Origin of the sequence: Streptococcus sp. 27098_8_148 (assembly GCF_041432105.1) — a bacterium.
GTDB classification, from domain to species: Bacteria; Bacillota; Bacilli; order Lactobacillales; family Streptococcaceae; genus Streptococcus; species Streptococcus parasanguinis_AE.
Map to the genome: position 1 here is coordinate 1 of NZ_JAPVYY010000004.1, position 57,671 is coordinate 57,671.

Here is a 57,671-nt window from a genome sequence, read left to right on the forward strand (position 1 = left end):
TCTCTTTTTCTTATGCATGTGGGGGGAGCCAAGAAAGCTCAAATTGGAGCAATTGGGCTTCAAGGAGATCTTGATGGGAAACCTCTTGTTTCTCTTTGCCATCTAATAGGGCTTTTTGGATGAAATAGGCGCCTGCAGTGTGTGAGTTGGCGCAAATCTTGAGCTCTTGCTTGGGAAGATGGAGAAGGACTTCTTTAAAGAGAGGGAGGCCCAGATCATAGATTGGTTTTCCAGGACAGGTTGGATAGAGTCCAAGGGCTGACCAGATGTACCAAGCAGATAGGCTACCATTGTCCTCATCACCTGGATAGGCTTGGAAATCTTGATGGAAAGCTTGGGAACGGATCTGGTGGATCAGGAGATTGGTGTATTCGGGATGAAGGCTGTAACGGAAGAGGTAGGGAATGTGGAAGCTGGGTTGATTGGAGATGGCGATCTGCCCAAATGGGGCTTGGGCCATTTCACTCATTTCATGGATTTCATAGCCATATCCTCTTACATCAAATTGAGGTTTTTGATTGGCTAGATCCAGCAGTCGTTGGGTAAAGGCTTTTTCACCGCCCATTAGCTCTATCAGACCGGAGAGGTCGTGTAAGGCTCCAAAAGTAGCCTGGGTTGCAGAACATTCTGCAAAATCTCCTCCCCAGCTGGTAGGAGAGAAGGGCTCTTTAAAGTTTCCATTGGTGGATCGGGCTCTCATGAAGCCTGTTTGGGCATCGTACAATGTTCGGTAGGAGAGGCTGGAAGCAGCATACCGAGCGGCTGTTTCTGTATGACCCAATTGCTTGGCAACGGTAGCAATGCAAAAATCACTATAGGCATAATCTAGGCTATGGCTCACACTTTCGTGAAAATCATCGGGGAGGTAGCCAAGGGCCGTGTAGCTTTCATTGCCATGGCGACCAAAATGTTGAGTGGGATCTGTTTTATGAGCCGTCTGGAGCATAGCTGTGAGCATATTTTCATGTAGGTCTGGTGCGATCCCTTTAGTGACAGCATCCGCAAAGACGCCATCGATGAGGGTGCCTGGCATCATCCCTCGTTCATCTGGGGCCAACCATTTTGGTAGAAAACCAGTATCCTTGTAAGTGTTTAAAAATCCTTCGAGAAAGTGACGGTAGTAATCGGGGTAGACAAGGCTAAAGAGCGGAAAAGAGGTCCGAAAGAGGTCCCAAAATCCGATATTGGTATAAGCTTTTCCTGGTTTGATTTCATTATGGGTGACATCCAGGTGCCAGTCATTTCCCTCGGTATCTGTTTCATAAAAGGTTTGAGGGAAAAGGAGGAGTCGGTAAAGGCAATGATCGAAAAAGGCTTGGTCACGCCCTCCGGTATCTTTTACTTCAATTCGTTTTAGCAGCTGATTCCATTGATCGGCTGCTTCTTTTTTAGCTTCTTCTAAGGGAAGGTGGGGAAGATGGCTGTGAGCCATGTCTTGGGACAGATAAGAAGTTCCTAATTGGACGGTCACTTCATTGCTCGCAAAGGTCAGAAAAAGATCTTGATCGATGTGAGTGACGCTCTCAATCGGCTGGCTAAATTGCCACTGGAGATAGAAAGAGTAGGAAGTATCTGCGGTATGGGCCTGATCCAGAATGTGGAAGTGGCAGGTTTGGCCTGTCAGAGTCAAGTCCTCTAGTTCCTTTGCTGCATGAAAGCAGAGTGTCAGCTTTTCTGGTGCTCGAAAGTGCATGATAGCCCCGTAGCGGCTTGGAACTAGCTCGCTTTGAATCTGATAACGTTCCGAAAAAATACGGAGGTAGTGGGGTTGGAAAACGGCTTCTTTCATCGAATAACTGCTTTGACGACGGAAGAGGTCGGAACTTGCAACTTCCCCTGTGATGGGCGTGATGAGGCACCAAGCGTAGTCTCCTATCCAAGGACTAGGCTGGTGGGTGAGGCGAAATCCCTGAAAAATAGGGAGATTGGGGTTGAAAAACCAAGCCCCCTGTTCGTGTGTCGTCTGGGGAAGGAAGTAGTTCATCCCAAAAGGGACTCCGGTATAAGGGAGGGTGTTCCCGTGCGAATAGTGGGGATGATTATCGCTTCCCCAGCGGGTATCGATGGTTTGGCAATGTGTGCGCATCTTGTCTCCTTTTTCTTCATCAACCTTAAATGATCTGTGTTTTTCTTGGAACACGCGCTGGTATTTTCTTCATTGTATCAAAGTGTTGTCAAATATGATAGCGTTTTTATCAAATGGAAAATTTTGTAGAAAAAGGGCTATAGTTTGCGTATGTATTTCCCATTTGAAATCTTTTATACTGAATAGGAAAGAATCGATACGTGTGAGGAAAATAAATGACCTATTCAAAAGAAATTGTGCGAGAATGGTTGGATCAAGTGGCTGAGCGTGCTAAGGAATACCCTGAGTGGGTGGATGTCTTTGAACGTTGTTATACAGATACTTTGGATAATACAGTTGAAATTTTAGAAGATGGGTCAACCTTTGTGTTAACAGGGGACATCCCAGCTATGTGGTTGCGTGACTCAACGGCTCAATTGAGGCCCTATCTTCATGTGGCTAAACGAGATTCCCAATTGCGCCAGACCATTGCTGGTTTGGTCAAACGTCAGATGACCTTGATTCTCAAGGATCCTTATGCCAACTCTTTTAATATTGAGGAGAACTGGAAAGGCCATCACGAGACCGACCACACCGATTTGAATGGCTGGATTTGGGAGCGCAAGTATGAAGTGGATTCGCTGTGCTATCCCTTGCAGCTGGCTTATCTTCTGTGGAAAGAAACTGGTGAGACTAGCCAATTTGATGAAACCTTTGTCACAGCGACTAAGGAGATTCTTCATCTCTGGACGGTGGAACAAGACCATAACAACTCCCCTTATCGCTTCGTTCGAGATACTGATCGTAAGGAAGACACGCTGGTGAATGACGGCTTTGGGCCAGATTTTGCCGTGACAGGGATGACCTGGTCAGCCTTTCGTCCAAGTGATGACTGCTGTCAGTATAGCTACTTGATTCCGTCAAATATGTTCGCAGTCGTTGTCTTAGGTTATGTCCAAGAAATCTTTGCTACATTGAGTCTAGCTGATAGTGAAAGCATCATTGCTGATGCTAAACGTCTGCAGGCTGAAATCCAAGAAGGAATCGAAAATTACGCCTACACGACTAACAACAAGGGCGAGAAGATCTATGCCTTTGAAGTGGATGGTTTAGGAAATGCTAGCATCATGGACGATCCTAACGTACCAAGTTTGTTAGCTGCTCCATATCTTGGTTACTGTGATGTCAATGACGAAGTGTATCAAGCAACTCGTCGCACCATTCTCAGCCCTGAAAATCCATACTTCTACCAAGGAGAATACGCTAGCGGTCTCGGAAGCTCTCATACCTTCTATCGTTATATCTGGCCGATTGCCCTATCAATCCAAGGCTTAACAGCTACAGATAAAGCTGAAAAAAAATACTTGCTAGACCAACTAGTTGCCTGTGATGGCGGAACAGGTGTGATGCACGAAAGCTTCCACGTAGATGATCCAACCAAATATTCGCGTGAATGGTTCTCTTGGGCCAACATGATGTTCTGTGAATTGGTCTTGGATTACTTGGATATTCGCTAATGAGCTGTCGCTTAACAGATTCTGGGAAAGAATCAAAAATATATTTTTAAATTTAAGTTAGAATGAGGTTTTACTCATGGAAAATGTTGTTGTACATATCATCTCTCACAGCCACTGGGATCGTGAGTGGTATCTACCTTTTGAAAGCCACAGGATGCAATTGGTGGAACTGTTTGACAATCTCTTTGATCTTTTTGAAAATGATCCGGAGTTCAAAAGTTTCCACTTAGATGGACAAACCATTGTCCTTGACGACTATTTAGAAATTCGCCCTGAAAACCGCGACAAGGTGCAACGTTATATCGACGAGGGCAAGCTCAAGATTGGTCCTTTCTATATCTTGCAGGATGATTACCTGATCTCCAGTGAAGCCAACGTCCGCAATACCTTGATTGGACAGGCTGAATGCGCTAAATGGGGCAAATCCACTCAGATTGGTTACTTCCCAGATACCTTTGGAAATATGGGGCAAGCACCTCAAATTCTTCAAAAATCAGGTATCCACGTAGCAGCCTTTGGTCGTGGAGTCAAACCAATCGGATTTGACAACCAAGTCCTCGAAGATGAGCAGTTTACCTCTCAATTTTCTGAAATGTACTGGCAAGGGGCGGATGGTAGTCGCGTACTCGGTATTCTTTTTGCCAACTGGTACAGTAATGGGAATGAAATTCCAGTGGATAAAGATGAGGCTTTAGCTTTTTGGAAACAAAAATTGGCAGATGTTCGTGACTATGCCTCCACCAACCAATGGTTGATGATGAACGGTTGTGACCACCAACCCGTTCAACGGAACTTGAGTGAAGCTATTCGCGTGGCCAATGAACTCTTCCCTGACGTGACCTTTATTCATAGCTCTTTTGATGAATATGTTCAAGCAGTGGAAAGTGCGCTTCCTGAGCAATTATCTACGGTTACGGGAGAATTGACCAGTCAGGAAACCGATGGTTGGTACACACTGGCAAATACGTCTTCCTCTCGGATTTATCTCAAGCAAGCCTTCCAAGAAAACAGCAACTTGCTGGAGCAAGTGGTGGAACCTTTGACCATCATTACTGGTGGTCACAACCACAAGGATCAATTGACCTATGCCTGGAAGACACTCTTACAAAATGCGCCACACGATAGTATATGTGGATGTAGCGTAGATGATGTTCACCGTGAGATGGAAGTTCGTTTTGCCAAGGTCAATCAAGTCGGAAACTTTGTCAAGACCAACCTTCTCAACGAATGGAAAGGTAAACTAGCAACTCAAAAAGCCCAGAGTGAGCACCTCTTTACGGTCATCAATACTGGCTTGCATAATAAGGTGGACACCGTCAGCACGATTGTCGATGTTGCGGTTTGTCCATTTAAGGAATTGCATCCGACAGAAGGCTTCAAGAAAATGGCCGCTTTGAGCTTGCCAGACTACCACGTAGAAGATTTAGAGGGGCATCTTGTAGAAGCAGAGATTGAGGACTTGGGAGCAAGCTTTGGCTATACCCTGCCTAAGGATAAATTCCGTCAACCCTATATTGCACGTCAAGTGCGCGTGACGGTTCCAGTTCACCTAGCGCCTCTTTCTTGGACCACCTTCCAGCTCTTAGAAGGCAAAGCACCTCATCATGATGGTCTGTTCCAAAATGGGGTGATCGATACGCCATTTGTAACCCTTAGTATCGATGATGGCTTGACCCTCTATGATAAAACGACCAATGAGGCTTATGAGGATTTCCTTCGCTTTGAAGATCGTGGGGATATCGGAAATGAATATATCTACTTCCAACCAAAAGGAACCGAACCGATCTATGCGGAGTTAACAGCTTATGAGGTCTTGGAAAACAATGCTCGCTATGCCAAAATCTTGCTCAAGCATGACTTGACGATCCCGGTTAGCGCGGATGAACAATTGGATGCGGAGCAAAGAGGCATTATCGAGTTTATGAACCGCAAGGCAAGTCGCTCAGAAGAGCTGACAACGATCCCTCTTGAAACGGAGATGACCATCTTTGTAGATGATCCACAAATTCGCTTCAAGACGCGCTTTACCAATACTGCCAAGGATCACCGCATCCGTCTTCTGGTCAAGACTCACAATACACGTCCAAGCAACGATTCTGAAAGTATCTATGAGGTTGTGACACGGCCAAATAAACCGGCTGCTTCTTGGGAAAATCCTGAAAATCCTCAACACCAGCAAGCTTTCGTCAGCTTGTATGATGACGTCAAAGGGGTAACAGTGGCCAATAAAGGATTGCATGAATACGAAATCCTTGGAGACGATACGATAGCTGTAACACTTCTCCGTGCTTCCGGTGAACTTGGTGACTGGGGCTATTTCCCAACACCAGAAGCACAATGTTTGCGGAACTTTGAGGTTGAATATGCAGTAGAATGCCATCAAGCTCAGGGGCGTTTCTCAGCCTTTCGTCGTGCCAAAGCTTTGCAGACACCGATGACCAGCCTTCAAGTTGAAAAACAAGAAGGAAGTGTAGCAGCGTCTGGTAGCTTACTCAAGCATACAGCCTTGACGCATCCTCAGGTTTGTCCAACAGCCTTTAAGGTAGCAGAAAATGAAGAAGGTTACATCCTTCGCTATTACAACATGAGCCAAGAAAATGTGCGCGTGTCAGAAGGACAACAAACGGTTGTCGATCTTCTGGAACAACCGTATCCGGTCCATACAGGTTTATTGGCACCGCAAGAAATCCGGACAGAATGGATTAAAAAAGAAGAAGTATAGCTGGTTGCAGCTGAAGAAACAATAAAAGGAAAGGAGGAGCGAAAAAGTAAGAACCAACTGCTGACTCGCTCCTTTTTACAGGTAAAAGCAATGACCATTGCAACGATTGATATCGGAGGGACTGGGATTAAGTTTGCTAGTCTCACTCCGGATGGAAAGATTTTAGATAAGGCCAGCACCCCAACTCCAGAAACTCTAGAAGATTTGCTAGCTTGGCTGGACCAGCGATTGTCAGAACGTGACTACCGTGGGATTGCTATGAGTGTGCCAGGGGCTGTTAACCAAGAAACAGGGGTAATTGAAGGGATCAGTGCCATTCCTTATATCCATGGTTTTTCATGGTATGAGGCCCTTTCTCATCACAAGCTACCTGTCCATCTAGAAAATGATGCCAACTGTGTTGGACTGAGTGAATTGCTGGCGCATCCTGAGATTGAAAATGCAGCCTGTGTCGTGATTGGTACCGGAATCGGTGGAGCCATGATTATCAATGGCAAGCTTCACCGTGGACGTCATGGCTTGGGCGGTGAGTTTGGCTACATGACAACTATCGAGCCTGCAGAAAAGCTCAATAACTGGTCACAACTCGCTTCTACAGGAAACATGGTTCGCTATGTGATTGAAAAATCAGGTCAGTCTGACTGGGATGGACGTAAGGTCTACCAAGAGGCTGCAGCCGGCAATGCCCTTTGCCAGGAAGCCATTGAGCGCATGAATCGTAATCTTGCTCAAGGACTGCTCAATATCCAGTATCTCATTGACCCAGATGTGATTAGCCTAGGTGGCTCTATCAGTCAAAACCCAGATTTTATCAAAGGGGTGCAAAAAGCAGTAGACATCTTTGTGGAAAGATATGAAGAATATACAATTGCTCCAGTGATTCAAGTTTGCACCTATCAGGCAGATGCCAATCTCTACGGTGCCCTTGTCAACTGGTTACAGGAGGAAAACCAATGGTAAGTTTTACAGGACTTAGTCCCAAACAAGCCCAAGCTGTTGAAGTATTAAACAATCACATTTCTCTACCAGATGTAGAGGTGGCGGTCGCTCAGTCTGACCAAGCTTCTATCTCTATCAAGGGTGAGAATGGGCAGTATCAACTGACCTACCGCAAACCTCATCAACTCTACCGCGCCTTGTCTGTGCTAGCAACAGCTTTAGCAGAAGGAGACAAAGTAGAGATTGAAGAACAGGCGGCTTATGAAGATTTGGCCTATATGGCCGACTGTTCGCGCAACGCCGTGCTCAATGTCGCATCAGCCAAACAGATGATTGAACTCTTGGCTCTGATGGGTTATTCAACCTTTGAGCTCTATATGGAGGACACCTATCAGATTGAGGGGCAACCTTACTTTGGTTATTTCCGTGGAGCCTACTCAGCTGAAGAGTTACAGGAAATCGAAGACTATGCCCAGCAGTTTGACATGACCTTTGTCCCATGCATCCAGACCTTGGCTCATTTATCAGCCTTTGTTAAATGGGGGGTTAAGGAAGTCCAGCAACTCCGCGATGTAGAGGATATTCTCCTCATCGGTGAAGAAAAAGTCTACGACCTGATTGACGGTATGTTTGCGACGTTATCTAAATTACAAACTCGCAAGGTCAACATCGGGATGGACGAAGCTCACTTGGTCGGTTTGGGTCGTTATCTTATCTTGAACGGTATTGTGGATCGGAGTCTCCTTATGTGCCAACATTTGGAGCGCGTGCTGGATATTGCAGACAAGTATGGTTTCCACTGCCAGATGTGGAGTGATATGTTCTTCAAGCTTATGTCAGCAGATGGCCAGTACGACCGTGAGGTAGAAATTCCAGAAGAAACACGAGTTTATTTAGACCGTCTTAAAGACCGTGTGACCTTGGTTTACTGGGATTATTATCAGGATAGCGAGGAAAAATACAACCGAAACTTCCGTAATCACCATAAGATTAGTCAGGATATTGCCTTTGCTGGTGGTGCCTGGAAGTGGATTGGTTTTACGCCCCACAACCATTTCAGTCGCCTCGTCGCTCTTGAAGCCAATAAAGCCTGCCGTGCTAATCAGATCAAGGAAGTCATTGTGACGGGCTGGGGGGACAATGGTGGTGAAACAGCCCAGTTCTCGATTCTCCCAAGTTTACAAATTTGGGCAGAACTCAGCTATTGCAATGATTTAGAGCGTCTTTCAGCTCACTTTAAGACCAATACAGGCCTATCCGTTGAGGACTTTATGCAGCTGGATCTGGCCAACCTCTTGCCAGACCTACCAGACAATCTCAGTGGGATTAACCCTAACCGCTATGTCTTTTATCAGGATGTTCTTTGCCCAATTCTTGACAAGCACATGACACCTGAACAGGACAAGCCACACTTTGCCCAAGCAGCTGAGATTCTTTCTGACATTAAAGAAAAAGCGGGTGTCTACGCCTATCTCTTTGAGACTCAGGCTCAGTTGAATGCCATTTTAAGTAATAAAGTGGATGTGGGCCGACGCATTCGTGAGGCCTATCAAGCAGGTGATAAAGAGAGCTTGCAACAAATCGCTAGAGGAGAATTGCCAAAACTCAGAAGCCAGATTGAAACCTTCCATGACCTCTTTAGCCACCAATGGTTGAAAGAAAACAAGGTCTTTGGCTTGGATACCGTAGACATCCGGATGGGTGGACTCTTGCAACGGATCAAGCGAGCTGAAAGTCGGATTGAAGACTATCTAGCTGGTTCCATCACATGTATCGATGAACTAGAAGTAGAAATCTTGCCATTCAACGATTTCTACGGAGATCAGGACTTCGCAGCCACAACGGCTAATCAGTGGCATACTATTGCGACTGCCTCAACCATTTATACAACGTAAAAAATGCCAAGTCGGATGACAGAAATCTCATCCATGGTCGATAGGAGTAGAAGAGGAGCTGTCTTTACGACCACCCTTTTCTACTCTTTTTTAAAACTATGTCATAAATTTGTAGAATTTTTTCTATAATTAGGAGTTTGAAAATGTAAATGGGCTATCTTATAATAGGTGATGTAAACGCTACCAAAGCAAATAAACACGCTCAAGGCTCAAAGGGGGGAGTTAAATGAAAAAGTTTGTAAGGACTCTGAGAGAAAATTTCATTTTTCTTTTAATGGTCTTACCTGGTGCAGCGTGGTTAATCTTATTCTTCTATATTCCGGTTTTTGGGAATATCGTAGCATTTAAGGACTATCATATTACGGGAGAGGGCTTCATTGACAGTGTCATGAAGAGTAAGTGGGTTGGCTTTGACAACTTCAAATTCCTCTTTAGTTCCAAAGATGCCTACATTATTACAAGAAACACGGTATTGTACAACTTAGGATTCATTTTCTTAGGATTGATTGTTTCCGTTGGGATCGCCATCATCTTTAGTGAGTTGAGATCAAAAAGAGTGGTCAAGGTGCTTCAAACCTCCATGCTCTTCCCATACTTCCTATCATGGGTTATCATCAGCTTCTTCACCGATGCCTTCCTGAACGTGGACAAAGGATTGGTCAACCACATCTTAACTTCATTTGGTATGAAAGCCATCAATTTCTACTCGGAATTGTGGATCTGGCCAGCGCTTCTCCTCTTCTTAGGAATTTGGAAAGGCTTTGGTTATAGCAGTGTCATGTACTATGCAACCATCATGGGAATTGACCCAACTTACTATGAAGCAGCGACCGTGGATGGTGCGTCTAAGTGGCAACGCATTCGCAACATCACCATTCCTCAGTTGTCTTCCTTGATTACGGTTTTGACCATTCTTGCAGTCGGAAATATCTTCCGCGCAGACTTCGGTCTTTTCTACCAAATCCCGCATAATGCTGGAGCGCTCTATAGTGTGACAAACGTTATTGATGTTTATGTCTACAACGGTCTGACCAAGTCAGGGGATATCGGGATGACAGCAGCAGCCGGTCTTTACCAATCGGTAGTCGGTTTGGTTCTTGTTTTGATCTCAAATATCATTGCCCGTCGCATTGATAAGAATGCCGCTCTCTTCTAGAAAGGAGGATCGTATGAAAAAATCAACCATTCAAAAAGAAAAAATTGATAATGTCGGGATCCATTCTTTCAGTAAGAAGAGCAACTTCTTCTTTACCTTGTTGTTGACCTTGGTCGGCTTGACCTGTGTGCTTCCCTTCATCTTCGTTGTCATGATCTCTTTGACAGACGAACAAAGTTTGGCAGTCCATGGCTTCCAATTCTGGCCAGCAAAATTTGGATTTGATGGTTACCTCTTCTTAGTACAGTTCAAAGACAAAATCTTGCAAGCCCTCTTCATTACCTTGTTTGTGACCATTGTGGGAACAGCATGTAATGTCTTTATCACCACAACCTATGCTTACGCAATCTCACGGAGTACCTTTAAATACCGCAAGTTCTTTACCGTATTTTCACTCCTTAGTATGCTCTTTAGTGCAGGGTTGGTTCCAAGCTACATTGTGACCACTCAACTCTTGCAGTTAGGTGATACCATCGGGGCTTTGATTATCCCAATGTTGCTCAGTCCATTTAACATCATCTTGATGCGGACCTTCTTTAAACGGACCATTCCAGAAGCCATCCTTGAATCCGCTCGGATCGATGGGGCAAGTGAAACACGGATTTTCTTCCAAATCTGCTTGCCATTGTCTCTTCCAGGGATTGCGACCATCAGTTTGTTCACCGCTTTAGGGTTCTGGAATGACTGGTTCAACGCCCTCCTCTATATTAAGAGTGACAACCTTTACCCATTGCAATACCTCTTGATGCAAATTCAAAACAATATGGATTACATCGCTAAAAACGTCGGGGTATCCGGCCAATTGGCAGGAGCTGTACAATCCATCCCACGGGAAACAGGACGTATGGCCATGGTGGTTGTGGCAACAGTGCCAATCGCCATTCTCTATCCATTCTTCCAACGCTACTTTGTAAAAGGCTTGACCATCGGTGGTGTGAAAGAATAACATCGTTCATTGAAAATCAGCAAGATTTTCAACTCATAACTTAGTCTAAAAAGAAAATAACATAAAGGAGATTTTTCTTATGAAAAATTGGAAAAAATACGCGTTAGCATCTGCTAGTGTCATTGCTCTTGGAGCTACTCTTGCTGCTTGTGGAAACCTTACAGGGAACAACAAGAAATCTGCAACAACTGAAGATGGTAAACCAATCATCAAGATGTACCAAATCGGGGATAAACCTGATAACTTGGATGTTCTTCTTAAAAATGCCAACAAGATCATTGAAAAGAAAGTTGGCGCAAAATTGGATATCCAGTACCTTGGTTGGGGTGACTACGCACAAAAAATGAATGTTATCATCTCATCTGGTGAAAACTATGATATCGCCTTTGCTAATAACTACGTGATCAACGCTCAAAAAGGTGCTTATGCTGACTTGACAGAATTGTACAAGAAAGAAGGGAAAGACCTTTACAAAGCACTTGACCCAGCTTACATCAAAGGGAACACTGTAAACGGCAAGATCTATGCTGTTCCAGTAGCAGCTAACGTTGCATCTTCTCAAAACTTTGCATTTAACGGACCACTTCTTGAAAAATATGGTATCGACGTTTCAAACGTGAAAGACTATGCTTCTCTTGAACCAGTCTTGAAAGCCATCAAAGAAAAAGATCCAAACGTTGTTCCATTTGCAATGAACAAGAGCTACGGTGGACCTTCAGATGACTTTGACTATGTGGCTGTTGATGGACTTCCATTCGTTGTTGACTTGAAAGGTGACACTACTAAGATCGTTGACCGTTACACAATTCCTCGTTATGTAGAAAACTTGAAGACTCTTCACAAATACTACGAAGCAGGATACATTCCAAAAGACGTAGCAACGAGCGACACTGGTTATGATCTTTCTCAAGATACATGGTTGGTTCGTGAAGAAACAGTAGGGCCAGCTGACTACGGTAACAGCTTGCTTTCTCGTGTAGCAAACCGTAAGATCGAAATCAAACCATTTACTGAACTGTACAAGAAGAACAATACTACTCAAGTAGCTAACTTTGTTATCTCAAACAACTCTAAGAACAAAGAAAAAGCAATGGAAGTGTTGAACCTCTTGAACACTGATCCAGAACTCTTGAACGGCCTTGTTTATGGACCAGAAGGCAAGAACTGGGAAAAAGTTCCCGGCAAAGAAAACCGTGTCAAAGTCTTGGATGGCTACAACGGAAACACTCACATGTCTGGATGGAACACTGGTAACAACTGGATTCTTTACATCAACGAAAACGTAACAGATGAACAAATTGCACAATCTAAGAAAGACTTGGAAACTGCAAAAGAATCTCCAGCACTTGGCTTCATCTTTAACACAGATAAAGTGAAATCAGAAATCACTGCTCTTACAAATACTTTGAACCAATTCGCAGGTGCGATCAATACTGGTACAGTGGATCCTGAAGTAGAAGTTCCTAAGATGCTTGAAAAATTGAAATCAGAAGGTGCTTACCAAAAAGTGCTTGACGAAATGCAAAAACAATACGACGAATTCCTTGCTTCTAAAAAATAAGAACAGGTAGTTCGAAAAGGCTTTGGAGGGATCTCCAGAGCCTTTTATATTGAAGAGAAAGTCCTCTTAGAAGCTTTCCTTATGTGAGTACGGACGTCAGCGAACTTCTACGAAGTTCCATGACTTAGTTTTGAACCTAAAGTTTCAAAACTCCCGAGTGCTAGAAACACTAGTGTTTCTAGCACTTTTCTCACGGCGGAAAGTTTCGGTAGATGATTGAATAACTTTAACTCATAAAATGTTTTTATTTTTATATAATTTTATAGATCTGTATCAAAGAACAGTTTTTTATGAAAATAGAACTGTAAATGAAAATCAACATTTCAATTTACCAATGCAAATAGGGGGAAAGCGTTTTATTTTTATGGTATAATAGAATCACTAATTGGAAAAGAGGCTGAATGATGGGAAAAATCATCGAGTTCATTTTTACGAGAGTCTATGTTGCCATGCTGGTAACAGGGATTTTTTGGGTCTTGACGATCTGTGGGGGTGTTCTGCTAGGAGTAGGACCCGCTAGTGCCACTATCATGAGCCTCTATGCGGAAAATGGCATGACCTACAAGGACTATCATTGGTCACGCGCTTGGGAACTCTTCAAAGAAAATCTACGCCCGGCTAATCAAGTCTTTTATACCTTCTTTGCCATTGAAGGGGTTCTTCTCTATGGCATGTACCTCATGATCCAGATTCCTCACTTGAATTTCTTCCAAATTTTGGTTCTCTTGTTTAATCTGGTTTTTCTCTTGGTTGCGCCTCTAGCTTACGCCGTTTATTTGAAATTGCAAGTTCATTTCGATCTCTCTTATGCCAATAGTATCAAGCTCAGTTTGATCGGAATGTTGCTGGACATTCGTCCGGTTCTCAAGTTCATCCTTGGAACTGCGCTACTTGGCGTCATTAGCTACTATATGCCAGCCCTTCTCTTTTTCGTCTTGATCGGTGTATGGCATTTCTTTGTCAATGATATCTTTGACCCTGTTTATCAAAATATCCACGAAAAATTGGTATCCTAACGATGAAAAAAATCTGGTTAAGTACGCTTTTAAAATTCTACGCCTATGTCATGGTAGTCATTTTGACCATTATGGGCCTAGTTGTCGCGGGGATCTCTTGGAAAAACCAGCAAGCTGAAGCCGACCGGATCGCCCAACGGGTCTTGACCGAAGTGGTGACGGATCTTGAGACCTCTTATCAACGGGTCACACAAGAAGGTCGTAGCCTCGTTGAAAACCCTGCAAAATTAGAAGGAGTTTATCGCTATTTTACCTTGTCACCATCGGAGTATGAGACTTGGCGATTGAATGCCCAATTCCCTTCTTATATCCAATTGTCCCTACATAAGAATATTGACAGTCTCTATTTGAGTAATAAAAACATCGAGGGTATCGATGTCACCTTGTCTGATTACAAGACGGTATTTGTCTCTACCCGGCAATCACAGGGAGGCAAGCAAGTATCGGCGGACCATTACAAGGCTCCTGCGACAGCCATTCCGGTTCCTTTGACAGATCCGACTACGGGTGCTGGAGTTGGGATTGCTTATATGACGCTGGACCAAGAAATTTTGACGGCAGCGATTGATAATGCCAGAGGCGATCTTCCGATCGCTGTGCGGATTTTCACTCCCTTTGGGAAAGAGATGTACCATGAAGGGGATAAGGGGCAATCAAAAGATGTTAAATGGCAAACCCGTAGCACGATCTATGGCTACAAGGTGGATGTAGCTGTTTCTGAAAGTTATCTGCTCAAAAAGGGTCTAGCTAACCTGACTACTTTTCTCTCCATTGCTTTCCTGATTTTCTTGATCCTTTACTTGTTATTACGGCAGATTTTCAAAAATTACCGGCGTCAAGTCCTCGATTTGGTCGATACCATGAATCTGATCAGTCAAGGCGAGAGTGAACGACGGATTGATACCTCGACCAAGGACCAAGAACTGCTGGTTATTGGTAATATGATCAATACCATGTTAGACAATATGGATAAGAATATTCGGGATATCTACCAGCTACAGCTCAGCCAAAAAGATGCCAATATGCGGGCACTACAAGCCCAGATCAATCCCCACTTCATGTACAATACACTGGAATTTATACGGATGTATGCCGTCATGCAAGAGCAGGATGAATTGGGTGATATTATCTATGAGTTTAGTAGTCTTTTGCGCAATAATATCTCAGATGAGCGAGTGACGACGGTTGAAAATGAGCTCGAATTTTGTCGCAAATACAGCTACCTCTGCATGGTACGTTATCCCAAATCGATTGCCTATGGCTTTAAGATCGATCCAGGTTTGGAAAAAATGAAAATTCCAAAATTCACCATCCAGCCTTTGGTCGAGAACTATTTTGCGCATGGGGTGGACCATAAACGCAAGGACAATGTGATCAGTGTCAAGGTCTTGCAAGGAGAAGGGCAGGTCATCATCTTGATCACTGATAATGGGCGCGGGATGAAAGAAGAACAGCTAGAAAGCATTCAAGAGATGCTAGCCAATCGCAATCCACGCTCAGAAATCGAAGAAAAGAGTGGTCGGCAGTCCATCGGAATTGTCAATGTCCATGAACGCCTGCTGCTCTATTTTGGAGATCGCTACCATATCCAAGTCTTCTCCCAACCTAACCATGGAGTGACTTATACGATAACCATTCAAGATGAATAAAGGAGACAGAATGTACAAAGTCTTATTAGTAGACGATGAGTATATGATTACAGAAGGGTTAAAAAAATTAATCCCCTTTGACCACTGGAATATGGAAGTGGTCGCAACTGCAGAAGATGCAGACCAGGCCCTTGATTATGTGCGAGAGTATCCGGTAGATGTGGTGATCACGGATGTCAATATGCCTGGGAAAACTGGACTTCAGATGATTGCTGAGATGAAGGATTTGATCCCAGATGCTGCCTTTATCATTATGTCAGGCTATCAGGATTTTGAATACGTCAAGACAGCTCTCAATTTGCGCGTGGCAGACTACCTGCTCAAACCTGTCAATAAGGTGGAGATGGGCAATATCCTAGAAAAAATTCAGCATAAAATCCAGCAACCAAGCCAAGAGTTGGCCGACCGTTTGATTCACGATGATATCTCTGAGGAAGAGTTTTGTCGCTATATCGCAGGTCGGAACTCATTGTGGATTGGAGTCGCTAAGGAGAAAAAAGGCTTTATCAGCTCGTCTTATCAAGTTCTTGGGCAAAATCTTCAACTCTTTATCTCGGATCAGGAAGAAGAAGCCATGATTGAGAAGGCCTTTGAACCTCCGTATAAGGAGCACTTTCATCAATTTAAGGATCTAGTGGAGCGGAGCCTCTTTTATGGGGCGACCCCTCTCAATCAAGATGAAGAAGTCTTCCATTACTACGAGCCGGCCTATCGGGTGATCATGCAAGGAAATATCCAACAGATCTTAGAAGAACTGGACTGGTTAGAAAAAATGATCCTTGAGAAGACACCTAAGGTCTCACTGACCAAGCAGCTCTTTATCCAATTTTTGATGGATGTCTTTCATTTGTTTGAATACCTGCAAGGTGATAATTTAGCTGATGTAGTCAAGAAAGTCCAAGAAACTGCCACTTTTAGCGAGATGATTGGTTTTATCCAGGAAGAGTTGTCCCGTTTCTTATCCCACTATCGGATGAATGAAAATGTAGCGAGTGTCCTCCAAGTGATTAGCCGTGATTACCAAAAAGAGCTGTCACTCAAGGACATCAGTCAGGGTCTCTTTATCAATCCAGTCTATTTGGGCCAATTGATTAAACGAGAAACCAATGCGACTTTCGCAGAACTCCTCAATAAACAGCGGATCAAGGCTGCCCAGCAGCTCCTCTTATCGACCAATGATAGTATTGAAGATATCTGCTACAAGGTCGGTTACAGTAATGTTGGCTATTTCTACAAGGTTTTTCGCAAACTCTGTGGAAAATCGCCTAAAACTTATCGCTTACAAGTCATGACAGAGCATACAGAAGATGAGTAAAAGGCTGAGACAAATCGTCTCAGCCTTTTAATTGAAGATAAAATCTTCTTAGAAACTTTCCTTAGGAGAGTACATAACAGAAGGTTAGGGACTCTAAAGCTAAGTTTTGAGTATTTTTTTATTTGACAAAAATAAGTAGACGGTGTATACTTTATAAAAAGTAGACAACGTATACTTCGATAAGGGAAGGTGGTCAAATGAAACGGAATACGGAAGAACTGAAAGAAAAGTTAATTTCGGTCGGCATTGAAGAAATCAGAACTAACGGGATTGACCGGATGTCTATGCGTACAATAGCTCAAAAATGTGGGGTGACTCATGGAGCTCCCTATAAGCATTTTGGAAGTAAAGATAGATATATTCAAGTTGTTATGGAACACTTATCAATGTTCTTTTTGAAAAATATGATACTTGGAATTGATACTTCCATAGATGCAATAACTCAACTAACTCTGATGGGCTGTAACTTTGTAAGGTTTGCCCAAGAGGAAACCTATCTATTTGAAGCATTATTTATCAAATTTCCATATAACTATATGGAGTTGTTCCAGGAAACTATTTCAGTCAACTCCTCTTTACCAGGATTTGAACATTTTAAGTCGGTAGCGTTAAGACTTAAAGATGAGGAAAATCTTTCTAGTGGTGACGCAGAAATTTTGATCCATTTTTGGAGTTTTATTGCTGGTTTGGCTCTATTGGTAAGGAGTCCTGTTGGAGAAAGCTTTAAAGAAAATGATGTTCAAAAGACCGTCAGAACGATGCTTGATATTTATATAAAAGGAGATAGCTGATGAATGTTTTAATAATCTATTCACATCCGAATGAAACAAGTTATAATGCATCAATCCTTCAAACTGTGCAAAAGCATTTAGCACCAGAGCATAGAGTTAAAATAGTAGACTTATATAAAGAAAACTTTGATCCGGTTTTACGTTTTGATGAAAGGCATAAAAGGAGAGATTTACAGCATAATGAAGATATGAAACCATATAGAGATTTATTGAGTTGGGCGGATCAGTTGATTTTTATTTTCCCTACTTGGTGGAGTGGAATGCCAGCTATTTTAAAAGGTTTTATTGATCGTGTTTTTGTTGCAGGTTTTGCTTATCAGAATGGACCTCGAGGTCCGGTGGGGCAACTAGATGGAAAAGCGTGGATCATTACGACGCATAATACGCCAAAAATTTTTCTTCCTTTTTCTCAAGACTACGCAAAGGTTCTAAAATCTCAAATCTTGAAACCCTGTGGTATTAAACCGGTTAAAATGACACAAGTTACACGAGTGGAGTATATGAGTGATCGTCAACGGAAAGAAGAACTCGAAAAAATCGTACAGATAGCCAAAAGGATATAAAAACGTGCGTTACAAGTCATGACAGAGCATACAGAAGATGAGTAAAAAGGCTGAGACGATTTGTCTCAGCCTTTTTACTTTGTATTTTAAGTCCTTTGTATCTTGATTTTCCCAACCAGCAGCTCAGCTTCGATGGTGATTTCTGTAAGTTGGCTCCAGTCGATTTTTTCTTGGTCAACGTGAAATAGAAGGGGGGTCATGGCGAGGAACGCCTGGCGTTCTTCAGGAGTTAAACTCTTGGTAAGGCTGACCGTTTCGGATGAGAGGAACTGGCAGTGGTCTTCAAAATGCTCCAAAATTTCCTGGTTGGAGTAAGATTGCTTGGTCAATTGATCTTGGGCCAACTGACGAATTTCTTTTAGATGAGAAGAGGTTGGGACGACCTTAATGATCACCCCTTCTGTCTTTAAGACACGTTCAAATTCAGCGTAATTAGCCGGGGAGAAGATGTCCAAAATGACCTCCATACTCTTAGATTGAATGGGTAAATGAGCCAAATCTCCTACAAACCAATTGACCTTCCAGCTAGCATCACTCTTGGCAGCTAGTTGTACGGATTCCTTTGAAAGATCAAATGCATAGAAAGTAGCTTGGGGATAAGCTTCTTGTAGTTTTCGGGAGTAATAACCTTCTCCGCAACCGATATCTAGAATCTTGCCATCACAAGTCGGAATTTTTTGTCCGATCGCTGTTAGAATCGGCTCATAAAACCCTGCTTCTAAGATCAGCTGGCGATTTTGGAAATTTTCTTTGTCATAGTCCTTTGATTGCTTGATCTGGGGAGCCAGGTTAACATAGCCAAATTTCGCCAAATCAAAGGAATGGGCCTTGGGACATTTAAAACTAGTACCCACAAGTTCTAGGTCCAATTGACAGATGGGACAGGCAAAGGCAGTGGCTGTTTGAAATCGTTGTAATTTTGGTTTGATCGGTGTATTCATATTAGTAGTGTAACAAAAGAGCCTCTAGATAGCAACTGATGCTTTAATGGGACTAAGTCACACTTTTTTAACGGTTCTACGCGGAATTGAGTGGACCTTGAGTTTCTTTATCTAATTTTGTCCACTGGATTGTTCAGGACGGTTTTCAATTCTGGACAATATTTACTTGTCTCAAATTCAATGATCTCATATTGAGCAATCTTATTTTGATAGAATGGATCGTGTGCAATGATTTCTTGGACAGCATCTTTATTTTTTGCTCTCATGAGAATGATACCGCCGGTCCTTGGATTTTTTCTTCCAGATGCGATAAAATGACCTTCTGTATAATACTGATTTAAAAAATCTATGTGTTTTTCTAAGAATTTTTCAACTTCATCAAGGGGCTTGATATAGGTAAGATTTACAATAAACATAAGTGACTCCTTTAAAATAAATGATAAATAGATTATAATACTTTACAAACTACCTGAATAGTAGGCACATTTTTGTAAGGAGAAAAAATGTTAACAAATAAAAATTGGAACTGTAGTATGTCTCGAGTCTTAGATGTGGTTGGTGGGAAATGGAGGATGAATATATTATGGGTTATAAACAAGCATAAGAAAGTTCGTTTCAATCAATTGAGAAGAGAAGTTGAAGGGATTACAACTATCAGTTTGACACGTGGATTAGATGTTTTAATAGAGCTCCAATTGATTGAGAAATATGATTATGAGTCTCTGCCTCTTCATACAGGATATGAGCTGACAGAAAAAGGGAAATCACTGATGCCGATTTTAAAGGACTTGAATCAATGGGGAAAAGAATGGTTGCATTAAATTTTCTTCTTTTTGTCACTTTCATCTTGCCACTTAGGTTCTCATTTTGACCGCTTATCCCAAAAGGCCGTTTTTTAAACGGCTTTTTTGCTAGACTGATATTGTCAAAAAGGAGAGAGAACATGATATTACAAGCTAAAAACATCAGTAAACGGTATGGAAATCATCTAGCGGTTGATCATATTCACCTACAGTTTGAAAAGGGAACGTTTAATGCGATTCTAGGACCAAATGGGGCGGGGAAATCAACGACGATTTCCATGTTGATTGGTTTGAAACAACCAACGCAAGGCGACATTATTTATGAACCCGGTACTAAAATTGGTGTGGTCTTCCAAACCAGTGTTTTAGATGAGATGCTGACGGTTAGGGAAAATCTGACCATTCGTGCCAGACAGTACAAAGGCCTAAAACCAAATCGTGTGTCTGATCTTATTGATCGACTAGGCCTGTCAGCTTTCCAAAAGCAGAAATATGGGACGCTTTCAGGCGGCCAAAAGCGTCGGGTTGACATTGCGCGTGCTCTACTGCACGGCCCAGATCTTCTGTTCTTAGATGAGCCAACGACAGGTTTAGACATTCAAACCCGGAAGTCTATTTGGGATTTGCTCTATCAATTGCAGAGAGAAGAGGGAATGACTGTTGTATTGACCACACATTATCTTGACGAAGCAGATGAAGCTGATCAAATTTATATTGTAGACCATGGGAAAGTGATTGCTCAAGGATCGGCACTAGATATTAAAAGCCAGTATGCTACTAATATCTTAAAGATTCGTTTCAAGGAGAGACAGCAGATAGAAAGTCTCAAATCTTCGGGAATGTCAGTAGAGCAACAAAGTCAATTGGAGTATGTTCTTCAACCCGAGAGTGAAAGGGAAGCCATTGATTACCTGGTACAAGTTAGAGATAAATTAGCCCATTTTGAGTTTCGTCCAGGGACTATGGATGATGCCTTTATTGCACTAACAGGAAGGGAGGTTCGCTAATGCTAGCCTTACTAAAGCGAAATTTTTTATTGTATTTTAGGAATCGTTCAGGTGTTTTCTTCTCCTTGTTGGGAGCCTTGATTTCCTTTATTCTCTATATTATTTTTCTTCAAAAAAATCTAACAGATGCCTGGGCTCAGCTTCCCAATAGTGCTCCTATGTTAAATAATTGGTTAATGAGTGGGACGCTGGCTGTGACAGGGATTACGACAAGTCTGGCTGCCCTGACTCAGTTAGTAAAGGACCGTGAACATCAAGTAGATCAGGATCTTTATTTATCGGATCAAGGAAAGTGGCGGTTAGCATTTTCGTATCTAACGAGTGCAATCATCATTTCTTTTTCCATGCAGATCCTTATGTATGTGCTGATGTGTGGCTATTTTAGAGAAGTTCCAACCTTATCTCTATTACCTGAAGTGCTCCTCATTATGCTCCTTAGTAGCCTACTTTCTAGCTTAGTGAACGTCATTTTTGTTTATTTTTTCCAATCAGTAGACAGTCTTGGGAAGTTTTCGACCATAGTGGGTACAGCTTCTGGTTTTTTGGTAGGGACTTATGTTCCTTTGGGGGTTCTACCTAATTTTGCTCAACTACTAATGAAATGTACCCCAGCTACTTATATTGCTGCACTTTATCGACAAGTCCTCATGAAAGAAGCATTAAGTGAGACCTTTAAAGGTCAAGATAAGCTTCTTCAAGAGTTTCAAGAAAAAATGGGTGTTCAGCTCAAATGGCAAACTTTATTGACAAAGGAACAAACATACCTTATAGTGTTAGGAGGTATTCTTCTAGCTTTGGGGATTTGGATTTCCTTGGCAAAAAGATCGAGTAAAAGAAAGTAAGTGAGAATTGGAGTAGGAATGAAGATTCGTTTTGAGGAAAAACAAGATATCCCAGAAAACGACCCCTGTGTGGTCATTCAAGCCAAGCAATTATCTGATCAAGCACGAGAGGTGATGGAGTATCTCGAACAATTTTCGACAGTGAATCAAGTAGTGATCCCTATCAAAACAGATGATCATTTGATCATGGTGAAAATTGATGACATTATTCTAGCTGAGATTGATAAGAATCAGCTCACCATTTATACGACAGACAAAACGTTCACCATCAGAGATACTTTGATAAATTTTCAACATCGGATTAATCGTCGTAATTTTTTACAGATATCACGCCACGCTGTGATGAATATCGACCATTTAGAATCGCTATCGGATAGTTTTTCAGGCAATATGATGGCTAAACTGACACGTGGAGTAAAATCAAGTGTCAGTCGGAAATATGTCAAATCCTTGATGGATTATTTAGGGGTATAGGAGAAAGTGATGAAACGAGTTATAGCTTATTTTGTATCTGGTATGAGGACAGGATCCTTCTTTTATTTGTGTTTGGTGTTATTATCCCATGTCTATACCAACATCGTCTATCCCGCTGTAAATGTCCGCAACATCCTAGCGATATTTTTGATGAGTGGGACAATGGGCATCTTGACCTTCATTCTTGAGGAAGAAGAGTTTTTGACCTATAGTTTGCGTGTGGCTTTGCATTTAGTTGTGACAGCTGCCATCTTAGCATTAACCTACTTGTTTTTTGGCTGGGGGACAGCCTTACGGAGCCCGATTCCTTGGTTGATCTTTCTAGCCATTTACGGCCTGATCTGGCTGTACCAGATTTGGCAACTCCATAAAAAAACTCAACGAATCAACCAAGCTTTGTTGCATCGCAGAAAAGGGAAATAGTCTCAGAAAAAAGTGTATAAGAAAACCACGAAGTTCATACGAAACTTCGTGGTTTTACTTTCTTAATAAGTCAAAACAAAGTATTTTTTCTTACCGCGACGGATAACGGTCAATTCATTTTCTAATTTATCGCTATCGCTCAAGACATAGTCAAGGTCTTGGATGCGTTCGCCATTGACGTAGATCGCTCCATTTTGAACATCTTCGCGGGCTTGGCGTTTAGAATTCACTACACCAGCTGTGACCAAGAGTTCTACAATGTTGAGGTTGTCTTCTGCTTGGACCTGGTAGTTTGGCACACCACGAAGGCCTTGTTTGAGTTCTTTGACAGAAAGGTTTTTGATGTTTCCTGCAAAGAGTTGTTCCGTGATGTTGAGGGCTTCCTTGTAAGCTTCTTCACCGTGAACGAGGGTGACCACTTCACGCGCCAAGATCTTTTGAGCCAAACGTTCATGAGGAGCAGCCTCAAACTGCTTACGGATCTCTTCGATCTCGTCCAGTGACAAGAAAGTGAAGATCTTCAAGAAGCGCACAGCGTCGGCGTCCATCACATTCATCCAGAATTGGTACATTTCGTATGGAGATGTTTTGTCTGCATTGAGCCAGACGGCATTGCCTTCTGATTTACCGAATTTCTTACCAGTTGCATCTGTGATCAAAGGCACAGTCATAACATGACCAGTTTTATCTGCCTTACGACGCATCAACTCAGTACCAGCTGTCATGTTTCCCCATTGGTCAGATCCACCGATTTGAAGGGTGACATTGTGTTCTTGGTTGAGGACGTAGAAGTCGTAGCCTTGCATGATTTGGTAGGCAAACTCTGTGTAAGAAATCCCTGTCTCAATCCGTTTTTTAACAGATTCTTTACTCATCATAGCATTGACCGTAAAGTATTTTCCAACATCTCGAAGGAAGTCAATAAAGCTAATGCTTCCGAACCAATCGTAGTTGTTGACCATTTCGGCTTTGTTGTCACCATTTTCAAAATCGAGGAAACGAGACAATTGCCCTTGAATGGAGCGAACCCATTCTTGAACAGTTTCTTTTGTTTGGAGACTACGCTCAGCATCTTTGAAGGACGGATCTCCAATGAGACCAGTCGCACCGCCAACGAGCGCGTAAGGTTTGTGGCCTGCTAGTTGAAGGCGACGGCTCGTTAAGATGGCAACCAAGTGACCAAGGTGAAGGCTGTCAGCAGTTGGATCATAACCAGTATAATAAGAAACCTGACCTTCTTCCAGTGCTTTGCGCAAGGCTTCTTCATCCGTCGTTTGAAATACCAAACCACGCTCTTTTAGCTCATCAAAAATGTGCATGTGTCTTTTCTCCTTTATAAGTTTATTCATTTCTCTATTCTACCATAAACCACGGAAATGGCAATGCTTTCCGTCATTTTCTTGTCCTTACTCAAGAAGATTGAACGAGGATTTCTACGCTCTTGTGATTGAAAACAAAGGGGCTAATCTGCTATAATATAGGGAACAAGGAGAAAGAATCAGTGAATCAATTAAAAGAGAAGCTGCAAGAGTTTTGGAAGAAAGTCCAAAAATTCTTTGCAAAGATGTATACAGAAACTCCGAATAAGGAAAAAAATGAAGAAAGTGGCTGGTCTGTCGGCGATATTTTTGCGACCTTTTTGAGGACGCTCAAACTCTTGTGGGATGTGATGATCGCCTTATTTGTGTGCCTCTTTTTATTTGGCGCAGGGATCGGGATTGGTTATGCAGCAAGCCTCTTTAGCAATGTTAAGGTTCCAAAGACAGAAGAACTAGTCCAGCAGGTTCGCAATGTCAGCAGTGTTTCAAAACTGACCTATTCCGATAAGAGCCTGATTGCAGAAGTGGACAGTGATTTGATCCGCACGCCGGTAGCTGGAGATGCCATTTCCGACAATGTCAAAAAGGCTGTGATCGCTACTGAGGATGAGAACTTTGAAAGCCACAAGGGGGTTGTACCCAAAGCTGTTCTTCGGGCGACGCTTGGATCTGTAGCCGGTGTCGGTTCCTCTAGTGGGGGATCGACCTTAACCCAGCAGTTGATCAAACAGCAAGTCGTAGGAGATGCTCCCACCTTTACTCGTAAGGCGACAGAGATTGTCGATGCTCTAGCTTTAGAGAGGGGAATGGATAAAAACGAAATCCTAACCACCTACTTAAACGTCTCGCCTTTTGGACGAAACAATCGGGGACAAAATATTGCAGGTGTGGAAGCCGCAGCTCAAGGGATCTTTGGCGTCTCTGCGAAAGACTTGTCTGTTCCACAAGCAGCCTTTATCGCTGGCTTGCCACAGAGTCCGATTGTCTACTCACCTTATGCTGCAGACGGAAGCCTAAAGAGCAAGGAGAATCTCGAGTTAGGTTTGGCGCGTGCCAAAGATGTTTTGTTCAATATGTACCGGACGGGAGCCTTATCGAAAAAAGACTACGAAACCTATGCTCAGTACGACTTGACCAAAGACTTCATTGCTCCAGATGGCATCGAGAAAACACCGCATGACTACCTCTACTTCCAAGCAATGGAAGAAGCAAAAGAGGCCATGTATGATTACTTGATCAAGCGAGACAATGTCACCAAGCAAGACCTGAAAAATAATGAAACCGTCAAGGCTTATCAAGAATTAGCTGAGAGTGAGTTGCGCGAAGGTGGTTACACTATCCAAACCACTATTAACAAACCGGTTCACAATGCGATGCAGGCTGCAGTCGCGAATTTTGGAAGCGTCTTGGATGATGGAACGGGACTGGTAGAAGTTGGGAATGTCCTGATGGACAACCGAACGGGTGCTGTTTTAGGATTTATCGGTGGTCGGAATTTTGATGGTAACCAAAACAACCATGCCTTTGATACAGAACGTTCCCCAGGATCTACTATCAAGCCACTGTTGGCCTATGGTATTGCCATCGACCAAGGCTTGATGGGAAGCAATAGCATCCTTTCTAACTACCCGACTAATTTCTCAAGTGGTGAGCCAATCATGCACGTGGATAGCCGAGGGACAGCCATGATGGATCTCCGTGAGGCCCTCAATACCTCATGGAATATTCCAGCTTACTGGACTTACCGGACCCTTCGTGAAAAGGGTGTGGATGTCCCATCCTACATGAAGAAAATGGGCTATGATATCCCTGAATATGGCATTGAGAGTCTGCCAATGGGGGGAGGAATTGAGGTCACTGTTGCCCAACATACCAATGGTTTCCAAACCATTGCTAACAATGGGAACTACCTCAAACGCTACATGGTAGAGCAAATCATTGATCGAGATGGGGATGTAGTATACAAGCACGAGGCAGATCCTGTTCGTGTTTACTCTCCAGCGACGGCAACGATTATGCAGGATCTCTTGCGCGGGGTTATTACGTCTGGTGCTACAACGACCTTTAAGTCACGGATTAGCCAAGTCAATCCAACGCTGGCAGGTGCTGACTGGATTGGAAAAACCGGTACCACTAACTCAAATGGGGATATGTGGCTCATGCTGTCCACCCCTAATGTTTCTTTAGGAGGTTGGATTGGCCATGACAACAATGCTTCTATGCAGACCTTGACTGGATACAACAACAATGCCCAATACATGGCGCAGTTGGCAAATGCGATCTACCAAGCAGATCCAAGTCTCTTCGGAATTCAGGATAAATTCACTCTCGATAAGAGTGTGATCCGCTCTGAAGTGCTCAAATCGACTGGTGAAAGACCGGGTCGCGTCAATGTCAATGGCCGGGATATCGATGTGAGCGGTCAAATGGTGACGAGCCTTTGGGCCAAAAACGGAGCGCCAACCACTCAATACCGCTTTGCCATCGGGGGATCGGATAGCGATTACCAAAGTGCTTGGGCAGCGATTCTCGGTAATAGCAGTGGAAATCAGTCCAATAATAAGAACAATTCGACAACCAATAGTTCATCAAGCAATAGTTCAAATCGAAATAGTTCCAATCGCGGCAATCGACGCTAGTCTGATCCAGTAGAAAAACTAGAGAAAGCCTTGATTTTTGGAGCAAAAAACGATATAATAGTGATAACTAATTTGTCGTGTGCTTTATTTGAAATATTGTCCAAATAAGAGCTTACAGCAGTTAAATCTTACTTGAATAAGTCGATTTAGCTGCTCTTTTTGTGCCTATTTTTCAGGAAAACCCTAGTTTGTTACACAAATTTAATTTTTCTAAAAATTACAAAAAGCGACGAATAAGGTGAAGAGACAGTTCTTCACGTGATGCAAATCACAAAATTGTAGTTAAAACCGGATAGGTGGTAGGAGTGATGTTACCAAGCTATCCTAGTATAGAAAAAGGAGCTAAAAACTTTGGCAGGACATGACGTTCAATACGGGAAACATCGGACCCGTCGTAGTTTTTCAAGAATCAAAGAGGTTCTTGATTTACCAAACTTGATTGAAATCCAGACAGACTCATTCAAAGATTTCTTGGATCATGGCTTGAAGGAAGTATTTGAAGATGTGCTTCCAATCTCAAACTTCACGGATACAATGGAATTGGAATTTGTGGGTTATGAAATCCGCGAACCCAAGTATTCGCTTGAAGAAGCGCGCATTCACGATGCCAGCTACTCAGCACCAATCTTTGTGACCTTCCGTTTGGTCAACAAAGAAACAGGTGAAATCAAGACCCAAGAAGTTTTCTTTGGTGATTTCCCAATCATGACTGAAATGGGAACCTTCATCATCAATGGTGGAGAACGGATTATCGTATCTCAGTTGGTCCGCTCACCAGGTGTCTACTTCAATGATAAGGTGGACAAGAATGGTAAGATTGGCTATGGATCAACAGTTATCCCTAACCGTGGAGCTTGGTTAGAGCTTGAAACTGACTCAAAAGACATCGCCTACACGCGCATCGACCGCACACGTAAAATTCCATTTACAACGCTTGTGCGTGCTCTTGGATTCTCTGGAGATGATGAAATTATCGATATCTTTGGGGACAGCGAATTGGTTCGCAACACCATCGAAAAAGATATTCACAAAAATCCAATGGATTCGCGGACAGATGAAGCCCTCAAAGAAATCTACGAGCGTCTTCGTCCAGGTGAACCAAAAACAGCGGAAAGCTCACGTAGCTTGTTGGTAGCCCGTTTCTTTGATCCACGTCGTTATGACTTGGCACCAGTTGGTCGCTACAAGATCAACAAGAAACTCAATATCAAGAACCGCTTGTTGAATCAAACAATCGCAGAACCATTGGTGGATGCTGAAACAGGAGAAATCCTTGTAGAAGCTGGTACTGTCATGACGCGCGATGTCATCGACAGCATCTCAGAACAATTGGATAATGGTTTGAACAAAATCACTTACATTCCAAATGATGCTGCTGTTTTGACAGAACCGGTTGAATTGCAAAAATTCAAAGTTGTCGCTCCAACAGATCCAGACCGTGTTGTCACCATCATCGGGAATGCGAATCCATCTGACAAAGTACGCATTGTAACTCCAGCAGATATCTTGGCAGAGATGAGCTATTTCTTGAACCTTGCAGAAGGACTTGGCCGTGTAGATGATATCGACCACCTTGGAAACCGTCGGATTCGTGCCGTTGGTGAATTGCTTGCCAATCAAGTGCGTCTTGGACTTTCACGGATGGAACGAAACGTTCGCGAACGGATGTCTGTACAAGATAACGATGTCTTGACACCACAACAAATTATTAACATTCGTCCCGTAACTGCAGCGATCAAAGAATTCTTTGGGTCTTCACAGTTGTCCCAGTTCATGGACCAACACAACCCACTTTCTGAGTTGTCTCACAAACGTCGTTTGTCTGCCTTAGGGCCTGGTGGTTTGACACGTGACCGTGCCGGATATGAAGTGCGTGACGTGCACTATACCCACTATGGTCGTATGTGTCCAATCGAAACACCTGAAGGACCAAACATCGGTTTGATCAACAACTTGTCTTCATACGGACACTTGAACAAATATGGTTTCATCCAAACGCCATACCGGAAAGTGGATCGTGAAAAAGGTGTAGTGACCAACGAAATCGTTTGGTTGACAGCCGATGAAGAAGATGAGTACATCGTCGCGCAGGCCAACTCTAAGTTGAACGAAAAGGGTGGCTTTGCTGAGCCGATCGTTATGGGACGTCACCGTGGTAACAACCAAGAGTTCCCATCTGATCAAGTCGACTACATGGACGTGTCTCCAAAACAAGTAGTTGCCGTTGCGACAGCATGTATTCCTTTCTTGGAAAACGATGACTCCAACCGTGCCCTCATGGGTGCCAACATGCAACGTCAGGCTGTTCCATTGATTGATCCAAAAGCCCCTTATGTGGGTACTGGTATGGAATACCAAGCAGCCCATGACTCAGGTGCTGCAGTTATTGCACAACATGGTGGTAAGGTTACCTATGCAGATGCGGATAAGGTGGAAGTCCGTCGGGAAGATGGTTCTTTGGACGTCTACCATGTTCAAAAATTCCGTCGTTCAAACTCCGGTACAGCTTACAACCAACGTACTCTGGTTAAAGTTGGTGAAACCGTTGAAAAAGGCGACTTTATCGCTGATGGTCCATCGATGGAAAAAGGGGAAATGGCCCTTGGTCAAAACCCAATCGTCGCTTACATGACTTGGGAAGGGTATAACTTCGAGGATGCTGTTATCATGAGCGAACGCTTGGTGAAAGAAGATGTCTACACATCTGTTCACTTGGAAGAATTCGAATCAGAAACACGCGATACCAAGTTAGGCCCTGAAGAAATTACCCGTGAAATTCCAAACGTCGGGGAAGATGCTCTTCGTGACTTGGATGAAACAGGTATTATCCGTATTGGTGCTGAGGTTAAAGAAGGCGATATCCTTGTCGGTAAGGTAACACCGAAAGGTGAAAAAGACCTTTCTGCCGAAGAACGTCTCCTTCACGCTATCTTTGGGGATAAATCTCGTGAAGTGCGTGATACATCACTCCGTGTACCTCACGGTGGAGATGGAGTCGTTCGCGATGTTAAGATCTTTACCCGTGCAAACGGTGATGAATTACAATCTGGTGTCAACATGTTGGTTCGTGTTTACATTGCACAAAAACGCAAGATCCGCGTCGGAGATAAGATGGCCGGTCGTCACGGAAACAAAGGGGTTGTGTCTCGTATTGTTCCAGTTGAAGATATGCCTTACCTTCCAGACGGTACACCGGTTGATATCATGTTGAACCCTCTTGGGGTGCCATCACGTATGAATATCGGTCAGGTTATGGAACTTCACCTTGGTATGGCCGCTCGTAACTTGGGTATTCACATCGCAACACCAGTCTTTGATGGAGCAAGCTCAGAAGATCTCTGGGATACTGTGAAAGAAGCTGGTATGGATAGCGATGCCAAGACGATTCTTTACGATGGACGTACTGGTGAGCCGTTTGACAACCGTGTCTCTGTCGGTGTCATGTACATGATCAAGCTTCACCACATGGTTGATGATAAACTCCATGCCCGTTCAGTCGGACCATACTCAATGGTTACCCAACAACCACTCGGAGGGAAAGCTCAGTTTGGTGGACAACGTTTCGGGGAAATGGAAGTGTGGGCCCTTGAGGCTTATGGTGCATCAAATGTCCTTCAAGAAATCTTGACATACAAGTCAGATGATGTTAACGGACGTTTGAAAGCTTATGAAGCGATTACCAAAGGTAAACCAATTCCAAAACCAGGTGTACCAGAATCCTTCCGCGTTCTTGTCAAAGAATTGCAATCACTTGGTCTTGACATGCGTGTCTTGGACGAAGATGATCAAGAAGTGGAACTTCGTGACCTTGATGAAGGGGAAGACGATGATGTGATTCATGTGGATGACCTTGAAAAAGCACGCGAAAAAGCAGCAAAGGAAGCAAAAGCAGCCTTTGATGCCGAAGAATCAGAAAAATAATCAGTAAAAATGATTGTCCTGTGAGCAACCAATGCTTCTAGCAGGATGATTCGATAACAAGATACAGACACAAGGAGGTGGCAAGAAAGTTTCCTTTCTTCCTCCACCTAAGCTGTATCCAAATAAAACAAGTATGAAAACAAGGAAAGGTAAGAAATAGTGGTTGATGTAAATCGTTTTAAAAGTATGCAAATCACCCTAGCTTCTCCAAGCAAGGTCCGTTCATGGTCTTATGGAGAGGTCAAGAAACCTGAAACAATCAACTACCGTACATTGAAACCAGAACGCGAAGGTCTCTTTGATGAAGTCATCTTTGGACCTACAAAAGACTGGGAATGTGCGTGTGGGAAATACAAACGAATCCGTTACAAAGGGATCGTTTGTGACCGCTGTGGGGTTGAAGTAACACGTGCGAAAGTTCGTCGTGAACGCATGGGGCATATCGAGTTGAAAGCACCTGTATCACACATCTGGTACTTCAAAGGAATCCCTTCTCGTATGGGATTGACCTTGGATATGAGTCCTCGTGCCCTTGAAGAAGTCATCTACTTCGCAGCTTATGTGGTGATCGATCCAAAAGATACTCCACTTGAGCACAAATCCATCATGACAGAACGTGAATACCGTGAACGCTTGCGTGAATACGGACCAGGTTCTTTTGTAGCTAAGATGGGTGCAGAAGCCATCCAAGACCTCTTGAAACAAGTGGATTTGGAAGCTGAAATTGCTCTCTTGAAAGAAGAATTGAAGACTGCAACTGGTCAAAAACGTGTGAAGGCTGTGCGCCGTTTGGATGTCTTGGACGCCTTCTACAAATCTGGCAACAAGCCAGAATGGATGGTCCTCAACATCCTTCCCGTTATTCCACCAGATCTTCGTCCGATGGTCCAATTGGATGGTGGCCGTTTTGCCGCCTCTGACTTGAATGACCTTTATCGCCGGGTAATTAACCGGAACAACCGTTTGGCACGTTTGTTAGAATTGAATGCCCCTGGTATCATCGTGCAAAACGAAAAACGGATGCTCCAAGAAGCTGTCGATGCTTTGATCGACAACGGTCGTCGTGGTCGTCCAATCACAGGACCAGGTAGTCGTCCACTCAAATCATTGAGCCACATGCTCAAAGGGAAACAAGGACGCTTCCGTCAAAACTTGCTTGGTAAACGGGTGGACTTCTCAGGACGTTCCGTTATCGCCGTTGGTCCAACTCTGAAGATGTACCAATGTGGTGTGCCACGTGAAATGGCTATCGAGCTCTTCAAACCATTTGTTATGCGTGAAATCGTTGCACGTGATATCGTACAAAACGTTAAAGCTGCAAAACGCTTGGTCGAACGTGGAGATGAACGTATCTGGGATATCTTGGAAGAAGTCATCAAAGAACACCCAGTTCTCTTGAACCGCGCACCGACCCTTCACCGTTTGGGGATCCAAGCCTTTGAACCTGTCTTGATTGACGGGAAAGCCCTTCGCTTGCACCCCCTTGTCTGTGAAGCCTACAATGCCGACTTCGATGGAGACCAAATGGCCATCCACGTACCGCTTTCAGAAGAAGCTCAAGCAGAAGCTCGTATCTTGATGTTGGCTGCTGAGCATATCTTGAACCCTAAAGATGGTAAACCAGTCGTTACGCCATCTCAGGATATGGTATTGGGGAACTACTACCTCACTATGGAAGAAGCTGGTCGTGAAGGTGAAGGAATGGTCTTTAAAGACCGTGAAGAAGCCGTGATGGCTCTTCGCAATGGCTATGTTCACTTGCATACCCGTGTCGGAATTGCGACGGATAGCTTGAACAAACCATGGACAGAAGCACAACAACACAAGATTCTCTTGACAACTGTTGGTAAGATTCTCTTTAACGATATCATGCCTGCAGAGCTTCCATACCTTCAAGAGCCTAATAATGCCAACTTGACAGAAGGTGTTCCAGCTAAGTACTTCTTGGAGCCTGGTCAAGATGTCAAATCAGCGATTGAGAAATTGGAATTAAACGTTCCTTTCAAGAAGAAAAATCTTGGAAATATCATCGCCGAAATCTTCAAACGTTTCCGTACAACTGAAACGTCTGCTTTCTTGGACCGCTTGAAAGACTTAGGTTACCATCATTCAACCCTTGCTGGTTTGACAGTGGGGATTGCCGATATTCCGGTCGTTGAAGATAAGGCAGAAATCATTGAAGAATCTCACAAACGTGTGGAACAGATCACGAAACAATTCCGTCGTGGTTTGATCACGGATGACGAACGCTACAATGCTGTTACAGCTGAATGGCGTGCAGCCCGTGAGAAATTGGAAAAACGCTTGGTGGATAACCAAGATCCGAAGAACCCAATCGTTATGATGATGGACTCTGGAGCCCGTGGTAACATCTCAAACTTCTCGCAACTTGCCGGTATGCGTGGTTTGATGGCCGCTCCAAACGGACGGATCATGGAATTGCCAATCCTGTCAAACTTCCGCGAAGGTTTGTCAGTACTCGAAATGTTCTTCTCAACTCACGGTGCCCGTAAAGGGATGACCGATACGGCCCTTAAGACAGCCGACTCAGGTTACTTGACTCGTCGTTTGGTTGACGTTGCCCAAGACGTCATTATTCGTGAAGATGACTGTGGAACAGACCGTGGACTTGTGATCCGTGCCATTACTGATGGTAAGGAAATGATCGAGCCACTCGAAGAACGCTTGACTGGTCGTTATACCAAGAAATCTGTTAAACATCCTGAAACAGGTGAAGTCATCGTTGGTCCAGATACCTTGATCTCAGAAGACCTAGCACGTGAAATTGTTCATGCTGGTGTGGAAGAAGTCACTATCCGCTCTGTCTTTACATGTAACACCCGCCATGGTGTCTGCCGTCACTGTTATGGTATCAACTTGGCGACTGGTGATGCGGTTGAAGTGGGTGAAGCAGTCGGAACCATCGCTGCCCAATCTATCGGGGAACCTGGTACACAGTTGACCATGCGTACCTTCCACACGGGTGGGGTTGCCTCAAATACCGATATCACTCAAGGTCTTCCTCGTGTCCAAGAAATCTTTGAAGCCCGCAATCCAAAAGGGGAAGCGGTCATCACTGAGGTCAAAGGGGAAGTCACAGCGATCGAAGAAGATGCTTCTACACGGACCAAGAAAGTCTTTGTTAGCGGAGCAACTGGTGAAGGTGAATACGTTGTCCCTTACACTGCCCGCATGAAAGTCGAAGTAGGAGATCAAGTCTCTCGTGGTGCGGCTCTGACAGAAGGGTCTATCCAACCAAAACGTCTCCTTGCCGTTCGTGATGTCTTGTCGGTTGAAACTTACCTTCTTGCGGAAGTACAAAAAGTATACCGTAGCCAAGGGGTAGAAATCGGCGACAAACACATCGAGGTAATGGTTCGTCAAATGATCCGTAAAGTACGTGTCATGGATCCAGGAGATACAGACCTTCTCATGGGTACGCTTATGGACATTACAGACTTTACAGATGCTAATAAGGATGTCCTTATCTCTGGTGGAGTTCCTGCGACTGCTCGTCCAGTCCTTATGGGAATCACCAAAGCCTCTCTTGAAACCAACAGTTTCTTGTCAGCTGCTTCCTTCCAAGAAACCACTCGTGTTCTTACTGACGCAGCGATCCGTGGTAAGAAAGACCATCTCCTTGGACTTAAGGAAAATGTTATCATTGGTAAGATTATTCCTGCAGGTACAGGGATGGCTCGTTACCGTAACTTGGAACCACAAGCGATTAACGAAGTTGAAATCATCGAAGAAGTGCCAGTAACAGATGGAACAGTCGATGAAGTTCAAACAGCTGAAGTCGTAGAAGAATAAGAAAAAAAGTCGGAACTACATGTTCCGGCTTTTTTTTGAAAAAATTATAAAAATTTATTATTTGAAAAATAATTGTATAATTATTGATTTATTTTTTTACCAAAAATATTAGCCCGGTAGAAGTCGTGCTGTAAATACTTACAATTAGTGATTATATGGATATGTATTCTAAATACCAAAATAATAAAATGACTAACTATTAGTAATTTCTTTATAAAACCCAAAAACGGTTTGACATTTAAAGTCATTGGCGGTAGAATGGAAAAAGATGTACACAAATTAAAAAAATGTCGAATTACATGTATGTCAACGGGGGAAGTTTATGGGAAAATTGAAAATTATGGTTGTGTTTGGGACGCGACCGGAGGCCATTAAAATGGCCCCTTTGGTGTTGGAGTTGCAAAAGCAGAGGGAGACCATTGAGACCATTACGGTGGTCACTGCCCAGCACCGTCAAATGCTGGACCAGGTTTTAGAAACCTTTAACATCGTACCTGATTACGATTTGGATATTATGGGGAAAAGCCAGACCTTATTAGACATTACCTCTAAAATTCTGAATCAATTAGATCCAGTTATCAAAAAAGAAAAGCCAGATATGGTGCTCGTCCATGGAGATACGACCACTACCTTTGCGGCGAGTTTGGTTGCCTTTTACAATCAAGTCCGCATTGGTCACGTCGAAGCTGGTTTGAGAACCTTTGATAAATATTCTCCGTATCCAGAAGAGATGAACCGTCAAATGACGGATGATCTAGCGGATCTGTATTTTGCGCCGACTGGCGAAAGTAAGGCCAATCTCTTAAAAGAAAATCATCCGGAATCCTCTATTGTGGTGACAGGAAATACTGCTATTGATGCACTGAAACTCACGGTTCAAGAGAACTATCATCACGAAGTACTGGATCAATTAGATCCAGCTAAAAAAATCATCCTTGTCACCATGCATCGAAGAGAAAATCAAGGAGCTCCCATGAGAGCGGTCTTTGGAGCTCTGAGAGAAATGGTGGATCAAGAACCGGATATTGAAGTGGTTTACCCAGTGCACCTTAGTCCAGCGGTACAAGAGGCGGCAAACGATCTATTAGGAGATCATGATCGGATCCATCTCATTGCACCTTTAGATGTGCTTGACTTCCACAACTTGGCTTCGAGAAGTTACTTTATCATGTCGGATTCAGGTGGGGTACAAGAAGAAGCACCATCATTGGGGAAACCGGTATTGGTATTGCGTGATACAACAGAACGCCCAGAAGGGGTCAAAGCAGGAACTTTGAAATTAGTTGGTACGGATCCTGCCGTCGTCAAATCCACGATGACGGAGCTCTTAACCAACGAACATCTTTATCTAGAAATGGCAAATGCCCGAAATCCTTATGGAGATGGAAGAGCTTCTGAGCGAATCGTGCAAGCTATTAAACATTACTTTGGCCAGGGAGATGCTGCTGAAGAATTTCATGAGGGAGAGAAAGAATAAATGAAAAAAACGGAAAAGTTAAGTAGATGGTTGCTAATTTTGATTGTTTTCGAAGTACTTCTTTTACTTTACTGCTTGTTTTTTGCAAGAGAGATTCTGATTGAAGAAGGATTATTCTTTGTTTTAGGATTATTTTCTGCTATTGTTTTATCAGATTTGTTGTTGACATGGACCATCCTGTTGTCATTTGCCCTAGGGATTGTCTTTTTGGTGGCGGGTGTTGTCTATATCCCATTTCATCAAGCCTTGCTTCTGCTCTTTAGTTTTCCAATCTTGATTGGAATTTTGACCCAAATTCGCTACCACCTCTTTAAAGAGATTGCAAAAGTGAAGGATCAAGAGCCAGAAGCTTACGCAGATTACCGTAACCGCATCGCTTCTTATGGTGGGGAAACCAATGATACGATTCAAGCCTTACTCATTCACTGGTCGCACGAGGAATTGTTCTTCCAATTGCAACCGAGAGAGTACAATCGGACCTTGAACCAAATCAACTATTTGGTAACGCATCATCTAAAGCCAAATGAAAGCTTGTATTATGTATCAGATGGTAATTTCTTGATCTTATCTTCTGATAGCGAGCGGGATCTGAAGGGCGATTATATGACAGTCTTAAAACCACAGTTGGAAGGACTGGTGTTCCAAGGAGAAGATGGGGTGCAAGCCATCCAATTTCAGTCCGGCTTTCTTGTAGTGGATCAATCAAATCGCACCAAATACCATCGCTATAAAGAAATGATTCGTTACTTAAAACGTCAACTTGAAACAGATATTATTGTGGAATATTAGGAGGAAAACATGTCTCTTACAAATATATTTTTTAATATAGCTGTAGGCATTAGTGTATTTTTTGCCTTGTGCTTTATTGTATTATTTGTAGCTTATACGGTGATTTACCGCCGTGTCAATAAAAACTTTAAGGCGGTGGACCATGATTAGTCAAATTGTGATGATTATTGCCTTGATTTCGATTTGGCTGTCCTTAGCCTGGGGCCTAGTAATCCTCTTTTCAGCCGTTCATTTTTGGTTTAAACACAGTGATTTTCGTGTCAATACGGATCCGCTTCCTTATTATCCAAAAGTGACGATCGTCGTACCTGCCCATAATGAGGATGTGGTTATTGCACAGACAGCCAAAGCGATCCTTGATTTGAACTACCCACATGATCGTGTAGAATTACTACTGTTTGCGGATAATTGTTCCGATCGCACTTATGAAGAGTGTTTGGCAGTTAAAGCATTGCCAGAGTATGCAGGACGTGATTTGACCATCATCAATCGCAGTGGGACAGGTGGGAAAGCCGGTGTGTTAAATGACGCTTTGGCCATGGCGACCGGAGACTATATCTGTGTCTATGATGCAGATGCCATGCCTGAAAAGAATGCTCTTTATTTCCTTGTGAAAGAAGTGCTCAAAGATCCAGAGCGTCATGTGGCTTCTTTTGGTCGCAATAAAACGCGGAATGCCGGTCAAAACTTCTTGACCCGCTGTATCAACCAAGAAATTGTCGTCACCCAACGGGTTCACCATGTAGGCATGTGGCATCTCTTTAAGATTGGACGGATTCCAGGAACCAACTTCATTATTCAAACTGAATTTGTCAAGAGTATTGGGGGATGGAAAAACGGTGCCTTAACAGAGGATACGGATATTTCCTTTAAGATTATGCAAAGTGGGAAGTTGATTGCTCTAGCCTATAATTCAGAAGCTTTTCAACAAGAGCCGGAAACTCTGAAGAGTTATTATATGCAACGGAAACGTTGGGCCAAAGGGAATTATGAAGTGGTTCTTTCTAACTTCAAGCATTTATTTGGTAAGGGAAATTGGCGCGTGAAGTTAGAAGTGACCAACTATTCCTGTATCTTCTTCTGGTTCAATGCAGCTATCGTGTTATCAGACTTGATCTTTTTTGCCAATATTCTGGCCATGTGTCTCCATACAGTGTTGCCAGGCGTGCAAATTCCATTTGCCTTTGATTCAGAAAATATCTATATTGCGCAATTGATGTTGTTCAATTGGATCTTGATGATTGGGCTCTACTTACTTCAGATTAATGTGGCTCTTGCCTCACAATTTGGTCAAGCAACTACCAAGCAAATTTGGTTGGCCTTAGCTGCCTACTTCACCTATTCTCAACTGTTTATCATTGTATCGATTGATGCCATCTCTTCGATTGTGATGGACAAACTATTGCACCGGAAAGAAACTAAATGGGTTAAAACAAAACGATTCGCAGGATAGGAGAAATTATGAATACGAAAAAGATGAGATATGTATGGTTTCTAGTCATCCTTTGCATTTTCTGTTTGACCTTATTTTTAGCGAGAACGAGAAGTAAAGTGGAGATGCGAAATCGAATTTATCATCAGTGGAATGAGCATTTTGTTGTTTCAAAAGGGAAAGAATCCTATGTTCGAACCACCAATGATAGCAATCAAACGGTGGTTTTATCCGAAGCGCAAAGTTATGGAATGCTCATTACTGTTGCGGCTGCTAAAAAAGGACAGGCCCAACAAGCAGACTTTGACCGACTCTATCAATATTATCTAAATCATCGCTTGGAAGGTACCCAATTGATGTCTTGGAAACAAACCATCAGAAATGGAAAAGCAAAGGATGAGGACCATAACGCCACAGATGGAGATCTCTATATTGCCTATGCTCTTCTAAAAGCTGCTCAGCAATGGCCAAAGCAAGCCAAAGACTACCAGGCTCAAGCCAAAGCGATTTTAGAAGATATTCTCGCACACAACTACAATGAAGAAACCGGTGTGTTAACGGTGGGAAATTGGGCCAATCAGGATTCGGAATTCTATCATTTGATGCGGACGTCTGATACACTGCCAGCGCAATTCCAGATCTTTTATGAAGTGACAAAAGATTCGAAGTGGTTGGACATCAAAGAAAAGATGTTGCAGCAACTCCAAACGATCAGCTCCCAAACAAAAACAGGTTTACTACCTGATTTCATCTGGGTAGATGAGCAAGGGACTCGCGTAGCGGATCCCAAGACGATTGAATCCAAGTATGATGGAGCCTACTCGTATAATGCTTGTCGCCTTCCATATAACCTTGTTCAAAGTAAGGATGCAACCAGTCAAAAATTGGTGAAAAAGATGCTTAACTTTTTCAAGAGTCAAAGAAACCTGTACGCGGGTTATGACTTGAAAGGAAAGGCCTTGAACAATCATCAGGCAGCAAGTTTTTTGGCACCGATAGTCTATGCTTCTGAACACGAAAAAGGCTATCTGAAGTTGGTGCAACAGAATAAGTATATCTTCACACAAGATCTACCTCTGAACAACTATTATGATGCAACCATGACAACCATGATTGCACTTGAATTGTTCTAAATACTTGAGAAGAGAGAGTTCCCAAGATGGCTCGTCATTTTGTTGGGACTCTCTTTTTTGATTCTCGAAAAAGGGACCCAAGAGAAATCAAGTAGTCTATTTTTGAAAAATAACTGTGAAAATCGCCTGAGAATACCTGAAAAATTATGCTCTGAGCAGAAAACTTTTATTCTCAAAGGATTTTCTATATAATAGAAGATACAAAGGATGGAAGAGTTTATGTATCGAGTGATTGAAATGTATGGGGACTGTGAACCCTGGTGGTTTTTAGAAGGTTGGGAAGAAGATATTGTCAGTAGTCGGAAGTTTGAAGACTATTACCAGGCTTTGAAATACTACAAGCAGAAATGGTTAGAGTTGAATGCACACTTTCCAAGTTATAAGAGTCGGAGTGATCTCATGACGATCTTTTGGGATACCAACGAGCAAGAGTGGTGTGAGGACTGCAGTGATGATGTGCAGTTTTTCCACTCGATAGTTCTGCTAGAAGACGAGCACAAAATCCCTAAAAGCAAGCTCCGTCCAGGTTACGAAAAGGAAAAAGGAATCCGCAAACATCGTTCTTGTCAATATACACTCGATTCAAAAAAGGGGACAACCCTGTCATAAGAGATATTTAGAAGATTTTTTAGAGCTATCTAGAAAGTCTTCTTTTTTTGTCTTCTTTTTCGAATAGTATAAGTGAGAGGAGGAACTATGGTTCAAGAAATTGCAAAAAAATTGATTCGTATGGGAAAAAAAGAAGAAGCCCAGGATCTCTACTTTATCCCTCGGAGAGAGGAGTACCAGGTTTTTATGAGGGTTGGAGATGAGAGGCGCTTTGTACAATCCTTCCCTTTTGAGGAGATGACGGCTATGATCAGCCACTTTAAGTTCGTAGCAGGCATGAACGTGGGAGAAAAAAGGCGGAGCCAGCTAGGGTCGTGTGATTACCCTCTGGAGGATGGGCTGGTTTCGATTCGCTTGTCGACGGTGGGGGATTATCGTGGCTATGAAAGCTTGGTTATTCGGCTCTTGCATGATGAGGAACGCGAATTGCGTTTTTGGTTTGATCAGCTACCTGAGTTGAAGAAGAAATTGGCTGGTCGTGGGCTCTATCTCTTTGCGGGCCCTGTTGGTTCGGGAAAGACCACTCTCATGCATGCTTTGGCGCAAGAGTGCTTTGCGGACCAGCAAGTCATGTCCATTGAGGATCCTGTCGAGATCAAGCAGGATAATATGTTACAGCTTCAGCTGAACGACCAGATCGGCATGACCTATGACAACCTGATCAAACTCTCCTTACGTCATCGGCCGGACCTTCTCATCATTGGGGAAATTCGAGATAAGGAAACAGCTCGTGCAGTCGTACGAGCTAGTTTGACAGGGGTCACAGTCTTCTCTACTATTCATGCCAAGAGCGTTCGAGGTGTTTATGAGAGGCTCTTAGAGCTTGGAGTGAGTGAGGAAGAGCTCAAGATTGTTTTACAAGGTATTTGCTACCAACGATTAATTGCAGGAGGAGGTGTTGTCGATTTTGCGACGGAAAACTACCAAGAACACTCAGCCAGCCGCTGGAACCAACAAATGGATCTCTTGGCTCAATCGGGATATATCCAGCTGGCTCAGGCACAAGCCGAAAAAATTATCTACAACTAAACAAAAGCAAATCATTGAATTGTTTTTGAATCTTTATTCGAGTGGTTTTCATCTGTCTGAGATTGTTGATTTTTTGGATCGTTCCCACCTAGTAGAGAGTCATTTGGTCTCCCAGATGCGAGCAGATCTCTCTCGGGGTCGGAGTTTTTCAGAGATGATGGCGGGGATCGGTTTTTCAGATGCGGTCACGACGCAGCTGTCTCTCGCTGAGCTCCATGGAAATCTTGCATTGAGCTTGGAGAAAATCAGTGCTTACCTAGAAAATATGCGCAAGGTCAAGAAAAAGTTGATCGAAGTTAGCACTTATCCTCTTATCTTACTTGGGTTTTTAATTTTGATTATGCTAGGCCTGCGCAATTATTTGCTCCCTCAAATGGATGCACAAAATATTGGTACGCAATTGATCAGTTCCTTTCCCCAACTCTTTTTGGCGCTCGTAGCGGGGATAGTGGTTCTCTTCTTATTCAGCTTTCTCTATTATCGAAAATCTAGCAAGATCAAAGTTTTTAGAAGCTTGTCCCATCTTCCTTTCGGGAAAGGCATGATTCAAGCTTATTTGACAGCCTATTATGCCAGAGAATGGGGCAATCTGATTGGGCAAGGATTGGAGCTGTCTCAGATTTTTACCATGATGCAGGAGCAAAAATCCCAGCTTTTCCAAGAGATTGGAAGAGACTTAGTTCTTTCTTTAGACCGCGGTCAATCCTTTTCAGAGACGGTCGGGGGATATTCTTTTTTCAAAAAAGAATTGCCGCTTATGATTGAATATGGTGAGGTCAAATCAAAGCTTGGAAGTGAGCTAGAGATCTACGCTGAAAAAACATGGGAAGACTTCTTTCGTCGGGTCCACAAGGCCATGAATGTGATACAACCCTTGGTCTTTGTCTTTGTAGCTCTTGTGATTGTCTTACTTTACGCAGCCATGTTGCTGCCGATTTATCAAAATATGGAGGTTCATTTATGAAAAAATTAAAAACATATAAGGTAAAAGCTTTTACGCTGATTGAAATGTTGGTGGTCTTATTGATCATCAGTGTACTCTTATTGCTCTTTGTGCCGAATTTGACCAAGCAAAAAGACTCTGTGAAAGAGACAGGCAATGCAGCCGTTGTCAAGGTGGTCGAAAGTCAGGCTGAATTGTACGAGCTCAATCATACCAATGACCAAGCCACTCTATCAAAGCTAATTGCTGATGGAAATATTACCAACAAACAAGCAGAATCTTATCGTGCCTATTATGCGAAAAATAGTGGAGAAACTCGTGCGGTTGCAGATTAAGGCCTTCACCTTGGTGGAGACCCTTTTGACCTTGATGATCGTCAGTTTTATCTATCTGGGCTTATCGGGATCGATCAGGACGAGCTTTCAGCAGGTGGAAGAAAAAGTATTTTTTGCAGAGTTTGAACACCTCTATCAAGAAAGTCAGAAGATAGCACTGGCAAGGCAAACGGAATTGGATGTTGAAGTGACTGCAAGGAAGATTCAAACGCCCTACCAGACAGTGGAGATTCCTGATTCTGTCATTTTGCAAGATCCTAAAACCATTCGTTTAGACCGTGCAGGTGGCAATTCATCCCTGGCCAATGTTCACTTTCAGACACAGAGAGGAGTGGTGACCTATCAACTGTCGCTTGGAAATGGGAAAATTAAAAAAAGCATCCGTTCCCGCTAGTATTCTCATAGAATCTTTGGTAGCCTTGGGTTTATTTGCCATGATTACGACCTTATTGTTAGGGGAGATCCGGCGTTCGCGTAGGGAGCGACTAGCGGATTTCAAAGAGGTAGAGGTCTTATCTGTCGTTCAAATGGCACTTCAGACAGGGCAAAATCATCTGGAGGCCAATGGTATTCAAGTTCAAGTCGAAAAAGATGCCGATCAACTCACGGTCTATCATCAAGGAAAGGTGGTACTGCATGTGGAATAAAGGTAAGGTCAAGGCCTTTACCCTGCTCGAAGCCTTGGTCGCTCTCTTGGTCCTTAGTGGGGGTGTGTTGGTCTTTCAAGGCTTGACTAAGCTCCTGCATGCTGAATTGGACTACCAAGCACACCAAAAGCAGGAGGAATGGATACTTTTTCAGCAACAATTGCAGGTGGAATTGGACCGGAGTCATTTTGAAAAAGTAGCGGACAATCATATCTACTTGGTTCAGGATCAAAAACCAATTGCTATTGGCCAATCTAAAGGAGATGATATCCGAAAAACAGATGATAAGGGCAGAGGCTATCAGCCTATGATTTCAGGGGTTCGCTCTAGCCAAATTTGGCAGGAGGGAGAGCTCCTTCATCTGCGGTTGAATTTTGAAGAAGGTCTAGAAAGGGAGTATGTCTACCATGTGGTACCAGCGATACAAAATGAAAAAAGTTAAGGCTGGTGTCTTGCTTTACGCTCTCTTGATGGCAGCGATTTTTAGTCTCTTGCTTCAGTTTTACCTGCATCGTCAGGTTGCGGAAAGACGGATCTTAAAGACGAGTCAAGATCGTCTACGGGCCTATGCTTTGGTGCAATTGGCTCTTGAAAAGAGAAAGAGTGATGAGAAGACATCAGAGATTCATTTAAAGTCTGGAGTTGTTCAGCTACAGCAGGACACTGGTTTTCTTCATGCTCAGGCTAAGATGAATGGCGAAAGCTATGAGTTTGTCCTTCCTGTAAGGGAAGAAAAGGAAAACAAGAAGAGTCAAAAAGAAAAGAAGACACAGAAAGATAAGGAGAAGGCAGAGACCGAAACGCCTTCTGAAGAGACGCCAAACGAGACCAAGGAACCATCAGAAAATAGCGAAAAAGACTAATTTTTGGTATGATAGGGTGCGGAGGAAATCATGAATTTCGAAAAAATTGAACAAGCCTATACCTATCTATTAGAAAACACTCAAAGTATTCAAAATGAATTGTCGACCAACTTTTATGACGCCTTGATTGAACAAAATGCCATGTATTTGGATGGCAAGACAGATCTAGACATTGTTAAAAACAATAGCAAAAAATTAAAAGAACTAGGTTTGAGTAAGGAAGAATGGCGCAGAGCCTACCAATTCCTTTTTATGAAAGCTGCTCAGACAGAGCCTTTACAAGCGAATCACCAGTTCACACCAGATGCGATTGGTTTTATCATTACATTTTTGATCGATCAGTTGGCTAAAAGCGACCAACTGGATGTCTTAGAAGTGGGAAGTGGAACCGGAAATCTCGCTGAGACTATTGTCAACAATAGCCGTCTCACGATTGATTACTTAGGATTGGAAGTAGATGATCTCTTGATTGACCTATCTGCTAGTATCGCAGACGTAATGGAGTCTAGTGTTGTCTTTGCACAAGGCGACGCGGTGCGTCCGCAAGTGTTGAAAGAAAGTGACTTGATCGTTAGTGACCTTCCAATTGGTTATTATCCAGATGATGCGATTGCACAGCGCTATCAGGTAGCGAGCTCCGAAGGCCATACCTATGCCCATCACCTCATGATGGAACAGGCGCTGAAATACCTGAAACCTCAAGGAGTAGCCATCTTTTTAGCTCCCAACAACCTCTTGACGAGCCCTCAGAGTGATCTTTTAAAGGCTTGGTTGAAAGACAAGGCCCAACTCCTTGCCATGCTGACCTTGCCAGAATCTCTTTTTTCAAATCCAGCCTATGCTAAGACGATTTTCGTCCTACGAAAACAAGAAGAAGAGTCTGTTCAGCCCTTTGTCTATCCGTTTACCGATCTCCAGGATCATGACCAGGTGGTTCACTTTATGGAAAGTTTCCAAAACTGGTTAAAGGATAGTGAAATTTGATCAAAGATCTGATATAATAGAGGAAGTGAAAACGCTTAATGAGGTGAATATATGTCGAAAACAATTTCTATTAATGCAGGAAGCTCTAGTTTGAAATGGCAATTGTACCAAATGCCAGAGGAAACTGTTCTTGCAAAAGGGTTGATTGAACGGATCGGTTTGAAAGATTCTATTTCAACTGTTAAATTTGATGGACGCTCTGAAAAACAAGTATTAGATATCCAGGATCATACACAAGCTGTAAAAATTTTGTTGGATGATTTGATTCGCTTTGATATTATCAAATCCTACGATGAGATTACAGGTGTGGGCCACCGCGTCGTTGCTGGTGGAGAATACTTCAAGGATTCTGCCTTGGTAGATGACGAAGTCCTTCGAAAAGTAGAAGAATTGTCTTTGTTAGCACCTCTTCATAATCCTGCAAATGCAGCTGGAATTCGTGCCTTTAGAGAGATTTGTCCAAATATTACCAGTGTTGTGGTATTTGATACTTCTTTCCATACAACCATGCCGGAAAAAGCTTATCGTTACCCTCTTCCAACTAAATATTACACAGAAAATAAGGTCCGTAAGTACGGCGCTCATGGAACCAGTCATCAGTATGTAGCTGGTGAAGCTGCTAAACTTCTTGGAAAACCATTAGAAGAATTGAAATTGATCACCTGCCACGTTGGAAATGGTGTATCTGTTACAGCGGTTGACAAGGGAATCTCTGTCGATACCTCAATGGGCTTCACACCTCTAGGTGGTGTCATGATGGGAACCCGTACAGGGGATCTCGATCCAGCGATTATTCCTTACTTGATGGAACATACAGAGGATTTCAATAAGCCTGAAGACATCAGCCGCATCTTCAATCGTGAATCAGGTCTTCTGGGTGTTTCTGAATCTTCTAGCGACATGCGGGATATTCATACAGCGATGCACAATGGAGACGAAAAAGCCAAATTGGCTTACGATATCTTTATCGATCGTTTGCAAAAATACATTGGTCAATACTTAGCTGTCTTGAATGGTGCAGATGCCATCATTTTTACAGCAGGGATCGGTGAAAATGCAGTAAACGTTCGTTCTTCTATTATCAATGGGATCAGCTGGTTTGGATGCAAGGTCGACCCTGAAAAGAACGTCTTTGGAGTTGTCGGAGATATTTCCACAGACGATTCCCGTGTGAAGGTATTGGTTATTCCAACTGATGAAGAGTTGGTGATTGCGCGTGACGTTGAACGTTTCAAAAATCAGTAAACTGAAATAAAGTGAGAAGGCTAGAGGCGAAAGCCCCAGTCTTCTTATTTTATACAAGAAAGAGGTTGTCCATTGAAAAAAATACAGTCTTTTGTTCGAGAGCACCCATTATGTAAGAATGTTCTCTGGCTCCTGCTTTTTGTGCCCTTATTCTTTCTCTCCCAATTTCCCCTCATCACCATGGTTTATTCCCTTCAAGAAGGAGTAGATGCAAGGTGGGTCACTATCCTCACTCTCTTGGTAACAGTGGCGGTGCTCTTTGTTTTTTATAAGGTCATCAAGATGAGCCCTCTGGAGAACTTAGATGTTCGGGTCATTACCTGGCCGGCTCTGGGGAGAAATTTCCTTTTTCTTCTCTTGTTGATGGCTAATAACCTGCTCGCTTATCCCTTGTTGAAACAAGAGGCAGGTGGTACGACGGCAAACCAAGCGGCTCTAAATGAACTACAATCTCATGCTCCTTTTCTTGCTATGGGAATGGTCGTGATCCTTGTCGCTCCGATTCTAGAAGAGCTGCTTTGTCGGGCCATTATCCCTCGTTTGATCTTTCGAGGGGCAGAACCAATCGGTTATCTAGCCGGTGCTCTCTTTTTTACTTACTTGCATGGACCGAGTACCCTAGGGGAATGGGTAGCTTACGGAGGCATGTCCTTGATCTTAACTTGGGTGGCTTATCGCTACAAGCGGATCGAGTATAGCATTTGCCTTCACATGACCTTGAATGCGCTGGCTTATTATTATCCGGTGGTCATACTCCTTTGTTTATTGCCAGTATGGAGAGTTTTCTTCCATGATAAATTATGATAAAATGGTAGGTACCAATGAGTTTTGATGCAGAACCATCCTACAGAAGGTCAGAAATCCGTATGGAGAGTAGACTCAGAGGTTTAGAACACTTGTTCTAGCCTCTTTTGTTCGCAATCATGCTGTAGGAAGGGAATCAAAGGAGAACGAAAATGATTGATAATAAATGGCTGAGTGGCCAAGGGACCCTTCTTTGTGGGATCTTAAATGTCACTCCGGATTCATTTTCTGATGGCGGTAAGTATACGAGTGTGGATGCAGCCGTGCAGCAGGCGAGAAAACTGATCCAAGAAGGAGCTCAGATCCTCGATATCGGAGGAGAATCAACCAGACCAGGAAGTCATTATGTGGAGATCCAAGAAGAGATTGATCGCGTGGTTCCGGTGATTGAAGCCATTCGGAGAGAAAGTGATGTCTTGATCTCAGTAGATACCTGGAAGTCCCAGGTGGCGGCGGCGGCGCTCGAAGCTGGGGCTGATATTGTCAACGATATTACGGGTTTTCTTGGAGATCCTGAGATGGCCACGGTCGTCGCCAAGCATGAAGCGAGCGCGGTTCTCATGTTTAATCCAGTGATGGCGAGACCGCATCATCCAAGTTCCACTATCTTCCCAAGTTTTGGTTTTGAACCAGTCTTTTCAGAGCAAGAACTTCAACAGATGGCCCAAGAACCGATTCAAGACGTGATGTGGACCTTCTTTGACCGCTCGCTTGCGGTAGCGAAGGCAGCTGGTGTCCAGATGGATCGTATTATGCTGGATCCAGGGATCGGATTTGGTTTGACCAAGCGTGAGAACCTACTCTTATTGCAAGAGCTTGAGACGATTCACCAAAAGGGTTATCCGATCTTTCTAGGGGTCTCCCGCAAACGCTTTGTGGTCAATATTATTGAGGAAGCAGGATTTGAGACAGATCCTGCAACGGAGACTGGTTTTTGGAATCGGGACCTGGCTTCGAGTCATTTGACCAGTATTGCAGCCAGTCAAGGGGTCGAAGTAGTGCGGGTGCATGATATTCCCCTTCACAAGATGGCAGCCAGTCTGGGCCAAGCCATTTTCCAAGCCCAAGAGGCAGCAGATACCAATTTAAAACAATACAAGTAAATGAAGACAAAAGAACATCAGTTGGATCTTCGTTGGCTAGAAGCCTATCGTTCCCAAGATCCACATTTCGGTTTGGAGCGCATGGAAGCTCTCTTAGCTTTGAGAGGAAATCCTCACTTAGACTGTCGAGTCATTCATGTTGCGGGGACCAATGGCAAAGGCTCTACCATTGCTACCTTGTCCCAACTCTTGAGGCAGGCAGGTTTACGGGTTGGAGTCTTTACCTCTCCTTATCTGATCCATTACAATGACCAAATCACCATTAATGGCGAAGCCATTTCGGATCAAGACCTGCAAACCTACCTGGATAGTTACCAGCAGCTCCTGCAAGCTGAACAATCAAAGGCCGTCTTTCAAGGGTTGACTGAATTTGAAGTAATGACGGCCATCGCCTATGATTATTTTGCTCACGAGGAGCTGGATTATGTGATCATGGAAGTCGGTATGGGGGGACGACTAGACAGTACCAATGTCTGCCAGCCCCTTCTGACCGCGATCACGTCGATTGGCTTGGATCATGTTGCCCTTCTTGGGCCAGATCTGACTTCCATTGCCCGTGAAAAGGCAGGCATCATTAAGCCAGGAATTCCTCTGGTTCTAGGGAAATTAGAAGCAGAAGCTAGCCAAGTCATTGAAGGCATTGCGATTCAGAAGCAGGCACCGATAACAGCCTATGACAGAGATTACCAAGTTGAGCTAGAAGCCTCTTGTCTATCGGGCCAATCCTTTTCTTATCACAGTTCCAAAAGAGAAAAAGCCTCTTATCAAGTAGCGCTCTTGGGTCATCACCAGGCCAGAAATGCAGCTCTTGCGATCAGTATCTGTGATGTACTTTTTGAAAGAGAAGGGCGTGAACTCTTGTCAAGAGAGTTAGTGGATGAGGCCTTGCATCAAGTCGTCTGGCCTGGCCGGATGGAAGTGGTCTCGCAAAATCCCATGATCTTGCTTGATGGGGCCCATAACCCCCACGCCGTTGCGCCTTTGATCGCAAGCCTTCGGGAACTGTTCCCAAGTCAAAAAAAGACTATTCTTTTTACCTGCATCCGGACCAAAGCCTTAGAAGAGATGCTCATTCAGTGGCAGGAACTAGAAAATAGTCGCTTGATCCTCACGAGCTTTGAAGATCCGAGAGCCTATTCTCAAGAAGAGATGACAGCTGCTGCGAAATACCATCAGCTTGAGGAAGTCAACTGGCAAGAGTTTCTACAAAACTGGCAAGCTGAAGGCGATGAGCTCCTCATTGTAACGGGGTCGCTCTACTTCCTTAGCCAGGTACGACCTTATTTATTAAAAACAGAAAAATCCAACTAGGAGATGATATGGATACAAAGAAAATTGAAGAAGCAGTGAAAATGATCATCGAGGCAGTCGGTGAAGATGAGAACCGTGAGGGACTTCAGGAAACGCCGACCCGCATTGCCAAGATGTACCAAGAAATCTTTGCAGGACTAGGGCAGACAGCAGAAGAGCATCTGTCTAAATCATTTGAAATCATTGATAACAATATGGTGGTTGAGAAGGATATCTTCTTCCATTCCATGTGTGAGCATCACTTTTTACCATTTTATGGAAAAGTGCACATTGCCTACATTCCAAATGGCCGTGTGGCTGGGCTTTCAAAACTGGCTCGTACGGTCGAAGTATACGCTAAAAAACCACAGATTCAGGAACGTTTGACGGTAGAAATCGCAGATGCCTTGATGGAATATCTTGGAGCGCAAGGTGCCCTTGTCTGGGTAGAAGCAGAGCATATGTGTATGAACATGCGTGGTGTCCGTAAACCTGGGACTGCAACAGTGACAACTGCTGCACGTGGACTGCTTGCGACAGATAAAGACTTGAAAAATGAAGCCTATAAACTCATGGGCCACTAATGGCCGGCTATAAGAGGTGAAGAGAGTGGATCAATTACGGATCAAGGACTTAGAGATATACGCCTATCATGGTGTTTTTCCGGCAGAAAAAGAATTGGGACAACGCTTTGTCCTAGACCTATGGGTGGATTATGAAATGACCCGTGCTGCCCGCACAGGAGATTTGGATGCTTCGATCCATTACGGGATCTTGGCGGAACAGTTGACCGAGTGGATGCAGGCAGAAAAGATCGATCTGATTGAAACGGTTGCCTTTCAATTGGTGCAAAAGATTTTCGAAAGCTATGCCTTTGTAGAAAAAGTTCGTCTGGAGTTGAAAAAACCTTGGGCTCCTGTTCCCTTGCCACTCGAGACTTGTTCGGTGACAATCGAACGAGAGAAAAAACGAGCCTTTATTGGGCTTGGTACCAATATGGGAGATAAACAACTGCAACTAGAGACGGCGCTAGAAAAAATCAAGGGTCGAGGCATTCATCTTCTTCAAACATCCACAAGGATTGAAACAGAACCTTGGGGAGGAGTGGAGCAAGACACCTTTTTGAATCAAGTGGCAGAGGTTGAAACCTGGATGACCCCAGAGGATTTACTAGAAACCTTACTTGCCATTGAGCAAGAAATGGGGCGTGTCCGTGAGATCAAGTGGGGGCCACGTGTGATCGATCTAGATCTGCTCTATATGGAGGACACCATTTATTACAGTCCTAGCTTGATCTTGCCGCATCCGTATGTGGCAGAACGTGCCTTTGTATTAGAATCTTTAAATGAAATTGCTCCTCATTTTGTGGACCCTGTTCAAAGAAAGCCCATTCGCCAATTATGGGATGCCGTCAAATAATCTCTCTTCTTTGCTTCATAAAAAAACAATCCCTCGAGCAGGGATTGTTTTTGTTTGTCTTGCTTTATTTACGATACAAGCGATCGTACTGGTAGACAGGGTCCATGGTGACGTTGATACCGAGCTTGCGAAGGACGTTCTTGTCTTCGTCTGTCAGCATCACGGTTGAGTGGGCTTCACTGCCTTTCAACTTGCCTAATTCTTGCATAGCAAGCTTAGCGTCTTCATTGGTCATAGCTGTAATGGCCAGGGCAATGAGGATTTCGTTCGAGTGAAGACGAGGATTGCGGCTACCCAAATGATTGATCTTCAAGCCTTGGATAGGTTGGACGTATTCTGGCTCGATTAATTTGGTTTCTTTATCAATATGCGCCAATTTCTTGATCGCATTGATCAAGAGGGCTGCCGTTGGACCAAAGAGATCAGAGGTTTTTCCGGTCACCATCTCGCCGTTTGGCAATTCAAGTGCCAAGGCTGGCTCCCCTGTTTCTTCTTCTTTCTGACGAGCAAGAACAGTCACTTTCCGGTCATTTGGAGTAATGCCCAAATCATTCATCAAGAGCTCAATCTTCTTGACAGCTCCTTCACCGACACGCTCTGCTTTAACATCCAAGATAGTTTGGTAATAGCGACGGATGATTTCTTGTTGGGAAGCTTCAATCGCAGCGTCATTGTCCACAATGGCAAAGCCAACCATGTTGACGCCCATGTCTGTTGGAGAAGCGTAAGGAGAGGTTCCTAAGATGCGTTCCAACATGCGCTTCAAGACAGGGAAGATTTCGATATCGCGGTTGTAATTGACCGTTGTTTCCCCGTAGGTTTGGAGGTGGAAAGGATCGATCATATTGACATCGTCTAGATCTGCAGTCGCTGCTTCATAAGCCAAGTTAACTGGGTGGTGCAAAGGAAGATTCCATACTGGGAAGGTTTCAAACTTAGCATAACCTGATTTGATCCCATTTAATTGGTCATGGTACATATTGGACATACAAGTTGCCAGCTTACCAGAACCAGGTCCAGGAGCCGTTACAACGACCAAATTGCGGCTAGTCTTGATGTAGTCATTTTTCCCCATCCCTTCAGGAGAGATGATGTGGTCCATATCGGTCGGATAGCCCTTGATCGGATAGTGGAGATAAGAGGCGATGCCGCTCTTGTCCAGTTGTTTGCGAAAGGCGTCTGCTGCAGCTTGTCCAGCATATTGGGTGATGACAACAGAGCCTACAAAGATCCCCAATTCATTGAATTTGTCGATCAAGCGTAGCACTTCTTGGTCATAAGAAATTCCTAGGTCCCCACGGGCTTTTGAGTGCTCAATGTTGTTGGCGTTGATGGCAATGACAATTTCCACCTGGTCGCGCAATTCTTGGAGCAGCTTGATCTTATTGTCTGGTTCGTATCCAGGGAGGACACGAGCAGCGTGAAAGTCTTCTAACATCTTACCACCAAATTCAAGGTAGAGCTTGCCATCGAATTGGTTGATCCGCTCAATAATGTGGTCACGTTGCAAGTTCAAATACTTTTCAGAACTAAAAGCTTGTTTTTTCATGTAAAACTCCTGTATATAAGGGAAGGGTCTGCCACACAAATCCAAGGATGAGTGTTCCGTTCCCTACCATTTCATTCTTTCATATTATATCAGAAAACAGATGGAAGATAAAATATTCTAAGATACTTTCCTAAGATGAGGTTAGACATCATAGAATTTGATTGTTCAGGCATATTTTTTACATAAAATGACCTAAGTGATGCTAAACAAATAAAATGAGGTAGTCTATTAAGGTCATTGCAGGGTGCACTTAAACTTTCCGCTGTGAGAAAAGTGCCTGAAACGACTCAGTTTTAGGCACTCGGAATTATTGAGACCTCAGGCTCAATAATTAGTCTTGGAACTTCGGAGAAGTTCGCAGACGTCCGTACTCACCTAAGGAAAGTTTTTAAGAGGATTTTATCCTCGATCTGAAAGCCCCTTACGGGGCTTCAGATCGATGTTGTTTAATAGTGTTTGATCAAATCAACTGTAGAGCGATCCAATTTCTTAACCAATGCTTGTAAGAAGGCTTGCGCTTGTAAGAAATCATCCATGGCATAGAGGGTTTGGTGAGAGTGGATGTAACGTGCACAGACACCAATAGTGGTTGATGGGACTCCGCCGTTCTTCAAGTGTGCTGCACCTGCATCGGTACCACCTTTGGCGCAATAGTATTGGAATTTGATGCCCGCTTCTTCAGCAGTAGTGAGCAAGAAATCTTTCATATTTGGTAGCATGATGTGACCTGGATCATAGAAGCGAAGCAGTGTTCCTTCCCCAATCGCCCCTTGGTCTCCAAAGACATCGGCTGCTGGTGAACAGTCTACAGCAAGGAAGATTTCAGGATCAAATTTAGTAGTTGAGGTGTGGGCTCCACGAAGTCCCACTTCTTCTTGAACGTTGGCCCCTACATAGAGTTCGTTGTTTAAGGCTTGTCCAGAAAGGCTCTTGGCCAATTCGCTGACCATCAAGACGCCGTAGCGGTTATCCCATGCTTTTGAGATGACGTTTTTACCATTAGCAGTGAGAATCGCAGAGCTATCTGGGACCAAGGTATCTCCAGGACGGACCCCATAGCTTTCAGCTTCGGCTTTAGAGCTAAAGCCAGCATCAAAGACGATGTCGCTAATGGCAGGTACGGTTGGTCCACCTGTTCCACGTGTCAAATGAGGAGGAACAGATCCTGAAATAGCAGGGTATTCACGTCCGTCACGTGTAAAGAGTTTGAAGCGTTGGCTGCTGACGACCATCGGATTCCAACCTCCGATTGGGACAACACGGAAAGTCCCATCAGCTTTGATTTCGCTGATCATAAAACCAACTTCGTCCATGTGGGCAGCTACTAAGATACGAGGAGCATCGGCAGCTGTTGAATGTTTGACCCCAAAGATCCCACCAAGACCATCTGTCACGATTTCGTCCACATGAGGGGTCAATTGTTGGCGCAAATAATCCCGTACAGGAGCTTCATGACCTGAGATAGCAGGGATTTCAGTTACTTCTTTGATTTTAGAAAATAAATCAGTCATAGGTTACCTTCTTTCTGATGTTATTTTATCACTTTTTCTACAAGGATGGTAGCGTTATTATGGAAATCAGTCTCTAAAAGCAGAGGGAGAGTTCTAGCCTAGACCGTTGTCCCTCTGCTTATTTTGTGTTACAATAGGCACTATGAAAGCTAAAAAAATTATTTTGTCTAGTCTGGCTGTAGCAAGTGCAGGAGCTCTTGCGGCCGGTGTCTATAAAATTGCCAAAGATCAAAAGCGTCTCCGTACCCAAGAAGAGTTGGTAGCAGAAGTACGGGAGCAAATGGAAGCCATGGGGACGATTGCGACCCTGTATGTGGAACTCTACGAGTCGAGTGAAGAGCGCTTAGTAGGTGGTGTCATTTTTGAAGATGAGCGCCATTACCGCTTTATCTACGAGGACGGTCTCTTGCATTACGAAGAGGAAAAACTATGATTATACCAAATTCTCTAGAAGAAATTGCTTCATATGTAGAGCAAGATGGCAAGAAAGTGTTTGTCTTTTCAGCAGATTGGTGTGGGGATTGTCGTTACCTCAAGCCTTTTTTGCCGGAGATTGAGACTGAAAATCCTGAATTTACCTTTATCTTGATTGACCGAGATGCCTATATGGATCTGGCGAAAGTCTGGGATGTTTATGGGATCCCTAGTTTGGTGGTTCTGGAAAAGGATAAGGAAATCGGTCGGTTTGTCAATCGAGATCGGAAAACCAAAGCGCAGATTACAGCATTCTTAGCAGGATTAAAATAGGAGAAAATCATGATTGTAACATACAACAAAGAACAAGTCGGCGATGTCTTGATGCTGACCTTGAAAAATAGTGGAGATGCAAAGCTCGCGGTGGAGAGAAAAGGAAAAGTGGCTCGCGTTTACCGTGAGGACAAGCAAGAAACCGTTGCCTGGAATATCTTTGACGCCTCATCTTTCTTCGCCATCGAAGGCAAGGGCCAAGTCTTTTTGACAGATGAGCAAGTGGATCGTTTGAACCAAGAATTGGAAAGAGAAGGCTTCGCAGAACGTTTGGTCAACGATCGGGAACCAAAATTTGTGGTGGGAGAAATCCTTGAAATGGTGGCCCATCCAGATAGTGACCACTTGAATATCTGCCAAGTAGCAGTTGGACCAGATAAGACAGTTCAGATCGTAGCAGGAGCTCCAAATGCGCGGGTGGGTCTCAAGACCATTGTCGCTCTTCCAGGTGCCATGATGCCGGATGGTAGCTTGATTTTCCCAGGGGCCCTTCGTGGAGAAAAAAGCTATGGGATGATGTGCAGTCCGCGCGAATTGCACTTGCCAAATGCTCCTCAAAAACGAGGCATTATTGAATTGGATGACGCAGAAGTAGCAGGGACACCTTTTGATCCTGCTCGTCACTGGCACGAATAAAGAGAAGAATCTAGGATGTTTTGGATCCTAGATTTTTTTGATTTTGGTTTGTCACCTCCATTTTTTGAAATTTTTTCGAATAAATAGATAGGAGGTAAATGATGTATAATAAAGTTATTTTAATCGGTCGCCTAGTAGCGGCCCCAGAATTGCATAAAACCAGCACAGACAAATCCGTTGCCCGAGTGACCGTTGCGGTCAATCGTCGCTACAAGGACCAAAACGGGGAGCGAGAGACTGATTTTGTCAATGTCGTTGTCTGGGGGAAATTGGCTGAAACCATGGCTAGTTATGCTAGCAAAGGGAGCCTGATCTCTTTGGATGGAGAGATTCGGACGCGCCGCTACGAGAAAAATGGAGTTATGCAGTATGTGACAGAGGTCCTCTGCCAAAGTTTTCAGTTGCTAGAGAGCCGCGCTCAGCGAGCGATGCGTGAAAATGGTGGAACGGGAGATTTAGCCGATATCATCTTAGAAGAGGAAGATCTTCCCTTTTAGGATCAAAAAAGAAAGCTGGTTCGTTTATAGACCAGCTTTTTTGATACTTGCTAGGGATTTTATTCGGGAACGACTCTTTTAAAAATAAATCAAAAATATGCATCTGTACAATAAAAGCCAGCACTTTTCTTGAAAAAGTAGTAAAATAAAGTAATATATATTCAAAATTTTCAGAAAAGGAACGGAGTTTGAAGAGGAAAGAAGAAAGAAAAGAACTGTTGAAATGGCTGATAAAACGGGTTCTACTGGTGATTCCAGTGGCCTGCCTCCTCTTGTGGATCTATGCTGTTTGTCAAACCAGTAGCATCAAGGATCAGACCAAGATTGGTGTCACCTATATGACCATGAACAATGAGTTCTATAAAAGTATTCATTCGGAAATTAGTCGGATTGCCGATGAGAGAGGGGCTCTTGTATCTGTTCGAGATCCGGAATTGGATGAAAAAAGGCAGAGCCAGCAGATCGATGATTTTTGCGCTCAAAAAGTAAATGTGATTGTGATTAATCCGGTCAAAGGGGATAGTCAGCCGATTTTAAGGGCTCTTAAAAAAGCTAGAAAACAAGGAATTAAGATCATTGCAGTTGATACCCAGCTCAAGCATTTTAAGCCGGATGCCAGCATTGTCTCCGACAACTACCAAGCAGGAGTCTTGATTGCGAAAGAGTTGATGAAACGCTCTTCAAATGCTCGGATCCTTCTCTTGGAGCACAAAGGGACTGTTTCGGCAGATACGCGGATTCAGGGATTTAAGGATACCATCAAAGGACATGGGTCTTATCAGATCATCTCGGAACTAGAAACCAAGGGGCAGACGGAGATCGCCATGCCAGCTGTCCGTAAGTTCTTGCAGTCAGGGGGGAATGTCGATACTCTAGTCTCCTTGAATGACCGCTCGGCTATAGGAGCTTTAGCGGCGATCAAGGAGCAAGGAATCACCCATCCCATTGCGATCTATGGGATTGATGGCTCACCAGATATGAAAGCCTTGCTGCACTCGACAGATGATGTCGTAGGAACCGTTGCCCAGTCTCCGTTGAAGATGGGAGACCGCGTGATGGAGGTCATCCAAGATATGGCTGATGGGAAGAGCTACCAAAAAGAAATAACCATTCCGGTTCAGATGATGACAAAGGAAAACATCGATCAATTTGATGTGAATGGGTGGCAGTAATGAGAAAATTTAGAGGTGTGAGATACAGTTTGGCCATTCTGATGGTCGTGAATTTTATCGCTGTGATGCTCAACAGTATCATCTATCTTCAAGCAACCAATTATATCATTGCTCAACGACAAGCTTCCCTATTAGTAGAACGCTTAGAGCGCATTCCTTTTGCGCCCTCTACAACTTTTTGGTTGTCTGCACTCTTATTTGCTGGGATTGCCTTGATTTCCATGAGTCGTTATCGGTCTCAAACGAGTCGATGGTCCATTTTTGATAAGTGGAACATTCTGGAGATCCTCCTGATGTTGCTCTTGATGTGGGTCCAAAATGTAGCTTATAACGGGCTCATTCTCTTGGTTTTTGCGGATATCTTCTATGGTTCCAAAGAGTTGAATACCAAGCGAGACCGCAAGTATTGGTTTGCTTTTATCCTAGTAAGTTTCTTGATGCTTCTTGTGACCAATTCAGACGTCTTTTCGCTTTTCTTTCCGATTCCTTCTCTGGATGTCTATATTCATTTTTATCCTGCCTCCATTCGGATTCTGGCCTTTTTCTTGAAGAATTCCCTCTATGCCTTGAATATGGTGCTCTTCATTATTTCGCTTTTGTTCTATATTATGAATGTTCTTGCGGAAAACCACGAAGTAGAAGAAGAGTTGGCCATGGTTTCGAAGGTCAATACGGAGTTGAACAACTATATGGCCTTGTCTGAGAAGATTGCAGAGGATCGGGAGCGCAAGCGGATTGCTCGGGAAATTCACGATACCTTGGGACACGCGCTAACAGGGATCTCAGCAGGTTTAGATGCTGTCGGAGTCTTGATTGATATCGATCCCAATCGGGCAAAAGAGCAGGTGAAAAGTGTTTCAGAAGTGGTTCGTGAAGGAATCCAGGATGTGAGGGGCTCTCTCAACCGCCTCCGTCCAGGTGCCCTTGAGGGACGAACCCTCAAAGATGCTTTAGAAAAGATGATCCGCGAGTACCAGACGCTCTCCAACTTGCAGGTTGATTTACGCTATGAATGGGTCGATGTCGATATGGACGTCATGATTGAAGATACGATCTTTCGTGTGATCCAAGAGTCTATGACCAATGCGGTTCGCCACGGTCATGCCAGTCAGATGAGCCTTCATTTTTTTGAGGATGAAG

Annotated in this window: 52 protein-coding genes (1 of these 52 running past the window's edge); 46 read left to right on the forward strand and 6 right to left on the reverse strand. The window is 43.5% G+C overall.

All coding sequences use genetic code 11. The features are described 5' to 3' along the window. Positions 1–10 precede the first annotated feature (10 nt). Positions 11–2,086, reverse strand: coding sequence for a GH92 family glycosyl hydrolase (locus O3646_RS04210; RefSeq protein WP_070505307.1), 2,076 nt, complete (start codon positions 2,084–2,086; stop codon positions 11–13). A 215-nt stretch (positions 2,087–2,301) separates the two neighbouring features. Here O3646_RS04210 and O3646_RS04215 point away from each other — a divergent pair, with 215 nt between their 5' ends. From O3646_RS04215 to O3646_RS04270, 12 genes are all read left to right on the forward strand, one after another. After that, the gene (locus O3646_RS04215) at positions 2,302–3,582 is read left to right on the forward strand and encodes a glycoside hydrolase family 125 protein (protein ID WP_070505308.1); all 1,281 of its coding nucleotides are present in this window, start codon (positions 2,302–2,304) and stop codon (positions 3,580–3,582) included. A gap of 76 nt (positions 3,583–3,658) precedes the next feature. Beyond that, on the forward strand, positions 3,659–6,304 hold the full coding sequence (locus O3646_RS04220; protein ID WP_031572543.1) for an alpha-mannosidase: 2,646 nt from the start codon (positions 3,659–3,661) through the stop codon (positions 6,302–6,304). A 90-nt stretch (positions 6,305–6,394) separates the two neighbouring features. Next, positions 6,395–7,264 (forward strand): ROK family protein, encoded by an 870-nt coding sequence (locus tag O3646_RS04225; RefSeq protein ID WP_371610581.1) that lies wholly within the window; start codon positions 6,395–6,397, stop codon positions 7,262–7,264. Next, the gene (locus O3646_RS04230; RefSeq protein WP_371610582.1) at positions 7,258–9,138 is read left to right on the forward strand and encodes a beta-N-acetylhexosaminidase; all 1,881 of its coding nucleotides are present in this window, start codon (positions 7,258–7,260) and stop codon (positions 9,136–9,138) included. Before O3646_RS04225 ends, O3646_RS04230 begins: the two co-directional genes overlap by 7 nt. Positions 9,139–9,364: 226 nt before the next feature. Then, entirely contained in the window at positions 9,365–10,294 is a 930-nt protein-coding gene (locus tag O3646_RS04235; RefSeq protein WP_003009701.1) for a sugar ABC transporter permease, read from the forward strand. A gap of 13 nt (positions 10,295–10,307) precedes the next feature. Then, entirely contained in the window at positions 10,308–11,240 is a 933-nt protein-coding gene (locus tag O3646_RS04240) for a carbohydrate ABC transporter permease (RefSeq protein WP_003004100.1), read from the forward strand. Between the two features lie 79 nt (positions 11,241–11,319). Then, positions 11,320–12,801 (forward strand): ABC transporter substrate-binding protein, encoded by a 1,482-nt coding sequence (locus tag O3646_RS04245; RefSeq protein WP_003009706.1) that lies wholly within the window; start codon positions 11,320–11,322, stop codon positions 12,799–12,801. 404 nt (positions 12,802–13,205) lie between these two features. Further along, complete coding sequence (locus O3646_RS04250) at positions 13,206–13,817, forward strand: YesL family protein (RefSeq protein WP_021154271.1); 612 nt, start codon at positions 13,206–13,208, stop codon at positions 13,815–13,817. Positions 13,818–13,819: 2 nt separating this feature from the next. Beyond that, positions 13,820–15,466 carry a sensor histidine kinase gene (locus O3646_RS04255; protein WP_371610583.1) on the forward strand — a complete coding sequence of 549 codons (1,647 nt, stop codon included), beginning with the start codon at positions 13,820–13,822 and terminating at the stop codon, positions 15,464–15,466. A gap of 10 nt (positions 15,467–15,476) precedes the next feature. Continuing rightward, a complete protein-coding gene (locus O3646_RS04260; RefSeq protein WP_024055441.1) occupies positions 15,477–16,781 on the forward strand; it encodes a response regulator transcription factor in 1,305 nt (434 codons plus the stop codon). 197 nt (positions 16,782–16,978) lie between these two features. After that, positions 16,979–17,572: a TetR/AcrR family transcriptional regulator gene (locus O3646_RS04265; protein WP_129824435.1), complete on the forward strand. Its 594-nt coding sequence runs from the start codon at positions 16,979–16,981 to the stop codon at positions 17,570–17,572. Next, positions 17,572–18,135 carry an NAD(P)H-dependent oxidoreductase gene (locus O3646_RS04270; protein WP_129824436.1) on the forward strand — a complete coding sequence of 188 codons (564 nt, stop codon included), beginning with the start codon at positions 17,572–17,574 and terminating at the stop codon, positions 18,133–18,135. The genes O3646_RS04265 and O3646_RS04270 overlap by 1 nt, the downstream gene beginning before the upstream one ends. An 86-nt stretch (positions 18,136–18,221) precedes the next feature. Here the strand turns inward: O3646_RS04270 and O3646_RS04275 are convergent, their stop codons facing one another. Continuing rightward, positions 18,222–19,076, reverse strand: coding sequence for a putative RNA methyltransferase (locus O3646_RS04275; protein ID WP_129824437.1), 855 nt, complete (start codon positions 19,074–19,076; stop codon positions 18,222–18,224). 107 nt (positions 19,077–19,183) lie between these two features. Further along, a complete protein-coding gene (locus O3646_RS04280; RefSeq protein WP_129824438.1) occupies positions 19,184–19,492 on the reverse strand; it encodes a YciI family protein in 309 nt (102 codons plus the stop codon). Between the two features lie 87 nt (positions 19,493–19,579). On the opposite strand from O3646_RS04280, the gene O3646_RS04285 reads away from it, so the two are divergent. From O3646_RS04285 to O3646_RS04305, 5 genes are all read left to right on the forward strand, one after another. Then, positions 19,580–19,897 (forward strand): helix-turn-helix domain-containing protein, encoded by a 318-nt coding sequence (locus O3646_RS04285; RefSeq protein ID WP_129824439.1) that lies wholly within the window; start codon positions 19,580–19,582, stop codon positions 19,895–19,897. Between the two features lie 122 nt (positions 19,898–20,019). Next, complete coding sequence (locus O3646_RS04290) at positions 20,020–20,886, forward strand: ABC transporter ATP-binding protein (RefSeq protein ID WP_129824440.1); 867 nt, start codon at positions 20,020–20,022, stop codon at positions 20,884–20,886. After that, positions 20,886–21,728 carry an ABC transporter permease gene (locus O3646_RS04295; RefSeq protein WP_129824441.1) on the forward strand — a complete coding sequence of 281 codons (843 nt, stop codon included), beginning with the start codon at positions 20,886–20,888 and terminating at the stop codon, positions 21,726–21,728. The genes O3646_RS04290 and O3646_RS04295 overlap by 1 nt, the downstream gene beginning before the upstream one ends. An 18-nt stretch (positions 21,729–21,746) precedes the next feature. Continuing rightward, complete coding sequence (locus O3646_RS04300) at positions 21,747–22,202, forward strand: LytTR family DNA-binding domain-containing protein (RefSeq protein WP_049513831.1); 456 nt, start codon at positions 21,747–21,749, stop codon at positions 22,200–22,202. Between the two features lie 9 nt (positions 22,203–22,211). Next, positions 22,212–22,625 (forward strand): DUF3021 domain-containing protein, encoded by a 414-nt coding sequence (locus tag O3646_RS04305; protein ID WP_070505316.1) that lies wholly within the window; start codon positions 22,212–22,214, stop codon positions 22,623–22,625. A gap of 62 nt (positions 22,626–22,687) precedes the next feature. On the opposite strand, the gene tyrS is transcribed toward O3646_RS04305, so the two are convergent. Beyond that, on the reverse strand, positions 22,688–23,944 hold the full coding sequence (tyrS, locus tag O3646_RS04310) for a tyrosine--tRNA ligase (RefSeq protein WP_003004779.1): 1,257 nt from the start codon (positions 23,942–23,944) through the stop codon (positions 22,688–22,690). A 182-nt stretch (positions 23,945–24,126) separates the two neighbouring features. Here tyrS and pbp1b point away from each other — a divergent pair, with 182 nt between their 5' ends. The 23 genes from pbp1b to folK all read left to right on the forward strand — a co-directional run bounded on the left by pbp1b (position 24,127) and on the right by folK (position 50,419). Beyond that, entirely contained in the window at positions 24,127–26,583 is a 2,457-nt protein-coding gene (pbp1b, locus tag O3646_RS04315; RefSeq protein WP_193764879.1) for a penicillin-binding protein PBP1B, read from the forward strand. A gap of 351 nt (positions 26,584–26,934) precedes the next feature. Beyond that, positions 26,935–30,504 carry a DNA-directed RNA polymerase subunit beta gene (gene rpoB / locus O3646_RS04320; RefSeq protein ID WP_014712771.1) on the forward strand — a complete coding sequence of 1,190 codons (3,570 nt, stop codon included), beginning with the start codon at positions 26,935–26,937 and terminating at the stop codon, positions 30,502–30,504. A gap of 159 nt (positions 30,505–30,663) precedes the next feature. Next, a complete protein-coding gene (gene rpoC / locus O3646_RS04325; protein ID WP_371610584.1) occupies positions 30,664–34,317 on the forward strand; it encodes a DNA-directed RNA polymerase subunit beta' in 3,654 nt (1,217 codons plus the stop codon). A gap of 322 nt (positions 34,318–34,639) precedes the next feature. Beyond that, the gene (gene wecB / locus O3646_RS04330) at positions 34,640–35,794 is read left to right on the forward strand and encodes a non-hydrolyzing UDP-N-acetylglucosamine 2-epimerase (protein WP_049513846.1); all 1,155 of its coding nucleotides are present in this window, start codon (positions 34,640–34,642) and stop codon (positions 35,792–35,794) included. Continuing rightward, entirely contained in the window at positions 35,795–36,583 is a 789-nt protein-coding gene (locus O3646_RS04335; RefSeq protein ID WP_070664737.1) for a hypothetical protein, read from the forward strand. Between the two features lie 9 nt (positions 36,584–36,592). After that, on the forward strand, positions 36,593–36,733 hold the full coding sequence (locus O3646_RS04340) for a hypothetical protein (protein ID WP_003004308.1): 141 nt from the start codon (positions 36,593–36,595) through the stop codon (positions 36,731–36,733). Further along, positions 36,726–38,036: a glycosyltransferase gene (locus O3646_RS04345; protein ID WP_195423844.1), complete on the forward strand. Its 1,311-nt coding sequence runs from the start codon at positions 36,726–36,728 to the stop codon at positions 38,034–38,036. Before O3646_RS04340 ends, O3646_RS04345 begins: the two co-directional genes overlap by 8 nt. An 8-nt stretch (positions 38,037–38,044) precedes the next feature. Then, on the forward strand, positions 38,045–39,148 hold the full coding sequence (locus tag O3646_RS04350; protein WP_070448842.1) for a glycosyl hydrolase family 8: 1,104 nt from the start codon (positions 38,045–38,047) through the stop codon (positions 39,146–39,148). A 219-nt stretch (positions 39,149–39,367) separates the two neighbouring features. Then, positions 39,368–39,757, forward strand: coding sequence for a DUF1033 family protein (locus tag O3646_RS04355; RefSeq protein ID WP_049505981.1), 390 nt, complete (start codon positions 39,368–39,370; stop codon positions 39,755–39,757). Between the two features lie 87 nt (positions 39,758–39,844). After that, the gene (gene comGA / locus O3646_RS04360; protein ID WP_155124982.1) at positions 39,845–40,786 is read left to right on the forward strand and encodes a competence type IV pilus ATPase ComGA; all 942 of its coding nucleotides are present in this window, start codon (positions 39,845–39,847) and stop codon (positions 40,784–40,786) included. Next, complete coding sequence (gene comGB, locus O3646_RS04365) at positions 40,719–41,750, forward strand: competence type IV pilus assembly protein ComGB (protein WP_195623587.1); 1,032 nt, start codon at positions 40,719–40,721, stop codon at positions 41,748–41,750. Before comGA ends, comGB begins: the two co-directional genes overlap by 68 nt. Beyond that, on the forward strand, positions 41,747–42,064 hold the full coding sequence (comGC, locus tag O3646_RS04370) for a competence type IV pilus major pilin ComGC (protein ID WP_023919650.1): 318 nt from the start codon (positions 41,747–41,749) through the stop codon (positions 42,062–42,064). Before comGB ends, comGC begins: the two co-directional genes overlap by 4 nt. Then, entirely contained in the window at positions 42,054–42,458 is a 405-nt protein-coding gene (comGD, locus tag O3646_RS04375) for a competence type IV pilus minor pilin ComGD (protein WP_134974548.1), read from the forward strand. The genes comGC and comGD overlap by 11 nt, the downstream gene beginning before the upstream one ends. Further along, the gene (gene comGE, locus O3646_RS04380; RefSeq protein ID WP_371610585.1) at positions 42,424–42,711 is read left to right on the forward strand and encodes a competence type IV pilus minor pilin ComGE; all 288 of its coding nucleotides are present in this window, start codon (positions 42,424–42,426) and stop codon (positions 42,709–42,711) included. The genes comGD and comGE overlap by 35 nt, the downstream gene beginning before the upstream one ends. Beyond that, positions 42,701–43,153 carry a competence type IV pilus minor pilin ComGF gene (gene comGF, locus O3646_RS04385; RefSeq protein WP_049472872.1) on the forward strand — a complete coding sequence of 151 codons (453 nt, stop codon included), beginning with the start codon at positions 42,701–42,703 and terminating at the stop codon, positions 43,151–43,153. The genes comGE and comGF overlap by 11 nt, the downstream gene beginning before the upstream one ends. Beyond that, on the forward strand, positions 43,110–43,574 hold the full coding sequence (gene comGG / locus O3646_RS04390) for a competence type IV pilus minor pilin ComGG (RefSeq protein ID WP_229060271.1): 465 nt from the start codon (positions 43,110–43,112) through the stop codon (positions 43,572–43,574). Before comGF ends, comGG begins: the two co-directional genes overlap by 44 nt. 30 nt (positions 43,575–43,604) lie before the next feature. Continuing rightward, positions 43,605–44,558, forward strand: a complete 954-nt coding sequence (locus tag O3646_RS04395) for a class I SAM-dependent methyltransferase (protein WP_371610586.1) — start codon at positions 43,605–43,607, stop codon at positions 44,556–44,558. Between the two features lie 51 nt (positions 44,559–44,609). After that, a complete protein-coding gene (locus O3646_RS04400) occupies positions 44,610–45,803 on the forward strand; it encodes an acetate kinase (protein ID WP_371610587.1) in 1,194 nt (397 codons plus the stop codon). 72 nt (positions 45,804–45,875) lie between these two features. Further along, on the forward strand, positions 45,876–46,607 hold the full coding sequence (locus O3646_RS04405; protein ID WP_371610588.1) for a CPBP family intramembrane glutamic endopeptidase: 732 nt from the start codon (positions 45,876–45,878) through the stop codon (positions 46,605–46,607). 152 nt (positions 46,608–46,759) lie between these two features. Next, entirely contained in the window at positions 46,760–47,710 is a 951-nt protein-coding gene (gene folP / locus O3646_RS04410) for a dihydropteroate synthase (protein WP_371610589.1), read from the forward strand. Beyond that, positions 47,711–49,021 carry a folylpolyglutamate synthase/dihydrofolate synthase family protein gene (locus O3646_RS04415; protein WP_371610590.1) on the forward strand — a complete coding sequence of 437 codons (1,311 nt, stop codon included), beginning with the start codon at positions 47,711–47,713 and terminating at the stop codon, positions 49,019–49,021. An 8-nt stretch (positions 49,022–49,029) separates the two neighbouring features. Next, entirely contained in the window at positions 49,030–49,584 is a 555-nt protein-coding gene (gene folE / locus O3646_RS04420; RefSeq protein ID WP_003019101.1) for a GTP cyclohydrolase I FolE, read from the forward strand. 25 nt (positions 49,585–49,609) lie between these two features. Continuing rightward, positions 49,610–50,419 carry a 2-amino-4-hydroxy-6-hydroxymethyldihydropteridine diphosphokinase gene (gene folK / locus O3646_RS04425; protein WP_371610591.1) on the forward strand — a complete coding sequence of 270 codons (810 nt, stop codon included), beginning with the start codon at positions 49,610–49,612 and terminating at the stop codon, positions 50,417–50,419. 64 nt (positions 50,420–50,483) lie between these two features. On the opposite strand, the gene O3646_RS04430 is transcribed toward folK, so the two are convergent. Together O3646_RS04430 and pepA are read right to left on the reverse strand one after the other, a co-directional pair. Then, the gene (locus O3646_RS04430) at positions 50,484–51,968 is read right to left on the reverse strand and encodes a DUF1846 domain-containing protein (protein ID WP_021154294.1); all 1,485 of its coding nucleotides are present in this window, start codon (positions 51,966–51,968) and stop codon (positions 50,484–50,486) included. Between the two features lie 446 nt (positions 51,969–52,414). Next, complete coding sequence (gene pepA, locus O3646_RS04435; protein WP_014712788.1) at positions 52,415–53,479, reverse strand: glutamyl aminopeptidase; 1,065 nt, start codon at positions 53,477–53,479, stop codon at positions 52,415–52,417. Between the two features lie 142 nt (positions 53,480–53,621). Here pepA and O3646_RS04440 point away from each other — a divergent pair, with 142 nt between their 5' ends. From O3646_RS04440 to O3646_RS04465, 6 genes are all read left to right on the forward strand, one after another. Next, positions 53,622–53,912, forward strand: a complete 291-nt coding sequence (locus tag O3646_RS04440) for a DUF4651 domain-containing protein (RefSeq protein WP_031572648.1) — start codon at positions 53,622–53,624, stop codon at positions 53,910–53,912. Then, the gene (locus O3646_RS04445) at positions 53,909–54,226 is read left to right on the forward strand and encodes a thioredoxin family protein (protein WP_031572651.1); all 318 of its coding nucleotides are present in this window, start codon (positions 53,909–53,911) and stop codon (positions 54,224–54,226) included. The genes O3646_RS04440 and O3646_RS04445 overlap by 4 nt, the downstream gene beginning before the upstream one ends. 9 nt (positions 54,227–54,235) lie before the next feature. Then, positions 54,236–54,862, forward strand: coding sequence for a YtpR family tRNA-binding protein (gene ytpR / locus O3646_RS04450; protein ID WP_031572654.1), 627 nt, complete (start codon positions 54,236–54,238; stop codon positions 54,860–54,862). A 101-nt stretch (positions 54,863–54,963) separates the two neighbouring features. After that, positions 54,964–55,359, forward strand: a complete 396-nt coding sequence (locus O3646_RS04455) for a single-stranded DNA-binding protein (protein WP_003004675.1) — start codon at positions 54,964–54,966, stop codon at positions 55,357–55,359. 188 nt (positions 55,360–55,547) lie between these two features. Next, positions 55,548–56,531 carry a substrate-binding domain-containing protein gene (locus tag O3646_RS04460; protein ID WP_003009806.1) on the forward strand — a complete coding sequence of 328 codons (984 nt, stop codon included), beginning with the start codon at positions 55,548–55,550 and terminating at the stop codon, positions 56,529–56,531. Beyond that, on the forward strand, positions 56,531–57,671 hold the 5' portion of the coding sequence (locus O3646_RS04465) for a sensor histidine kinase (RefSeq protein WP_371610592.1). 176 nt of this gene lie beyond the right edge of the window; only the first 1,141 of its 1,317 coding nucleotides appear in the window; it begins with the start codon at positions 56,531–56,533; its stop codon lies beyond the right edge, outside the window. Before O3646_RS04460 ends, O3646_RS04465 begins: the two co-directional genes overlap by 1 nt.

Bases quoted from the DNA above. Each gene is read 5' to 3' on its own strand.
- O3646_RS04210 (WP_070505307.1), bottom strand. From the start codon at position 2,086: ATGCGCACACATTGCCAAACCATCGATACCCGCTGGGGAAGCGATAAT.
- O3646_RS04215 (WP_070505308.1), top strand. From the start codon at position 2,302: ATGACCTATTCAAAAGAAATTGTGCGAGAATGGTTGGATCAAGTGGCT.
- O3646_RS04220 (WP_031572543.1), top strand. From the start codon at position 3,659: ATGGAAAATGTTGTTGTACATATCATCTCTCACAGCCACTGGGATCGT.
- O3646_RS04225 (WP_371610581.1), top strand. From the start codon at position 6,395: ATGACCATTGCAACGATTGATATCGGAGGGACTGGGATTAAGTTTGCT.
- O3646_RS04230 (WP_371610582.1), top strand. From the start codon at position 7,258: ATGGTAAGTTTTACAGGACTTAGTCCCAAACAAGCCCAAGCTGTTGAA.
- O3646_RS04235 (WP_003009701.1), top strand. From the start codon at position 9,365: ATGAAAAAGTTTGTAAGGACTCTGAGAGAAAATTTCATTTTTCTTTTA.
- O3646_RS04240 (WP_003004100.1), top strand. From the start codon at position 10,308: ATGAAAAAATCAACCATTCAAAAAGAAAAAATTGATAATGTCGGGATC.
- O3646_RS04245 (WP_003009706.1), top strand. From the start codon at position 11,320: ATGAAAAATTGGAAAAAATACGCGTTAGCATCTGCTAGTGTCATTGCT.
- O3646_RS04250 (WP_021154271.1), top strand. From the start codon at position 13,206: ATGGGAAAAATCATCGAGTTCATTTTTACGAGAGTCTATGTTGCCATG.
- O3646_RS04255 (WP_371610583.1), top strand. From the start codon at position 13,820: ATGAAAAAAATCTGGTTAAGTACGCTTTTAAAATTCTACGCCTATGTC.
- O3646_RS04260 (WP_024055441.1), top strand. From the start codon at position 15,477: ATGTACAAAGTCTTATTAGTAGACGATGAGTATATGATTACAGAAGGG.
- O3646_RS04265 (WP_129824435.1), top strand. From the start codon at position 16,979: ATGAAACGGAATACGGAAGAACTGAAAGAAAAGTTAATTTCGGTCGGC.
- O3646_RS04270 (WP_129824436.1), top strand. From the start codon at position 17,572: ATGAATGTTTTAATAATCTATTCACATCCGAATGAAACAAGTTATAAT.
- O3646_RS04275 (WP_129824437.1), bottom strand. From the start codon at position 19,076: ATGAATACACCGATCAAACCAAAATTACAACGATTTCAAACAGCCACT.
- O3646_RS04280 (WP_129824438.1), bottom strand. From the start codon at position 19,492: ATGTTTATTGTAAATCTTACCTATATCAAGCCCCTTGATGAAGTTGAA.
- O3646_RS04285 (WP_129824439.1), top strand. From the start codon at position 19,580: ATGTTAACAAATAAAAATTGGAACTGTAGTATGTCTCGAGTCTTAGAT.
- O3646_RS04290 (WP_129824440.1), top strand. From the start codon at position 20,020: ATGATATTACAAGCTAAAAACATCAGTAAACGGTATGGAAATCATCTA.
- O3646_RS04295 (WP_129824441.1), top strand. From the start codon at position 20,886: ATGCTAGCCTTACTAAAGCGAAATTTTTTATTGTATTTTAGGAATCGT.
- O3646_RS04300 (WP_049513831.1), top strand. From the start codon at position 21,747: ATGAAGATTCGTTTTGAGGAAAAACAAGATATCCCAGAAAACGACCCC.
- O3646_RS04305 (WP_070505316.1), top strand. From the start codon at position 22,212: ATGAAACGAGTTATAGCTTATTTTGTATCTGGTATGAGGACAGGATCC.
- tyrS (WP_003004779.1), bottom strand. From the start codon at position 23,944: ATGCACATTTTTGATGAGCTAAAAGAGCGTGGTTTGGTATTTCAAACG.
- wecB (WP_049513846.1), top strand. From the start codon at position 34,640: ATGGGAAAATTGAAAATTATGGTTGTGTTTGGGACGCGACCGGAGGCC.
- O3646_RS04335 (WP_070664737.1), top strand. From the start codon at position 35,795: ATGAAAAAAACGGAAAAGTTAAGTAGATGGTTGCTAATTTTGATTGTT.
- O3646_RS04340 (WP_003004308.1), top strand. From the start codon at position 36,593: ATGTCTCTTACAAATATATTTTTTAATATAGCTGTAGGCATTAGTGTA.
- O3646_RS04345 (WP_195423844.1), top strand. From the start codon at position 36,726: ATGATTAGTCAAATTGTGATGATTATTGCCTTGATTTCGATTTGGCTG.
- O3646_RS04350 (WP_070448842.1), top strand. From the start codon at position 38,045: ATGAATACGAAAAAGATGAGATATGTATGGTTTCTAGTCATCCTTTGC.
- O3646_RS04355 (WP_049505981.1), top strand. From the start codon at position 39,368: ATGTATCGAGTGATTGAAATGTATGGGGACTGTGAACCCTGGTGGTTT.
- comGA (WP_155124982.1), top strand. From the start codon at position 39,845: ATGGTTCAAGAAATTGCAAAAAAATTGATTCGTATGGGAAAAAAAGAA.
- comGC (WP_023919650.1), top strand. From the start codon at position 41,747: ATGAAAAAATTAAAAACATATAAGGTAAAAGCTTTTACGCTGATTGAA.
- comGE (WP_371610585.1), top strand. From the start codon at position 42,424: ATGGGAAAATTAAAAAAAGCATCCGTTCCCGCTAGTATTCTCATAGAA.
- comGF (WP_049472872.1), top strand. From the start codon at position 42,701: ATGTGGAATAAAGGTAAGGTCAAGGCCTTTACCCTGCTCGAAGCCTTG.
- comGG (WP_229060271.1), top strand. From the start codon at position 43,110: ATGTCTACCATGTGGTACCAGCGATACAAAATGAAAAAAGTTAAGGCT.
- O3646_RS04395 (WP_371610586.1), top strand. From the start codon at position 43,605: ATGAATTTCGAAAAAATTGAACAAGCCTATACCTATCTATTAGAAAAC.
- O3646_RS04400 (WP_371610587.1), top strand. From the start codon at position 44,610: ATGTCGAAAACAATTTCTATTAATGCAGGAAGCTCTAGTTTGAAATGG.
- folP (WP_371610589.1), top strand. From the start codon at position 46,760: ATGATTGATAATAAATGGCTGAGTGGCCAAGGGACCCTTCTTTGTGGG.
- O3646_RS04415 (WP_371610590.1), top strand. From the start codon at position 47,711: ATGAAGACAAAAGAACATCAGTTGGATCTTCGTTGGCTAGAAGCCTAT.
- folE (WP_003019101.1), top strand. From the start codon at position 49,030: ATGGATACAAAGAAAATTGAAGAAGCAGTGAAAATGATCATCGAGGCA.
- O3646_RS04430 (WP_021154294.1), bottom strand. From the start codon at position 51,968: ATGAAAAAACAAGCTTTTAGTTCTGAAAAGTATTTGAACTTGCAACGT.
- pepA (WP_014712788.1), bottom strand. From the start codon at position 53,479: ATGACTGATTTATTTTCTAAAATCAAAGAAGTAACTGAAATCCCTGCT.
- O3646_RS04440 (WP_031572648.1), top strand. From the start codon at position 53,622: ATGAAAGCTAAAAAAATTATTTTGTCTAGTCTGGCTGTAGCAAGTGCA.
- O3646_RS04445 (WP_031572651.1), top strand. From the start codon at position 53,909: ATGATTATACCAAATTCTCTAGAAGAAATTGCTTCATATGTAGAGCAA.
- ytpR (WP_031572654.1), top strand. From the start codon at position 54,236: ATGATTGTAACATACAACAAAGAACAAGTCGGCGATGTCTTGATGCTG.
- O3646_RS04455 (WP_003004675.1), top strand. From the start codon at position 54,964: ATGTATAATAAAGTTATTTTAATCGGTCGCCTAGTAGCGGCCCCAGAA.